57 protein-coding genes and 1 pseudogene (1 of these 58 running past the window's edge) are annotated in these 55472 nt (G+C 63.0%); 36 read left to right on the top strand and 22 right to left on the bottom strand.

The annotated features are described in order from the left end of the window. Positions 1–586: 586 nt before the first annotated feature. Positions 587–748: a hypothetical protein gene (locus tag ABIB58_RS15380; RefSeq protein ID WP_354042546.1), complete on the bottom strand. Its 162-nt coding sequence runs from the start codon at positions 746–748 to the stop codon at positions 587–589. A 91-nt stretch (positions 749–839) separates the two neighbouring features. Next, positions 840–2873, bottom strand: a complete 2034-nt coding sequence (locus ABIB58_RS15385) for a TonB-dependent receptor (RefSeq protein WP_354042550.1) — start codon at positions 2871–2873, stop codon at positions 840–842. Positions 2874–3252: 379 nt separating this feature from the next. On the opposite strand from ABIB58_RS15385, the gene ABIB58_RS15390 reads away from it, so the two are divergent. The 6 genes from ABIB58_RS15390 (at position 3253) to ABIB58_RS15415 (ending at position 13165) form a co-directional block, all read left to right on the top strand. Next, positions 3253–4614, top strand: coding sequence for a tyrosine-type recombinase/integrase (locus ABIB58_RS15390; RefSeq protein WP_354042554.1), 1362 nt, complete (start codon positions 3253–3255; stop codon positions 4612–4614). Between the two features lie 113 nt (positions 4615–4727). After that, complete coding sequence (locus tag ABIB58_RS15395; protein WP_265150954.1) at positions 4728–5321, top strand: DUF6088 family protein; 594 nt, start codon at positions 4728–4730, stop codon at positions 5319–5321. After that, positions 5314–6351: a nucleotidyl transferase AbiEii/AbiGii toxin family protein gene (locus ABIB58_RS15400; protein ID WP_265150955.1), complete on the top strand. Its 1038-nt coding sequence runs from the start codon at positions 5314–5316 to the stop codon at positions 6349–6351. Before ABIB58_RS15395 ends, ABIB58_RS15400 begins: the two co-directional genes overlap by 8 nt. Before the next feature lie 492 nt (positions 6352–6843). Continuing rightward, positions 6844–9342, top strand: a complete 2499-nt coding sequence (locus ABIB58_RS15405; protein ID WP_265150956.1) for an ABC-three component system protein — start codon at positions 6844–6846, stop codon at positions 9340–9342. Continuing rightward, complete coding sequence (locus ABIB58_RS15410) at positions 9339–10034, top strand: ABC-three component system middle component 1 (protein WP_265150957.1); 696 nt, start codon at positions 9339–9341, stop codon at positions 10032–10034. The genes ABIB58_RS15405 and ABIB58_RS15410 overlap by 4 nt, the downstream gene beginning before the upstream one ends. Then, positions 10031–13165, top strand: a complete 3135-nt coding sequence (locus tag ABIB58_RS15415; RefSeq protein ID WP_265150958.1) for an AAA family ATPase — start codon at positions 10031–10033, stop codon at positions 13163–13165. The genes ABIB58_RS15410 and ABIB58_RS15415 overlap by 4 nt, the downstream gene beginning before the upstream one ends. A gap of 159 nt (positions 13166–13324) precedes the next feature. Here the strand turns inward: ABIB58_RS15415 and tnpC are convergent, their stop codons facing one another. The 5 genes from tnpC to ABIB58_RS15440 form a co-directional block, all read right to left on the bottom strand. After that, on the bottom strand, positions 13325–14884 hold the full coding sequence (gene tnpC / locus ABIB58_RS15420) for an IS66 family transposase (protein WP_372342828.1): 1560 nt from the start codon (positions 14882–14884) through the stop codon (positions 13325–13327). A 55-nt stretch (positions 14885–14939) separates the two neighbouring features. Beyond that, complete coding sequence (gene tnpB / locus ABIB58_RS15425) at positions 14940–15287, bottom strand: IS66 family insertion sequence element accessory protein TnpB (protein ID WP_265150959.1); 348 nt, start codon at positions 15285–15287, stop codon at positions 14940–14942. Next, entirely contained in the window at positions 15284–15667 is a 384-nt protein-coding gene (tnpA, locus tag ABIB58_RS15430) for an IS66-like element accessory protein TnpA (RefSeq protein WP_265150960.1), read from the bottom strand. Before tnpA ends, tnpB begins: the two co-directional genes overlap by 4 nt. Before the next feature lie 535 nt (positions 15668–16202). Then, complete coding sequence (locus tag ABIB58_RS15435; RefSeq protein WP_265150961.1) at positions 16203–16943, bottom strand: abortive infection family protein; 741 nt, start codon at positions 16941–16943, stop codon at positions 16203–16205. Beyond that, positions 16940–18313 (bottom strand): helicase-related protein, encoded by a 1374-nt coding sequence (locus ABIB58_RS15440; RefSeq protein WP_354042683.1) that lies wholly within the window; start codon positions 18311–18313, stop codon positions 16940–16942. The genes ABIB58_RS15435 and ABIB58_RS15440 overlap by 4 nt, the downstream gene beginning before the upstream one ends. 56 nt (positions 18314–18369) lie before the next feature. On the opposite strand from ABIB58_RS15440, the pseudogene ABIB58_RS15445 reads away from it, so the two are divergent. The 17 genes and pseudogenes from ABIB58_RS15445 to ABIB58_RS15525 form a co-directional block, all read left to right on the top strand. Further along, positions 18370–18648 (top strand): annotated as a pseudogene (locus ABIB58_RS15445) (S26 family signal peptidase); the annotation flags it as partial. A gap of 46 nt (positions 18649–18694) precedes the next feature. Further along, positions 18695–19042 (top strand): DUF736 domain-containing protein, encoded by a 348-nt coding sequence (locus ABIB58_RS15450; RefSeq protein ID WP_354042574.1) that lies wholly within the window; start codon positions 18695–18697, stop codon positions 19040–19042. A 3-nt stretch (positions 19043–19045) separates the two neighbouring features. Further along, positions 19046–19807 (top strand): lytic transglycosylase domain-containing protein, encoded by a 762-nt coding sequence (locus ABIB58_RS15455; RefSeq protein ID WP_354042577.1) that lies wholly within the window; start codon positions 19046–19048, stop codon positions 19805–19807. Positions 19808–20051: 244 nt separating this feature from the next. Then, positions 20052–21791 carry a relaxase/mobilization nuclease domain-containing protein gene (locus ABIB58_RS15460; protein ID WP_024350830.1) on the top strand — a complete coding sequence of 580 codons (1740 nt, stop codon included), beginning with the start codon at positions 20052–20054 and terminating at the stop codon, positions 21789–21791. Between the two features lie 25 nt (positions 21792–21816). Next, positions 21817–23802, top strand: a complete 1986-nt coding sequence (locus ABIB58_RS15465; protein WP_024350829.1) for a conjugal transfer protein TraG — start codon at positions 21817–21819, stop codon at positions 23800–23802. Between the two features lie 9 nt (positions 23803–23811). Beyond that, positions 23812–24243, top strand: coding sequence for a hypothetical protein (locus ABIB58_RS15470; protein ID WP_024350828.1), 432 nt, complete (start codon positions 23812–23814; stop codon positions 24241–24243). Positions 24244–24460: 217 nt separating this feature from the next. Further along, entirely contained in the window at positions 24461–25393 is a 933-nt protein-coding gene (trbB, locus tag ABIB58_RS15475) for a P-type conjugative transfer ATPase TrbB (RefSeq protein ID WP_194248571.1), read from the top strand. Further along, a complete protein-coding gene (locus tag ABIB58_RS15480) occupies positions 25393–25725 on the top strand; it encodes a TrbC/VirB2 family type IV secretion system protein (protein WP_024350826.1) in 333 nt (110 codons plus the stop codon). Before trbB ends, ABIB58_RS15480 begins: the two co-directional genes overlap by 1 nt. Beyond that, positions 25725–26006 (top strand): VirB3 family type IV secretion system protein, encoded by a 282-nt coding sequence (locus tag ABIB58_RS15485; RefSeq protein ID WP_024350825.1) that lies wholly within the window; start codon positions 25725–25727, stop codon positions 26004–26006. Before ABIB58_RS15480 ends, ABIB58_RS15485 begins: the two co-directional genes overlap by 1 nt. A gap of 11 nt (positions 26007–26017) precedes the next feature. Further along, positions 26018–28471, top strand: coding sequence for a conjugal transfer protein TrbE (gene trbE / locus ABIB58_RS15490; RefSeq protein WP_354042596.1), 2454 nt, complete (start codon positions 26018–26020; stop codon positions 28469–28471). Next, positions 28468–29238: a P-type conjugative transfer protein TrbJ gene (gene trbJ / locus ABIB58_RS15495; RefSeq protein WP_029660577.1), complete on the top strand. Its 771-nt coding sequence runs from the start codon at positions 28468–28470 to the stop codon at positions 29236–29238. The genes trbE and trbJ overlap by 4 nt, the downstream gene beginning before the upstream one ends. Before the next feature lie 11 nt (positions 29239–29249). After that, a complete protein-coding gene (trbK-alt, locus tag ABIB58_RS15500) occupies positions 29250–29636 on the top strand; it encodes a putative entry exclusion protein TrbK-alt (protein WP_070154328.1) in 387 nt (128 codons plus the stop codon). A 4-nt stretch (positions 29637–29640) separates the two neighbouring features. After that, positions 29641–30996, top strand: a complete 1356-nt coding sequence (gene trbL, locus ABIB58_RS15505; protein WP_024350822.1) for a P-type conjugative transfer protein TrbL — start codon at positions 29641–29643, stop codon at positions 30994–30996. Continuing rightward, positions 30996–31679, top strand: a complete 684-nt coding sequence (gene trbF, locus ABIB58_RS15510) for a conjugal transfer protein TrbF (protein WP_024350821.1) — start codon at positions 30996–30998, stop codon at positions 31677–31679. Before trbL ends, trbF begins: the two co-directional genes overlap by 1 nt. Continuing rightward, a complete protein-coding gene (gene trbG, locus ABIB58_RS15515; protein WP_024350820.1) occupies positions 31676–32725 on the top strand; it encodes a P-type conjugative transfer protein TrbG in 1050 nt (349 codons plus the stop codon). The genes trbF and trbG overlap by 4 nt, the downstream gene beginning before the upstream one ends. 80 nt (positions 32726–32805) lie before the next feature. Continuing rightward, positions 32806–33942 carry a TraB/TrbI/VirB10 family type IV secretion system protein gene (locus ABIB58_RS15520; RefSeq protein WP_299173447.1) on the top strand — a complete coding sequence of 379 codons (1137 nt, stop codon included), beginning with the start codon at positions 32806–32808 and terminating at the stop codon, positions 33940–33942. A gap of 2 nt (positions 33943–33944) precedes the next feature. Continuing rightward, on the top strand, positions 33945–34181 hold the full coding sequence (locus ABIB58_RS15525) for a DUF2274 domain-containing protein (RefSeq protein ID WP_024350817.1): 237 nt from the start codon (positions 33945–33947) through the stop codon (positions 34179–34181). Here the strand turns inward: ABIB58_RS15525 and ABIB58_RS15530 are convergent. Beyond that, positions 34178–35080 carry a LysR family transcriptional regulator gene (locus tag ABIB58_RS15530; protein WP_024350816.1) on the bottom strand — a complete coding sequence of 301 codons (903 nt, stop codon included), beginning with the start codon at positions 35078–35080 and terminating at the stop codon, positions 34178–34180. The genes ABIB58_RS15525 and ABIB58_RS15530 overlap by 4 nt on opposite strands. A gap of 213 nt (positions 35081–35293) precedes the next feature. Here ABIB58_RS15530 and ABIB58_RS15535 point away from each other — a divergent pair, with 213 nt between their 5' ends. Further along, the gene (locus ABIB58_RS15535) at positions 35294–35827 is read left to right on the top strand and encodes a MarR family winged helix-turn-helix transcriptional regulator (protein ID WP_024588022.1); all 534 of its coding nucleotides are present in this window, start codon (positions 35294–35296) and stop codon (positions 35825–35827) included. Positions 35828–35854: 27 nt separating this feature from the next. Continuing rightward, the gene (locus ABIB58_RS15540; RefSeq protein ID WP_024350815.1) at positions 35855–36823 is read left to right on the top strand and encodes a YeeE/YedE thiosulfate transporter family protein; all 969 of its coding nucleotides are present in this window, start codon (positions 35855–35857) and stop codon (positions 36821–36823) included. Here the strand turns inward: ABIB58_RS15540 and ABIB58_RS15545 are convergent. The 5 genes from ABIB58_RS15545 to gap all read right to left on the bottom strand — a co-directional run bounded on the left by ABIB58_RS15545 (position 36803) and on the right by gap (position 39793). Further along, positions 36803–37267: a DUF6314 family protein gene (locus ABIB58_RS15545; protein WP_070154329.1), complete on the bottom strand. Its 465-nt coding sequence runs from the start codon at positions 37265–37267 to the stop codon at positions 36803–36805. The two genes, ABIB58_RS15540 and ABIB58_RS15545, sit on opposite strands and share 21 nt — an antisense overlap. An 11-nt stretch (positions 37268–37278) precedes the next feature. Continuing rightward, a complete protein-coding gene (locus ABIB58_RS15550; RefSeq protein ID WP_024350814.1) occupies positions 37279–37785 on the bottom strand; it encodes a YkgB family protein in 507 nt (168 codons plus the stop codon). A 35-nt stretch (positions 37786–37820) separates the two neighbouring features. Then, positions 37821–38330, bottom strand: a complete 510-nt coding sequence (locus ABIB58_RS15555; RefSeq protein ID WP_024350813.1) for a MarR family winged helix-turn-helix transcriptional regulator — start codon at positions 38328–38330, stop codon at positions 37821–37823. A 92-nt stretch (positions 38331–38422) separates the two neighbouring features. Beyond that, complete coding sequence (locus tag ABIB58_RS15560; protein ID WP_024350812.1) at positions 38423–38644, bottom strand: hypothetical protein; 222 nt, start codon at positions 38642–38644, stop codon at positions 38423–38425. 141 nt (positions 38645–38785) lie between these two features. Next, positions 38786–39793, bottom strand: a complete 1008-nt coding sequence (gene gap, locus ABIB58_RS15565) for a type I glyceraldehyde-3-phosphate dehydrogenase (protein WP_024350811.1) — start codon at positions 39791–39793, stop codon at positions 38786–38788. A 257-nt stretch (positions 39794–40050) separates the two neighbouring features. Between gap and rpiA the strand changes: the two genes are divergently transcribed. Together rpiA and ABIB58_RS15575 are read left to right on the top strand one after the other, a co-directional pair. Continuing rightward, positions 40051–40752 carry a ribose-5-phosphate isomerase RpiA gene (gene rpiA, locus ABIB58_RS15570; RefSeq protein ID WP_024350810.1) on the top strand — a complete coding sequence of 234 codons (702 nt, stop codon included), beginning with the start codon at positions 40051–40053 and terminating at the stop codon, positions 40750–40752. Between the two features lie 311 nt (positions 40753–41063). After that, the gene (locus ABIB58_RS15575) at positions 41064–41558 is read left to right on the top strand and encodes a MarR family winged helix-turn-helix transcriptional regulator (RefSeq protein WP_230450755.1); all 495 of its coding nucleotides are present in this window, start codon (positions 41064–41066) and stop codon (positions 41556–41558) included. 20 nt (positions 41559–41578) lie between these two features. On the opposite strand, the gene ABIB58_RS15580 is transcribed toward ABIB58_RS15575, so the two are convergent. The 3 genes from ABIB58_RS15580 to ABIB58_RS15590 all read right to left on the bottom strand — a co-directional run bounded on the left by ABIB58_RS15580 (position 41579) and on the right by ABIB58_RS15590 (position 44208). Then, positions 41579–42340: a ZIP family metal transporter gene (locus ABIB58_RS15580; RefSeq protein ID WP_029660571.1), complete on the bottom strand. Its 762-nt coding sequence runs from the start codon at positions 42338–42340 to the stop codon at positions 41579–41581. Positions 42341–42416: 76 nt separating this feature from the next. Further along, entirely contained in the window at positions 42417–42953 is a 537-nt protein-coding gene (gene msrA / locus ABIB58_RS15585) for a peptide-methionine (S)-S-oxide reductase MsrA (protein ID WP_029660570.1), read from the bottom strand. A gap of 28 nt (positions 42954–42981) precedes the next feature. Next, positions 42982–44208 carry a bifunctional alpha/beta hydrolase/OsmC family protein gene (locus ABIB58_RS15590; RefSeq protein ID WP_024350806.1) on the bottom strand — a complete coding sequence of 409 codons (1227 nt, stop codon included), beginning with the start codon at positions 44206–44208 and terminating at the stop codon, positions 42982–42984. Positions 44209–44433: 225 nt separating this feature from the next. On the opposite strand from ABIB58_RS15590, the gene ABIB58_RS15595 reads away from it, so the two are divergent. The 7 genes from ABIB58_RS15595 (at position 44434) to ABIB58_RS15625 (ending at position 49440) form a co-directional block, all read left to right on the top strand. Beyond that, positions 44434–45309 (top strand): LysR family transcriptional regulator, encoded by an 876-nt coding sequence (locus ABIB58_RS15595; RefSeq protein ID WP_299176606.1) that lies wholly within the window; start codon positions 44434–44436, stop codon positions 45307–45309. A gap of 148 nt (positions 45310–45457) precedes the next feature. Then, on the top strand, positions 45458–45901 hold the full coding sequence (gene msrB, locus ABIB58_RS15600; RefSeq protein WP_024350804.1) for a peptide-methionine (R)-S-oxide reductase MsrB: 444 nt from the start codon (positions 45458–45460) through the stop codon (positions 45899–45901). 1 nt (position 45902) lies between these two features. After that, entirely contained in the window at positions 45903–46442 is a 540-nt protein-coding gene (gene msrA, locus ABIB58_RS15605) for a peptide-methionine (S)-S-oxide reductase MsrA (protein WP_024350803.1), read from the top strand. 134 nt (positions 46443–46576) lie between these two features. Continuing rightward, positions 46577–47281 (top strand): glutathione S-transferase N-terminal domain-containing protein, encoded by a 705-nt coding sequence (locus tag ABIB58_RS15610; RefSeq protein ID WP_024350802.1) that lies wholly within the window; start codon positions 46577–46579, stop codon positions 47279–47281. Further along, positions 47278–48246 (top strand): magnesium and cobalt transport protein CorA, encoded by a 969-nt coding sequence (locus ABIB58_RS15615; RefSeq protein WP_024350801.1) that lies wholly within the window; start codon positions 47278–47280, stop codon positions 48244–48246. Before ABIB58_RS15610 ends, ABIB58_RS15615 begins: the two co-directional genes overlap by 4 nt. A 106-nt stretch (positions 48247–48352) precedes the next feature. Further along, positions 48353–48913, top strand: coding sequence for a hypothetical protein (locus ABIB58_RS15620; protein WP_231729333.1), 561 nt, complete (start codon positions 48353–48355; stop codon positions 48911–48913). Positions 48914–48990: 77 nt separating this feature from the next. Beyond that, positions 48991–49440: a hypothetical protein gene (locus ABIB58_RS15625; RefSeq protein WP_024350799.1), complete on the top strand. Its 450-nt coding sequence runs from the start codon at positions 48991–48993 to the stop codon at positions 49438–49440. 105 nt (positions 49441–49545) lie between these two features. On the opposite strand, the gene ABIB58_RS15630 is transcribed toward ABIB58_RS15625, so the two are convergent. From ABIB58_RS15630 to nadE, 6 genes are all read right to left on the bottom strand, one after another. Continuing rightward, entirely contained in the window at positions 49546–49842 is a 297-nt protein-coding gene (locus ABIB58_RS15630) for an AzlD domain-containing protein (RefSeq protein WP_024350798.1), read from the bottom strand. Then, the gene (locus ABIB58_RS15635) at positions 49839–50564 is read right to left on the bottom strand and encodes an AzlC family ABC transporter permease (RefSeq protein WP_024350797.1); all 726 of its coding nucleotides are present in this window, start codon (positions 50562–50564) and stop codon (positions 49839–49841) included. Before ABIB58_RS15635 ends, ABIB58_RS15630 begins: the two co-directional genes overlap by 4 nt. A gap of 76 nt (positions 50565–50640) precedes the next feature. Next, a complete protein-coding gene (locus tag ABIB58_RS15640; protein WP_024350796.1) occupies positions 50641–51900 on the bottom strand; it encodes an MFS transporter in 1260 nt (419 codons plus the stop codon). Between the two features lie 8 nt (positions 51901–51908). Further along, positions 51909–52400 carry a DM13 domain-containing protein gene (locus tag ABIB58_RS15645; RefSeq protein WP_024350795.1) on the bottom strand — a complete coding sequence of 164 codons (492 nt, stop codon included), beginning with the start codon at positions 52398–52400 and terminating at the stop codon, positions 51909–51911. A 3-nt stretch (positions 52401–52403) separates the two neighbouring features. Further along, positions 52404–52877 (bottom strand): peroxiredoxin family protein, encoded by a 474-nt coding sequence (locus ABIB58_RS15650; protein WP_024350794.1) that lies wholly within the window; start codon positions 52875–52877, stop codon positions 52404–52406. Between the two features lie 234 nt (positions 52878–53111). After that, positions 53112–53993 carry an NAD(+) synthase gene (gene nadE / locus ABIB58_RS15655; protein WP_051141593.1) on the bottom strand — a complete coding sequence of 294 codons (882 nt, stop codon included), beginning with the start codon at positions 53991–53993 and terminating at the stop codon, positions 53112–53114. A 302-nt stretch (positions 53994–54295) separates the two neighbouring features. Between nadE and ABIB58_RS15660 the strand changes: the two genes are divergently transcribed. Both ABIB58_RS15660 and ABIB58_RS15665 read left to right on the top strand, forming a co-directional pair. Next, the gene (locus ABIB58_RS15660) at positions 54296–54901 is read left to right on the top strand and encodes a sulfite oxidase-like oxidoreductase (RefSeq protein WP_024350792.1); all 606 of its coding nucleotides are present in this window, start codon (positions 54296–54298) and stop codon (positions 54899–54901) included. After that, a protein-coding gene (locus ABIB58_RS15665) for a ferredoxin reductase (protein ID WP_024350791.1) crosses the window boundary here: on the top strand, positions 54894–55472 show its 5' portion. The gene runs 168 nt beyond the window's last position; only the first 579 of its 747 coding nucleotides appear in the window; it begins with the start codon at positions 54894–54896; the stop codon falls past the right edge of the window. Before ABIB58_RS15660 ends, ABIB58_RS15665 begins: the two co-directional genes overlap by 8 nt.

Raw genomic sequence — 55472 nt, forward strand, 5'->3', positions numbered from 1 at the left:
GCGCTGACCGGCCTCTTGCCAACCCCGACAACCCCAGCTCAGATCACCAAAGGACTCTCGTTATGGCTGGATGAGAAATGGGGGTCACGTCACTTCGAACAGATAGAAATCCATGCGGTCGATAGCTTGCGGATCTCCGCGCGGACCCCTTCGCCGTAGTCGCCCGCTAAAGCTAAATGTCGCTGTAGGCGAAACTGTTGGCTTCCGTGTCGAATAGAGTGTCCACGAAGACGGTCGCGGTCCGAGCTGACGCTTGGACGCTCAAGGCCAGTCTTCCCGTGCCGTAAGTGCGCATGTGATATCGCTCACGGCCGTCGAAGGTCAGGCGCGACGCGTCGACGTACGAAAGGCCGCCGTCGGCCACCACGTCCAAACGCTCACCCAGCGGACGCCGCAAGCTGAAGCCCGCAGTCACAAGGGCTCAAGCCACCGGGTTAAATCCGCATCACGACGAGAATCAAACAGCGCGCTGGGCGAAGTGATGCGTGGGTCGGCGACGGGCCCGTTGGCGAAAAAGCTCAAGTGCTTCAGAAGGACGATGAGCAAGCCGGGCTTAACAGAAAGTCGGCACGCTGCTGGAGCGCGACTAGATCCCGCCGCGTCGCATGACGACGACCACGATCAGCGTCAGAAAGACGACGGCTGCGGCCGCTATGGCGAGGGCCGTGATGCGAAAGGCGCCGCGTGTAGGCTTGTCGGGCCGGTCTTCGTAGCCGATCGGGACTTTGCGAGGTTCTTTGTCGGTCATGGGCAATCAACGCACGGAGGCGGTTCGCGTTCGCCGACGCGTGTCGTCCTTCGGCGCAACCAAGGCTGCGCCGAAGGGTCTCGAATTTTCGTCAGAAGCGGTAGGCGACGCCGACCCGCAGATTGCGGCCCGGCAGGGGGGCGATGTCCTTGAGGAAGGACACGTGTTCACGGGCTTCCTCGTCGGTCAGGTTCCGCGCCTCGGCGAACAGGGTGACGTTCTGCTGGGCGAAGGGGCGGACCGCAACCGAGGCGTTGACCAGCGTGTAGTCGTCGGTCGGCAGTTCGAATGCGTTGGCGACCCGGTCCTGTTCGCCGACGTGGCGAACCTCGGCGCTGGCGTCGAACCTGGTCGAGGTCCAAGCCAGACGTCCGGTGACGGAGTAGGGCGGGATCCGCGCGGCGGGTCCGAAGTCCGTCTGGGCGTGGACATAGTCGGCCGCGCCTTCCAGCGACAGTTTGCGATCGCCGTCCTGCCAGAGCGCGTAGGCGCCTTCCAGCTCGAAGCCATAGAACTTCGCGTCGGTCTGGACGAACCGATAGATGGGGAAGAACTCGTCCTCTTCCTCGAAATAGAACTGGTCGCCCGTCGGCCGTTCGTCGATGAAGCCGTTATACCAGGAGTGATAGACGTGCAGATCGCCGGTGAACCGGCCGCGATCATAGTGGGCGGTGCCCTCCAGCGTCGTCACCTTTTCGGAGTTCAGCGTCAGGTCGCCGGTCTCGTAGGCGGCGGTGGCGATGTGAACGCCATCGGCGAACAGCTCGACCTCGCTGGGCGCGCGCTCGTTGCGGGCCAGGCTGAGGCCCAGGAACAGGCCGGCGGTCGGGCGGATGAAGGCGGCGGCGGACGCCGACCAGTTGTCGACCTCGCGCGTGACTTCGCTGGTGCCGCCGATGGGCGTGCCGCTGAGTTCGCGCCGGTCATAGCGCAGGCCGCCCTCAAAACCATGGTTGCCGAGGTCCAGGCGCTGCACCGTATAGAGGCCCAGTTCGTCGATCTTGACGCTGGGCACGAAGGCTTCCTCGCCGATGGCCTCGAAGTTGCGCGACAGTGCCTGAACCCCGACGGCGCCGTTCCAGCCGTTGCGTTCGCGCTGGACCAGGTCCGCACGGCCTTCCCAGCCGTCGGAGTTGAAGATGGTGCCCGGTTCGCCCACGGCCTCGAACTCGGTGTGGGTGTAGTCGGCATGGCCATAGGAGCCGCGCAGGACCGAGAAGGGGCCGCTGTCGAAACGGTATTCGCCGCGCGCGTCCCACCGCTTCTGGTTCAGCTTGATGAAGACCGATTCCTCGGCGACCGTGCCGTATTCACTGTCGGTGTTCTTGTAGGAGACGCCGGCGAAGCCCTTGTCGCCGATGTAGGAACCGCCGAGGCCCCAGGCTTCCAGATCGGTATAGCTGTTGGGCTGGGTTCCGGTGTCCTCGCGCGCAAGGCCTTCGGCGGCGGCGCGCCTGGCGGAAATGGCCGGGGCGGGGATGTCATAGTCGTCGGTCTTGCGCTTCACCCCATCGACGTTGAAGGCGAAGTTTCCACTGCCGACGGTCACGCGACCAAAGGCGCTGCGGCCGTCATCGACGCTGGACGCCTGGGTGGAGACCACGCCGGACACGCCCCCCTCGGGGATTTCGGTAGGGATGCGGTCGTCCAGAACATTGACCACGCCGCCAATGGCCGAGCCGCCATAGACCAGCGTCGCGGGCCCGCGAATGATCTCGATACGATTGGCCTCGGCCGGATCGGTGGCCACGGCATGGTCGGGTGATACCGAACTGGCGTCGATCAGGCCGATGCCGTTGGTCAGCACCTGGACACGCGGGCCGCTGAGGCCGCGAATGACGGGTCGGCTGGCGCCCGGCGCAAAGTCGGTCGAACGAATGCCCGGACGCCCGCTCAGCATATCGCCAAGCGAGGCCGCCGGTGCCGTGGCCAGGGTCTGTTCGTCCATCACGTCCGTCGCGATCACCGAGGCTCGCTGGCTGATGCCATAGGGCGCGCCCGTCACGATGATATCGCCCAACTCCGTCGGGGCTTGCGGGGCCGACTGCGCGGCGGCGGCGCCGGCCAGAATCGTGGAGCCTGCCGCCGCCATAAGCAGGGATCGCGAGACGCTTGAGGGACGCATGGAAAAACTCTCAGCCGGGGGAGGAAGTAATTTGTTACGAGATAACGTCACATAGGCTTTACGCAATCAAGAACCCGACGACGATTTTGTGTCGGGCGTGTCTCCAGAGGCGCCGCCTGCGGGAGAAGAGTCGTGGACTACTTTAGAGGGGAGATGGCGCACCCGACAGGATTCGAACCTGTGACCTCTGCCTTCGGAGGGAATATCGCTGGCTCCGCCAAAAAGCGCAAGGAGCCGCCGATGACCGCCTATCCTACTGTAAAACCTAAACAATTTGCATTTTGCCTCCGCCGAACCTACTCTTCTGTTCGCCACAGTTTTCGCCCGCGTGCTTACGTGGTGCTTACGCGAGAGGAAGCAGTAGGGTCGGAGGAAGCCCATGTCTAAGCTCACAAAACGCGTCGTAGACGCCGCAGAAAGTCGCGCAAAAGATTACGTCATATGGGACGATGAACTGCCCGGCTTCGGCCTCCGCGTGTTCGCGTCCGGCAAGCGCAGCTACGTGATCCAGTATCGGCTCGGCAAGCGGTCGCGGCGCTTCACAATCGGATTGCACGGAGTCTGGACGCCTGAGCGCGCGCGCCAGGAGGCAAAGGTGCAGTTGGGACGGATCGCGCAGGGCGAAGATCCGGCTGAAGAGAAGCAGCTCGACAGCAAGGCGATCACCGTCAAGGAGCTGTGTGAGCTCTACGTTGGCGATCTGAAAGCCGGCCTCATCCTCGGCAAGGGAGGCCGCCCCAAGAAAGCCAGCACCATCCTGTCCGACACGGGGCGCATCGAGCGTCACATCATTCCCTTGCTTGGAACACGCAGGGTCAAGGATTTGGTGAAGGCGGATATTACGAAGGCCCTGAAGGACATCATGGCCGGCAAGACTCGCTGCAGCGTCAAGACGAAGAAGCTTCGCGGCCGTGCCATCGTGCGTGGTGGAGCGGGTACGGCGACGCGCACGATAGGGCTCTTTGGCGGGATACTGACCTACGCAGTCGAGGCTGGCATCATCGATCTGAATCCGGCGCACGGTGTCAGGCGGCCGAAGGACAACGTCCGGGCGCGGCGTCTGACCGAAGCAGAATATCGGCTGCTCGGCGAGATATTGCATAAGGCGGCCAAGACAGAGAAATACGAGCTATCAGTTGAGATCATACGCCAGCTCGCGCTCACCGGATGCCGGCGGACTGAGATGGTGACGCTCGCGTGGGCGGAGGCGGACACGAGCGCGAGTTGCTTGCGTCTGGTTGACAGTAAGGAGGGAAGCTCCATCCGCCCGATCGGACTCCCTGTCGTCGAGTATCTCGAAGCAAGTCGGAGGGCTCGCACAGGCACGTACGTGTTTCCCGGACACGGAGACGACAACGCGTTCGGAAGCCTTCCGAACCATTGGGAGCAGATATTCAGAGATACGCCGCTGGCCGACATCACCCCGCATGTCTTGCGGCACAGCTTTGCCAGCATCGCAAACGATCTCGGCTTCACGGAGGTGACGATCGCCGCTCTCGTTGGACACTCAAAGGGCTCGGTCACCAGCAACTACATACACACGCTCGATACAGCGCTTATCATGGCCGCCGACACGATCGCCGGTTACATCCAGGGCTTGCTCGACGGCATCGAGTTCAAGCAAACGGCCTACGCCGTGGACCGCGACTCTCGCCGCGCTGCACTCGCTCGTTTCCTTCAACAAGCCTCGGCGCCGGATGCCGGCGAGGCGCAAAACGAGCGGCCACGCGCCGCTGCGTAGCAGGCAAGGTGGCGGCGCTGCCAACCTAGGCACGCCGCTACTTGCAAGTCAGAAAAACATGTCTTATTTTCTGACATATGAAGACGGTAAGCGCCTCCGTTCCGGATCGGGTCATGACACGCGTTCGCGCTAGCGGACGTGGCAGTGTCTTCACGCCCAGCGACTTTCTCTCTGTCGCCACTCGCTCCTCGGTCGATCAGGCCCTTTCGCGGTTGGTAAAGGGCGGACAGCTCCGTCGGCTTGCGCGCGGGCTCTACGACTTCCCAAAGCTGCATCCGAAGCTCGGGCCACTGTCGCCTGCGCCGGACGATGTAGCACATGCGCTTGCTAGGGAGACCGGCTCCCAGGTGCAGATCGCCGGCGCGCGGGCAGCAAACGCGCTCGGCCTGTCGGCGCAAGTCCCGGCACAAAGCACTTATCTGACCGATGGTCCGTCGCGTCGTGTCGTGCTGGGAAAGCGCGTCGTAGATCTTCGCCACGCCTCGCCCAAGCATCTGATCGCACCGGGCAGCCCCGCCGGGACGGTGGTTCAAGCGCTTCGCCATGTTGGCCCCGTTCGGGCGGCTGATGTCGCGCAGGTTGCGGCGCGCCAGCTGTCGGCCAGCGACAAGAAGACTCTGGCCTCAACCGCCCTTCAAGCCCCTGCCTGGATGAGGCCAACGCTCGTATCGATCGCCAACGCATCGATGGCCAATATCGATGGATGATGTCGCCCGCCTTCCCAGCGCCGATCGCGCAGCTCTCTTCGGGGAGACCGGCGCCGGCCGAGGCGTCGCCGACACGATCATCGAAAAGGACTTCTGGGTCTGCTGGAGCCTGAAGCGCCTGTTCGGCATGCCGAAGGGCACCACGGCAAGCCTCGTCTTCAAGGGCGGCACATCGCTCTCCAAGGCGTTCAACGCCATCCGTCGGTTCTCCGAGGACATCGACCTATCGTTCGACCGGGCCGAACTCGGATACACCGGCGAGCGCGACCCCGAGAAGGAGGGGATCAGCAGGAAGCAGGCGGCCCGACTTATCGACGACCTGGTGGGCGACGTCGAGCGGCACATCGCCGAGAAATTTCTCCCGGCGCTTCGTGCCGCGATCGTCGAACAACTCGGCGAGCCAACCAACGGCGAGTGGTCGCTGGAGGTAGACGCCAACGACGCCCAAACCGTCAACTTCCATTATCCGACCGCGCTGCCTGCTGCCGAATACGACGGCATGGCTTACATCACCCCGCGGGTAAAATTCGAGCTCGGCGCGCGGGGCGATCCCTGGCCGACCGAGGAGAAAGTCATCCGCCCCTATGCGGCCGACGACTATCCGGACTTCTTCACCGATCCCGACGCCAGCGTGACCGTGCTGTCAGCGCGGCGGACCTTCTGGGAAAAGGCGACCGCGCTCCATGCGGAGGCGCACCGCCCCGCCCAGTCACCGACGCCGCCGTATTTCTCGCGGCACTATTACGATCTCGCCATGCTCCTCCACACGGACGAGGGCCAAGCCGCCGTTGCCGATCTCGACCTGCTAGCGCAGGTGGCGCAGCACAAAGCCACCTTCTTCCGTTCAGGCTGGGCCAGCTACGAAACAGCTCGGCCAGGCACGCTCCGGCTGATGCCGGACGACGCACGGGTTAAAGACCTCCGAGCCGACTATCGGGCTATGGCGCCGATGATGTTTGACCAGACACCGCCGTCATTCGATGAGATACTCGCGAAAGTTGCCGCGCTTGAAGAAACGATCAACAGCTAGCTCAAGGCTGTCCGCAGGCCCGCCAGTTTCAGAGCCTTACATTACCAACTTATGCCCAATGTAAAGAAGATGCGTAGGGAAAAGCTGCCGGCAGGCAGCCTTCGACGGTTTGAATACGAACTTGTATCTCTATCAAGAGTGACAAGGACCAAAACTGCCAGTGACACTCTGTTCAACTTGAGGCGGCATTCATGTGACAAGGTCGGCATTATGGTCTGCCGCTGATAACTGGCCGTTACGGTATAGGTCCAGATGCTCGGTATAAGCAGGAATGAGTAAAGTTGGGCGGTAGGCGCCAAGCCGGTTACAGTGACTTCGTGAGACTCATCAGAATCTTGCGACCTCCGGGGTTCCTCCTCATAAGTGAGTGCGCCGACTGTCGCAGCGACGCGGCCGGAGGGGGGAGCGGATTGTCGACCATGTGTGCGGGAACTCACGCCATTATCTTGGTGCCGGTACGGCAGGCGCGCATGTCTGCGGGAGCGCGCTGCGTTGGCTGACGCTCTGCTTGCCCAAGACATTGTAGACGGCGCGACGGTGCGCGACCGGCCGAACCTGTTCGTGATCGGCAGTTTCGACCGGCGTATCACCTTTTACTCCCAGCAAGTGCGGGCGCTGTCGCTGGTCCACGCGCTAAAGGAACTCGGCTATCTCCACGCTAATCCGCGGATCGCCGTCATTGGCGGCGGTGCGGCCGGTGTAACCGCTGCAGCTGCCGCGGCGCTCGTCACCGGGTCGCAGGTCGTCCTTTTCGAGTCCGCTGATGCACTGCTGCCCCTGCAGTCGACGACCGATCGCCGGCGGCTCGATCCGCATATCTACGATTGGCCAGCGCACTACACGACCGACCCCATCGCTGACTTGCCGATCCTGGACTGGGAGTCCGGGACGTGCCGCGCCGTGCGCGACGATGTCCTGCTAGGGTTCGAAGACATTGTCGTCAGGCTGGCGCCGCGCCTCGAGCGACGGCTGCGCCATCGGGTCACCGGGCTGACGCGGACGGCGGACGGCTATCAGCTCGATGTCACCGAGCTCAATGCCCCGGCGCCAGGCGCGGAGCTGCACGAACAATTTCACATGGTGTTTCTTGCTGTCGGGTTCGGGCTTGAGCCCGGCGAGCCGCTACCGGCAATACAAAGCGCCAGCTACTGGACCGATGCCGGCGTTCCGGTCGCCGAGTTCGCAGGCCGGCCGACGCCGCGGTTCTTCGTCAGCGGTGCGGGCGATGGCGGCCTGATCGATTTCGTGGCCGCGGGAGCGCGCGATTTCGATCATGCCGGGATGATCCGGCTGATCTCCGAACATCCCGGCATCGCGGCGCTGAAACCGGCCCTTGCCGCAATCGATGTGCGCGCCCGCGCCGAGGATGCCAATGGCGCCCGCTTCGATTTCATGGCGGCCTATAACGCTGAGCTGCTACAGCCGCTCACTGATATCGGCCTCGTTGCCGCGGTCGCCCAGCAACTGCGACCTGGCGTGCAGCTGACGTTCCAGACCCAGCATGCCGAGCTGTTCGACGTCTCCACGGCAACGCTCAATCGGCTCGCTGCCTATCTCACCATCAAGGCGTGCGCCGGTGACGCCCAGCGGTCGTTCCGGCATCTGCATTGCGGTGTCGTTGCGCGGATCGACGCCCCCAATCCAGCTCCGGTCGTTGCCCCGTTCTGGCTTGATTGCGCCGGGGAGACCGTCGCGGCGGATGCAGTGATCGTTCGGCGCGGGCCGCAGCGCGATGTGGTGCGAGCGCCCTTTGCCGAGCACCTGGCGACTTTCGACGTGACCCATAAGGAATGGCTTGCCCGCCACGGCGAGGCGACGCTCGTCCCGAAATTGTCGGCACCAGCGCGGTCCTTGTTCAGGGAAGCGGCACGCAGTGCGGATATCCTCGCGCCGCGGCTTCAGCGACTTGCCGCCAACCAGCTTCCCATATCGGTGCAACTGCTGCGCGAAGGCGCGAACATCCGCTGGTCCGGCGCGGTTCCGGCGGACCAGCTCATCCGATCGTGGAGCGAGCAACAGCCCTTCGAAATCATCCTGTCCGATGCTCCCGACGCGCTGGGCGCGGTTGCGGGCGCGGTGCTGCGGGTCGCCTGCCATAGCGGCAATTGCCGGCTCCATGCCGCGCCCGGACTGTGGAGCCAGCTCGTCCGCGAGCTCAGCCTGGAATCGCCGCATGCCGAAGGGATGGCGATGCCGACGATCGTCGCCGGTAATCCCGGCGGCGCCGCCCAGGATCCAGTGCCGTTGCCGCCCGACATTCTGGCGCGCCGGATTCACCGGGTGCTCGATGCCTGGCTGCTCGAGCGACTGGACGCGCATCTCCAGCCGTTCTTCGCGAGCAACGCCGATCCCGGCCGCCCGATCAACGTGAAGATCGCGCAGGATCTTCGCGACGCCATGGCCGCGACATGGGCGATCTGGCATGCATCGTTCACCGACGACCCGGCCCTGCTCAATCACTTCCTGCGCCTGATGATCTGCGCAGTCGACGAGGACGACCATCGCGACGCGGCACAGATCCTGGTCGGTCCCAGCAAATGGCCGGTGATCCTGCGCGGCACCGCGGTCGCGCTTGCCATCGCCGCAGCCTGGGATGCTACGTCGCCGAAGAGCGCCAGACCGGGCAATCTGGTGCGCCTGCGTGACGGCGACAGCGAATGGGCCGGTCATGGCTGCGCGGCCGATATGATCAATGGTGACGAGATGTCACTGTGCGCCGCATCGTTCATGTGGCAGACCCAGTTCGTCATCCTCGTCGTCAAAACTGCGATCGAGGTCAGCCGAATCGCCGAGCGGCCTTTCGCTCAGATCGACACCGACCAGCCGGGGCTTAGCGATACGGACGGGTCTGGTCCGGTGATCATGTCGATCAGTCGCGATTTCATCGACGCGGCCGCGGCGGGCCTGGCCGAGCTGCGCACTCTGCTGGCAGTAGTCGAGGCGCGGCATTTCGAGGCGCTCGAGAAGACGATCATGAAAGGCGCGGCATGACGGAGAGTGCGACGCTGTCACCCGGACTGGCGGACTTCGCGGAGCGGCTACGCAAAGCCGCGCTGGCGCTCGACCTCGAGGTGGAGGATCGGCCCGAGCTGGCGAGCGCGACGTTCAATGGCGGATCGACCAAGTCGACGACGCTCAGCCCGACCGATCTGCCGGCAGAGAGCCATGCGATCCGGATCGACCGCTTCAACATCGTGCTGGGCATTCTCCCCGAGGTTGCTGCGATGGAAGCGGTGCTTGAGACCTTGCGGCGCTGCCGCAACCAGTGCGTCGTCGCACGCTCGTTCCTCGGGACCAACGAGACGCTGGATCTTCAGCTGATGCTGCTTGGTCCCCGCGCGAGCGAGCGGCAGGAAGCCTGGCGCGCAATGGCGTTGATGGTCGAGCGCGACGACCGGGTCGCGCGCAAGCTCGCATGGCTGCGACCCGAAGATCCGCTAAATGACGCCGAGAGTTTCGCCGAATTCCTCAAGCGCACTTTCCTTGCCCGGCCGTGGGTCCATGCCGAAGGCCAATTTGAGGACGTGGCGCTCGACGCGCTGAGCGGGACCGGTGCGACCGCGCCGGGTCTGCCGCGGACGACGGCGGACGAATGGGAGCGGATCGCGCTCGACGAGAAGAAGACGCCGGATGATATTGTCGCGGCGTTGGTCAAATCCTGGGAGCGGAGGGGACAGGCATGAGCGAGATTTTCCTCTCCCGCATTGCGATCAGAGACTTCCGGACCTTCGGCGACTTCGCGATCGACATTCCAGCAGCACCCGGTCTTGTTCTGCTCACCGGGACCAACGGCCTTGGCAAAAGCAGTTTCTTCGATGCAATCGAATGGGGACTGACCAACAAGATCCGGCGGTTCGAACCCTATATCAACAAGGGTCGCAAGAAGCTTGTCGAGAAGGACTATCTCACGCGCCGGGGCGCCGAGCCCGGATCGCATAGCGTCGCGCTGACCTTCTCGGACGGCGACGTCGTCGAGCGCAGCGCCACCAGGGGTACTATCATGGCGGATATCGTCGCGCAGCTTGCGCGGCCTGATCGCCGCACAATCAACGATCTTGGGACCTATCTCGCCCTCACTCATTTCCTTGGCCAGGCGGCGCAGCAGCGGTTCACCAGTCGCGACCCGCAGGACCAATGGCAGGCGCTCAAAGGGCCAAGCGGCATCGACCGGCTCGAACGGATTCGCGCTGGGCTGAGGGGGCGGCCGACCATCGCCGCCTTCACGCGGCGGCACGACGCCGAACAGGCCGTGGTTGCCACGCTCGATCGGGAGATCGCAGACTGGCAAGGATGGATGACGCGGCTCGACCGGCTCCGCGCGGCCGCACGCGCCACGGGCGTGTTGACGGCCGACGAAGTTGCTGTGCGGATCGACCAGCTCGAGCGCGACCTGCAGCAGCTTGCGGCAGGTCAGCCGCTTGCCGTCACCGGCGAAGGCGTCGCGGCACGCCTCGCGGCGCTCGGGGAGCGGATTGGTGACGCACTGCGGACGGCCGGCGAGCGCAAGACAGCCCTGGAGGCGCTTTCCGACATGCCCGCGCAGTTCGCGGTCAGCCAGTCGGAGGGACGGCTTGACCATCCGACGCTCGTCCGGTTGCGCAGCGTCGTCAGCGACGCGCAGGCGCGGCTTGATCGGGCATCGCCGCTCGTGGGTTCCGCCAATGACGCGGTGATCGCGCAGAATGCCGCAATCGCCACGATCGACCAGAATATTGTGGTGCTCGATGCGGCACGAACCGATCTCGCTCGCCGCGCCCAACTTGCCGCATTGGTGTCGACCGAGCAGGAGGATCGAACGACGCTTGCCGACGCAATCGCGGCGCACCGCACGATGATTGCGGAGGCCGACGCAACGATCAGCCAGCATAGCGGGGCCAGTGCCGAAGTTGCACGGCTACGGAGCCTTGCCGCGTCAGCCCGGGCGCTCAATGAGGCAATGGCGGATTGTCTTGACCTGGAAGGCCAGTCCGGCGCCGCCGAGGCCGCATTGGCGCAGGGGCGTGAAGCCGCCGCGCGTGCTTCGGCGGAACTGACGCCACTCGACACGCAGCTGGCAGAACTCGACGACAAGATTGCGGACGCTCAGCGCGAGCGCGCCGAGGCCGACCGACATGCGTCGGCGATCAGCGCAGCCTTGTCACAGCTTGCCAGTCACATCCATGAGGACGACACCGACTGTCCGGTGTGCCGCACGCAGTTCGAACCGGGTGCCCTGAAGGCGCTTGCCGATGCCGCGGCGTCGGGGAGCGACCGTCGCCTCGCGCACGCCGATGATGCGCTCGAGGCTTTGCGGAGCACACGCCCCGCGCTCAGCGATGAGATCCGTCGCCTTCGCGGAATCGTGGCGGCGGTCGATGGACTCGAACGGAGCGCGAGAGCAGCGGCTGATGCCGTCACGAATGCGCGCGCCAGCATCGGCCAGACGCTCGCGACGACGCCCGAAAGCAACCTTGCCGCGCTGGCCGCGGCCCGATCGCGCGATGCGGATATTGCGCTTGGAGCCGCAGAGGTTGCGCTCGAACCTTTGTCGGCGAGCGCGGCGGCGGCGACCGAACAGCGGTCGAGCGTTGCGGCCGATCTTGAGGATCTGATCGCGCGCGACAGTCAGTCCGGAACACGATTGGCGCAGTATCAGGCGGAGGACAAGGCGTGCGCCGATCGCATCGCGGCGCGCAATCTGTCGAACGCCACGATCGGTGAGATCGAGGCCAGATTGACGGCGGAGCGCGAGCGTGGCGAAGACGCGCGGAGTCGTCTGGCACAACTGACCGAAGCGGCGAGCACCGCCACCGCAGATGTGCAGCGCGAACAGGCGGCACTCGACCTTGCGCAGCGCGAACTTGCTGCGGCCGAGGTGACGCGCGGGACCTCTGAACAGGCGGCGCGGCAGATGCAGCAGCGCTGGACGCGCGCTGGCCTCAACGACATCCCGAGCCAGGCGGAACACGATCGCGGTCTGTCGGCGATCGATGCGGTGCTGACGGGGTTGCGGTCCCTCGCCGAACGCCAACTCGTGCTTGCCCGCGACAATGAAGATGCGCTGCTGCAGGGCGAAATCGACGAGATTCTCGCGTCGATGCGGGCGACCGGAGGCGACGATGGTGTCAAGGATCCGACGGCGTATCTGGCAGCGCTCAAAATGAAAGTAGAGGCAGCGCGGGCGGCGGTCAAACTCACGACTGCGGCGCGCAATGCGGTGAAGCGCTATTCGGAGGATCTTCAGAAGCAGGCCGACGATTTTTCGGCACGAGTGCTCGATCCGCTCAATACGGTGATCGACGACTTCAACGAGGCGATGCTGAGCACGCCGGGTGAAAGCATTCAGTTCAAGGCCGATACGAGGGTCGATGCGACCAGCTTCGGGATGGCGCTGCGCTACCGCGAGAAGGTCGACAATGCCATCGAGACGAAGAAGGATCTGCCTCCCCAGGTCGTGCTGAGCGAGGGCCAGCTAGCCGCAAACGGTTTCAGCATCCTGTGCGCGGCGAGCACGGCCTATCAATGGTCACGCTGGCGTGCGCTGCTTCTCGACGACCCGCTGCAGCACAACGATATCATCCATACGGCCGCCTTTGTCGATGTAATGCGCAATATGGTTGAACTGAGCGGCTATCAGCTGATCATGTCGAGCCATGATCGCGGCGAGAGCGAGTTCATTACTCGCAAATTCGATGCGGCCGGCCTTCCCTGCGCCACAGTCTTGTTGACGGCACCGTCGGATAAGGGCGTGGTTTGGAACGCGCCAGAGTATAACCAAGCCGCGGCACGGATTTTGAGGCGGGACGCGCAGCCGCCAACCGTAAGCAGCGCCTGACGCGGCTGAGAGGCCGCAACGTTAAGTGCGATCAGCTCTTCCGGTCAATGACCTTACGACCGCTTTCGGGATCGCTCCGACCCCCACTTGAACGGCTAAAACTAGGGCGCTTAACTGCTGGACGGCTTTCCTCTGTGAGCGTGGGCTGGAGACCGCAGATCAGGCGGCTTGGGCGATCGGTTGCTGATCTGGCCGCCAGTTCCAGGGCATGAGTTCATCCCAGCGGGCAGCAGGCCAGTCACCAGCGATCTTGGCGATGACATCGGCAATATAGGCCTGCGGTTCGAGGCCATTGAGTTTGGCGCTCTCGATGACGGAGTAGACAGCAGCGGCGCGATCGCCGCCCGCCTTTGAGCCAGCGAACAGCCAGTTTTTACGGCCTAGGGCAACGCAGCGCATGGCGCGCTCCGCAATGTTGTTATCGATCTCCAGACGCCCATCATCGAGGAAGCGCGTGAGCGCCACCCAGCGCTTGCGGCCATAGGCGATCGCCTTGGCCATCTCGGACTTGGGCGAGAGGCGGCGCAGGGCATGGTCGAGTGCCTGGCGGAGATCGTCGATCAATGGCTGGGTGCGGTCCTGCCGGCTTCGTCGTCGGATCTCCGGCTGATGGCCACGAACCTCTGCCTCGATCTCATAGAACTCGCCGATGCGTTCCAGCAGCTCAGTGGTGAGCGGCGTCGGCTTGGTGGCGTGGATGTCGAATATCTTCCGCCGGAAATGCGCCCAGCAAGCAACCTCGGTGACGCGGTTCGTGTCGTAAAGCTTGTCATAACCGGCATAGCCGTCGGCCTGGAGATAGCCGGTGAAGTTGGCCAGCTGGCGCTGGGGATGCGTGCCTGTGCGATCGGTGGTGAACTCATACCAGACCAGCGAGGGGGTCGTGGCGCCGGAGCCGCGATCATCGACGGCGTAAGCCCAAAGCCTGCCGGTGGCCGTTTTGCCGCGGCCCGGATCAAGCATGGGAACCGGCGTATCGTCGGTATGGATCTTCGAGGCGGTCAGGCCGACCTCCCGAATGCGACTGACGATCGGATCGAGCAGCACTGATGCCTGCCCGACCCAGCCTGCCAGCGTTGAGCGATCGATCTCGATGCCCTGCGCCGCCATGATCTGGGCCTGGCGGTAAAGCGGCAGATGATGGTCGAATTTGGAAACAACGACATGGGCCAGCGTGCCAAAGGTCGCTTTGCCACGGGCAATGGCTTTTACCGGCGCGTGCGCCTGGATGATCTTCTCGCAGGACCGGCAGCTATACTTGGGCCGTATGGTCCGCACGACACGCCACTGCACCGGCACGGCATCGAGCATCTCGTCGCTATCCTGTCCCAGCGGCCGCAGCCTCCCGCCGCAGTCGGGACAGGTGCAGGTGCCTTGCTCAGGCTCGATCCGCTGTTCCTCCCGCGGCAGATGGGCGGGCAGCGCGCGAACAGGCACTGACCGACCGCCATCTGCCGGATCCGCCCGCCGCGCGGCAGCGACGATGGCCTCGCCTTCGAGTTCTTCGAGGGCCAGCTCAAGCTGTGCGATCTGGGTATCGAGCTTCTCGGACGACTTGCCGAACTGCATCCGCTTGAGGCGCGCGATCTGCACGCGCAGCGTGTCGATCAGGATGTCGCGAGCAGAAATATCGGCGCGGGCGGCCGCCAATGCCGCTTCAAGCTCGGCGATCCGAGCGTCTTTATCAACGGTGGAAAGGCCTGCGTCCGACACCGCGATCCTATAGCGAAATACCCGCCACGATGCCAGAAAAAGCGCCAGAAAATGGGTGTTTTTAACCCGCGAGTGACGGGGTGAAAGTGCGTTCCGGCCGCCGCCAATCTATGCCTTCCAACAGCATAGAAAGCTGAGCCGCCGTCATCACCACCGATCCAGTCTTCGTCGATGGCCACACGAACCGGCCCCGGTCCATCCGCTTGGAGAAAAGGCACATGCCCTGACCGTCATACCAGAGCAGCTTCACTAGATCGCCGCGCTTGCCGCGAAAGGCAAACAGCGCGCCGGAATGGGGACTTTGCTCCAGAACCTGCTGCGTCATCACGGCAAGGCCGTCAAAACCTTTGCGCATGTCCGTCGCCCCGCAGGCCAGGAATATCCGCGTGGAGGGCGGCAGCGCGATCATCGCGTCAGGATACCGATCACCCGCGACAGGGCATCGGCGTCGACCGTGGCGTCCACGCTCACCCTGATGCCCGACGGCAGTTCGATGCCGATCACTCCATCGCTGCGCGCGGCAACCGCCGGCGCGGGCAAAGCCAACTGCTCGCTGACCTGCACCTCCGCAAATGCAGTCCCGATCGGCTTGCGCACCCCGCCAAGCTCACCGGACATCGCCTGGCGCCGCCATGTGTAAATCGAGCCGCTGCCGACATCATGGCGCTCGCAGGCCGAGCGCACGCACCCCTCGGGGCCAAATGCATCCCGCAGCACGGCGAGCTTCTGCTCTACCGTCCAACGCCTCCGGCCCGATACCCGGCTGACGATCTCTATCCGACTACTCATACGACCGCTCGTATGAGTAGTCGCTGCGCCGCTCGCTGAATCCTCAATCTCGTCCGACACCGGCCACCCCGCTCAAAGAGCGGCAATCATCCCGGCGAATGGGCGCTGCGCAAGGCGGCCGCCAGAGCCCGCTTACTCCGGCCCGATACCCGGCTGACGATCTCTATCCGACTACTCATACGACCGCTCGTATGAGTAGTCGCTGCGCCGCTCGCTGAATCCTCAATCTCGTCCGACACCGGCCACCCCGCTCAAAGAGCGGCAATCATCCCGGCGAATGGGCGCTGCGCAAGGCGGCCGCCAGAGCCCGCTTACTTTCCTCTAAGCGAATGGAAGGTTGTGCCGGAAGCTGCCGTTCTGCGCCCGATCGACGAACGGTGTAAGTTCGTCGGGTGCCGACAAAAACGGAATGCAGCGTCGTGGGACGAAACGGTCGTCCCCAAACAAGCGGCTGGACGTCAGCTTGTTTTGGTTCTCGCCGTTCCTGAGGCGCTCAGCTAGCGCGGCTTCCGTGTGGCGTATTTATTTCGTGTTGCTACCTCCGCGCCTGGGTGTCAGTCATCGAGTGCTCCCAGGTGGAGACAAGGAAAGTGGCCATCGTACCGGCGAGGTTGACGGCCAGTTCGGCATGGCGCCCATGGGGCTTGGCTCTTAGTGGACCTTCGCTGTGAGCATCGCTCAGCCTATTGCGTAGCGTGCCGAGAGACTCGACCACCGACTGGCAGCTGCCTAGGATGCGTTTGAATACGTCCTCGGTGTAAGCGTCAGGGGCCAGTTTCAGGGCATTTGCGATAAGGCGATAGAGAACTGGAAGGTCGGCCTTGTCATCATATCCGATGCCCTGCTTCGACAGCAGCCACTTTATCACGTCTTCGAGCAACGTCCGGGCCAACGTGATCGCGCCCTCCGGATCAGTGGCGCGTCGTTCCAATGCGTCCGTCCACCGACGATGAACAACCTCGCGATCGAAGCGGATCAGCGCGCTGGAGATGCCAGCGTCACCGGGGCTCGACTCAACGAGCAACGCATCGAGTTCGTCGTTCTGCACGTCGCGAGCGAGTTCTCCAGCGATACGCCGCACCTCGTGATCCTGCAGGCTCTGCAATCGCTTTGTGACGTAGAGGCGCTTGCTGCTCATCGCCTCGGAATCCGTCCCGGGCGCCAAGCCAAGACGCTGGCCTAGCGGGGGCAGCTCGTACGCCTTGAAATGATCCGCGATGATGCTGGCCAGCAGCATTCGAAGACGTGCGGTGCCGCGGGATGTCGATTCGCTCATGCCCGTCCCGCCATCGCCAAATCCGACAGGTTGGCCGGAGAGCCTTCAATTGGGAAGGCTAGGCTGCCCGGGGTCCAGAAGTCTGTGTGCTCGAAGTGGCTGGCATAGAAGGATCGGGAAAGCGTCGCGCGACGGCGACGACGCGAGATGGGCTCTTCCACGGCGAAGTCGTCGCCATCGAGGGCAGCGAGTTCATACCCCAATGGCAATAGTCGAGGTTGGTGGACGATCGCCTTCAATTCCTCGAGCGATAGCGCGGGACGCCCCATCTCTGGCATGTCACCCCAATCGTCCACATCGTCAATATCGACCGTGGGGGTATCGACGCTCTCGATCGTGGACGCGACCATGGCGTCGACATCGACATGCGCACCAGCCAGAGCCAGCGATCCGATTTCCCTGCTGATCGCCGAAAGGATCGGCTGAAGCCCGCCCACCATGTCCTCGAACAGTTTGATGCGGCCGGACAGCGCCAGGTACACCTCGGTCTCGACGGTGTCATGGTAGTGAAGATTCACGATCCGGATGCTGTCGAAGCGCTGGCCGAGGCGGTCGATGCGGCCGATCCGCTGCTCCACGCGCATGGGGTTCCAAGGCATGTCGTAGTTGATAAGCGAGCCGCAGAACTGGAAGTTTAGGCCCTCGGCGGCGGCGTCGGTACAGAGCAGGATGTCGCCTTTACCCTCGCGGAACCGCTTCTTGATGTCCGCCCGGGACACCGGCCGCCAGCTGCCGTCGGGCGTGCGGATCTCGCCGCCGCGGCCTGAGAAGCAGATGACCTCGCGGCCGGTCTGGTCCGACAACCAGTCACGCAGTCCGTCCATGGTGTCGGTGTAGCCGGTGAACACCATCGTCTGCTGGTAGCCCTCAGCCGCCAGCCGCGTAAGCTCGTCCTTGAGCGCGCGTGCCTTGGTGTCGATCGGCAGGCGCTGGAGATCGGCGAGAATGTCGCGGATAGCCGCGCTCTCGAGCAGGCGGCGGGCGACCTCCTCCTTCTCCTTCATCTCGTCCGTCTCGACTTCTTCGCCGCTCTCCTCGAGGTCGAACTGGTCGTCGTCGACTTGGCGGTCGAGGCGTCCCTGAAGGCTATGCGCCAGCGCAGCGAAGCTGGACGACAGACGCTTGCGGTAGATGGTCAGCACGAAGCCGATGGCGGTGCGCTGCGACTGGTCCGCATTCTGGTAGGCTGAACGGATGAAGCTCTCGACCCGCTCGTAGATGTCGCGCTCGGCCGGCTCCATGTGGATAAAGCGGTCCTGCACGTCGCGGACAGCGATACGCGCCTGGAGCTTGCCTTCGGCCTGATAGCGACGAAGCAGCGATCGAGTGTGCCGGGACATGAGCGCGGCGACAGGCGTCCAGCGCTTCATGATACGCACGGAAGCGGCGCGGTCCTCGCCGCTGAGCTGCCGCCGCGGTCCCGGGACAACGGGTTTGCCGGACCGGGCTCGCCATCACGGTCGACGGCGTGCCGATGGGCGACGCGCTCGATCGCGATCGTCGCGGGCGCCCGCTGCCCGTCTGGCAGGGCTGCCGGTTGGTCGCGAACGGCGAGCTGTTCCTGATGAACTGGCAAGTCCGCGACAGCCTCGACGGTCGCTATTTCGGCCCGCTCCCGGCCTCCGCCGTGATCGGCCGGGCAACCCCTCTCTACACCGACGAGGACGGCGATAGCCGCTTCGTTTGGCGCGCGCCGACGCGGTGACGGCGCGCCCATGCCCCTTTCCACCGCACTCTGAAGGAGACGACCCATGCCCGTGATCGGTCAATTCATGCGCGAGAATGATGGCTTCATCGGCCATCTGACGACGCTGTCGCTGCATCAGGACATCATCATCGTGGCGGCCGAGCCGTCCGATGCCGAGAACGCGCCCGACTTCCGCGTCCACGTGCTTGACACCATGAGCAACGAAACCGGCGCGGAGATCGGCGCCGGCTGGAAGCGCACCGGCGAGAAGGCCGGCGACTACGTTTCGCTGCAACTCGACGATCCGGCCTTTACCCATCCGATCCGCGCCAACCTGTTCCAGTCGGCCGACGACAAGTCCGCATGGGGACTGCACTGGAATCGACCCCCGAAGCGCGGCGAGCGGGACTGAACGATGCCCGCTGCGCGCCATCAGCCTGCCGTCGGAGGGAGGATCGCCCTCCGACGTGCAGCCCTCCTTTTCCTTTCCGGCCTGATCCTCGCCGCACCGGCCGCGAGCACTGCCAGCGCCCAGCAGGCGCAGGTCGAGCGGCCCTCACGCAGCGATCCCTATGGCGCTTACATCGCCGAGGCGTCGCAGCGGTTCGGCGTTCCAGAAGCGTGGATACGCGCCGTCATGCGCGTCGAAAGCGCAGGCGATGTGCGCGCCATCTCTTCGGCTGGCGCAATGGGCCTGATGCAGATCATGCCCGCCACCTGGGCCGAACTGCGCGTCCGGCATCGGCTCGGCGGCAACCCCTACGATCCGCGCGACAACATTCTGGCCGGCGCTGCGTATCTGCGAGAGATGCACGGCCGTTACGGTTCGCCCGGCTTTCTGGCGGCCTACAACGCCGGTCCGGGCCGCTACGAAGAGTATCTCGCAGGCCGCCCATTGCCGGCTGAAACGCGCGCCTATGTCGCGGCGCTCGCCTCCGTTGTCGGCGGCGGTGAACTCGCCGGCCCCGTCACGGTCGCGGCCGCCGATCCGCTGGCCTGGACGCGTGCGCCGCTCTTCGTCGTGCAGTCGGCTGTCAGTGGGGCTGCCGCGCCAGTGCAGTCCGAAAGCGCGCCCGGTGACACCACGGCGGCGGCCTCTGAGCGCGATCAAGGCCCGGTGGCTTCGCGCACCGATGGCCTTTTCGTTGCCCGAAGCGTCTCTGGTGGCCCGCGATGATCGCGTTCGCACCTCCTCGCACTGTGGCGTGTTCTGGCGGACAAAGGGCGGTCCGGGCAGGAGGAGCAGTCAGCACAACCGCACGATGGCGAGATAAAAGCCGGCGATGTGCGGCTTGGTGCGGTCGTGTGTTTTCAGGGGCTTATGGCGCATTTGCGCGAGGTGCACCTTGCCGGCGCAGCCTGCGCATTCGCCATTTTTCCAAGTGTTTCCTTCGCTTTGCGCGATGTGCGGAGCTTTGGCGATGAGCGGCGAGGACGATTTCCGCATCCGGCCTGGCCGCATCCGCTCGACCCGCGCGCAACAGGCACGGCCCTTCATCGCTCAGGCACTTGCGGCCGCACAGCGGGCTGGCGGCCGCGTCTCGCGATCCGGCCAGATCACCAAGAGCAATCGCTCGCGGTTCGGTCGCGGGCAGCGCGCGACAGTGCAGGCCAACCGGCTCCTGACCAGCCGGTCGCGCAACGTGGTTTTCAAGACGCGCGTCGTGCGGCACACCGCCAAGGCCGCGCCGCTTAGCGCCCACCTCAGCTACCTCAGGCGCGAGGGTGTTACCCGGGACGGGGAGAAGGCCCAGCTGTTCGGTCCCGAGACCGGAGACGCCGATCCCAAGGCCTTCGCTGAGCGAACCCAGGACGACCGCCATCATTTCCGCTTCATCGTCTCACCGGAGGACGCAACGGAGATGTCCGACCTCAGGACATACGCCCGCGACCTGATGGGGCAGATGGAAAAGGACCTCGGCACCAAGCTCGACTGGGTCGGCGTCGATCATTGGAACACCGACAATCCCCATGTCCACATCATCCTGCGGGGACGTACCGACGACAGCCAGGACCTCGTAATCTCCCGCGACTACATCAAGGAGGGCATGCGCGCCCGCGCGCAGGACCTCGTCACCCAGGAACTGGGGCCCCGCACCGAGCAGGAGATCCGTCGTAACCTCGGACGTCAGGTCGAGGCGGAACGCTGGACCGATCTCGATCGGCAGATCTCCCGCGACAGCTATCGCAGCGGCATCGTCGACCTCGCGCCACGTCCCGATCAGAAGCCTGACGAGTTCCACGCGTTGAAGGTCGGCAGGCTGCGCAAGCTGGAGACGCTTGGTCTCGCCGATCAGGTCGGTCCCGGTCAATGGGTTGTGTCGGAGACTGCGGAGAAGACTCTACGCGCCCTCGGTGAACGCGGCGACATCATCAAGCGCATCCATCGTGGCCTGACCGAGCGCGGCATCGAGCGTGGCGCCGCGAGCTATGTGCTCGCGGGCGAAAGCATCGATGACCCTGTCATCGGGCGTCTGGTCGATCGCGGTCTCGACGACGAACTGAAGGGCACGGCCTACGCCGTCGTCGACGGCACCGACGGGCGAACCCATCATATTAAGCTCCCCGATCTCGACGCGGCTGCCGACAGCGCGCCGGGTTCGATCGTCGAGCTGCGCAAGTTCGACGACGTGCAGGGCCGCCGCCGTGTCGCACTCGCTGTTCGATCCGATCTCGATATCGAACAGCAGGTCCATGCGACCGGCGCCACCTGGCTCGACCGGCAGGCTATCGCCCGCGAACCGGTGGCTCTCGGTGGAGGCGGCTTTGGCGCGGAGGTGCGGCAGGCAATGGACCGACGCGCCGAGCATCTTATCCACCAAGGGCTCGCCGAGCGTCAGACCCGCGGCGTCAGCTTCTCGCCGGGGCTGATCGAAACTTTGCGCCAGCGCGAGGTCGAAGCGCTCGGGGAGAAGCTCGCGGCCGAGACCGGCCGGCCATTCTCGAAGGCCGGAACGGGCGAGTATGTGGCGGGCACCTATCGCCAGCGCTTCGCGCTCGCCTCCGGCCGCTTCGCCATGATCGACGACGGGCTCGGCTTCCAGCTCGTGCCCTGGTCGCCGTCCCTCGAACGTCAACTCGGCCAGCACGTCTCCGGGGTCTCGCGCGGGGGCGGCGGCGTCGACTGGAGCTTCGGCCGCAATCGCGGCCTCGGCATGTAGCCCCACCAAGAAAGGAGTACCTGCCATGTCGGCGACGAAAATCCTCTGGGGGCAGATCCTCACCGTTTTCCTGATCGTGTTGATGACGACCTGGGGCGCCACGCAATGGACAGCCTACCGTCTCGGCTTCCAGCCCCAGCTCGGTCAGCCTTGGTTCGAACTGGCCGGATGGCCGATCTATTATCCCCCGGCCTTCTTCTGGTGGTGGTATTTCTACGACGCCTATGCGCCGCCGATCTTTGTCGAGGGCGCCTATATCGCCGCGTCGGGTGGCTTCATCTCCATCGCCGTCGCGATCGGCATGTCGGTATGGCGGGCGCGTGAAGCCAAGAACGTCGAGACCTATGGCTCGGCCCGCTGGGCACGACCGGAAGAGGTGAAGGCGGCAGGACTGCTCGGCCCCGACGGAGTCGTACTCGGCAGGCATGAGCGCGAGTATCTCCGCCATGACGGTCCGGAGCATGTGCTGTGCTTCGCGCCGACCCGTTCCGGCAAGGGCGTTGGCCTGGTGGTGCCTTCGCTCTTGACGTGGCCGGGGTCGGCGATCGTCCACGACATCAAGGGCGAGAACTGGACGCTCACCGCCGGCTATCGCGCACGGCATGGCCGCGTGCTGCTCTTCGATCCGACGAACGCGAAGTCGGCGGCCTACAACCCGCTGCTCGAAGTGCGCCGCGGCGAATGGGAAGTCCGCGACGTGCAGAACATCGCCGACATTCTCGTCGACCCGGAAGGCTCGCTCGAAAAGCGAAACCACTGGGAGAAGACATCGCACGCGCTTCTGGTCGGCGCGATCCTGCATGTCCTGTACGCAGAGGCCGACAAGACATTGGCCGGCGTCGCCGCCTTTCTCTCCGATCCGAAGCGCCCGATCGAGTCGACCCTCGCGGCGATGATGAAGACCGCCCATCTCGGCGAGGCCGGTCCACATCCGGTGATCGCCAGCGCCGCCCGCGAACTGCTCAACAAGTCCGATAACGAGCGCTCCGGGGTGCTGTCGACAGCGATGTCGTTCCTCGGCCTGTATCGCGATCCCGTCGTGGCCGAGGTCACCCGTCGCTGCGACTGGCGTATCGCCGACATGGTTGGAGGCAAGTATCCGACCACGCTCTACCTCGTGGTGCCGCCATCGGACATCAACCGGACCAAGCCGCTGATCCGCCTGATCCTCAATCAGGTCGGCCGTCGCCTCACCGAGGACCTGCAGGCGAAGAGCAATCGACACCGGCTGCTGCTCATGCTCGACGAATTTCCCGCCCTTGGGCGCCTGGACTTTTTCGAGAGCGCGCTCGCCTTCATGGCAGGCTACGGTCTGAAGGCGTTCCTCATCGCGCAATCGCTGAACCAAATCGAGAAAGCTTACGGTCCGAACAACTCGATCCTCGATAACTGCCATGTGCGCGTCAGCTTCGCCACCAACGACGAGCGAACTGCGAAGCGCGTTTCGGATGCGCTTGGCACCGCGACCGAAATGAAGGCCATGAAGAACTATGCCGGCCACCGGCTATCGCCCTGGCTCGGCCACCTGATGGTGTCGCGCTCGGAGACTGCACGGCAATTGCTCACGCCGGGCGAGATCATGCAGCTCCCGCCGTCAGACGAGATCGTCATGGTCGCCGGCATCCCGCCTATCCGCGCAAAGAAGGCACGCTATTACGAGGATCGTCGGCTTCAGGAGCGCATCCTTACGCCCCCCGCACTCACGAAGCCCGCAAGCGCTCGAGCCGACGATTGGAGCGCGCTCGCCATACCGGAACCTCCCGTACTGAGTGCGCCAGCTCCGGCAGATAACCTAGCCGACGACGACCCGACGGACTCCGAGCAGCGGCATCAGCCTGAACTGAGCCGCATCAAAACAGTCGAACGCAAGGCGATCGTCGACAACGAATTCGAGATCGATCCTCGCGACGACGTCGATGAGGATGCTGCGCGCCTCAGCCGCATGACGCAGACCATGCGCCAAGTCGCTCGGCAGGCATCGCTCGATCCTGGCGATGGCATCGAGCTATAGGAGGCGGGGGTGACCAAACCTTTGAAGAAGCAGCGGCTGTCGGTCTATCTCGACCCGGACGTCATGAAGGCGCTCGCAGCCCATGCTGCCCGGCGCGATCTGTCCCTGTCACTGGTAGCCGAGGCCGGTATCGCTTCATTCCTCTCGCCGGACGCTGCCGAGCGTCAGGAGGCCGCGACGACGAAGCGGCTTGACCAGCTCGACCGACGCATGGCGCGCATGGAGCGCGATCTGGGAATATCGGTCGAGACGCTCGCCGTGTTCATCCGCTTCTGGCTGACCTCCAACCCGCCGTTGCCGGAGCCGGCGCAAGTTGCGGCTCGCGCCAAAGCGTCGGAGCGCTACGAAGCCTTCGTGACCGCGCTCGGCAGACGACTCGCGCAAGGTCCGAAGCTCAGGCAGGAAATCGCGGAAGACATCCCCGCGCGCGACGCGGAATAATCACTGGTTGACGTATCACAAGTATTCGACCGTTCCGCCGTTTCCCTGTCTTTGTACGCCACAGTACGACGGCCACATGATGGTTGTTGTCACGCCATGATTTCTGCCTCTTCTACTCATCCCCGATCCAGGGCCGCCCGCGGCGGTCCCGCAAAAGAACGGGGACAGCGTGACGGCAGCTCACCAGAAATCGGAGGCGATCCTTCGCGGGGCTCGGATGCTGCGCACTGCGCTCGGCCCGGCGATCGCCACGTTTCTGGAAGACCCCGCAATCGTCGAGGTGATGCTCAACCCCGACGGGCGGCTCTGGGTCGACCGGTTGTCGGAAGGTCTCTCCGACACCGGTGAACGGCTATCTCCAGCCGACGGCGAACGCATAGTTCGACTTGTCGCACATCACGTCGGGGCCGAGGTTCATGCCGGGGCGCCCCGCGTCTCCGCCGAACTGCCTGAAACAGAGGAGCGGTTTGAGGGCCTTCTGCCGCCGGTGGTGTCCGCGCCGGCTTTCGCGATCCGGAAGCCAGCCGTCGCCGTGTTCACGCTCGATGACTATGTCGCGGCTGGCATCATGCTGTCCGACCAAGCCGAAACACTGCGTCAGGCCGTTCTTCATAGGCGGAACATTCTCGTCGCCGGCGGCACCTCCACCGGTAAGACCACGCTCACGAACGCCCTGTTAGCGGAGGTATCGAAGACATCCGATCGCGTCGTGTTGATCGAGGACACCCGTGAACTGCAATGCGCCGCGCCAAACCTGGTCGCAATGCGCACGAAGGACGGCGTCGCTTCTCTCTCCGATCTTGTCCGTTCCTCGTTGCGTCTTCGTCCCGACCGCATCCCGATCGGCGAAGTGCGCGGTGCAGAGGCGCTCGATCTGCTGAAGGCCTGGGGCACCGGCCATCCCGGCGGCGTCGGCACGATCCACGCCGGCACCGCCATCGGCGCTCTTCGCCGGATGGAGCAACTCATCCAGGAAGCCGTCGTCACGGTTCCGCGCGCGCTGATCGCCGAGACCATTGATCTGGTTGCGGTGCTCTCCGGCCGCGGCTCCTCGCGCCGCCTTGCCGAGCTTGCCCGCGTCGAAGGCCTGGGCCCCGACGGCGACTACTGCGTCACTCCAACAATTCCGTCCATCTCAGGAGACAGGTAATGATCAAGCATGCCCTGCGCATCCGCCGTCACATCGCCACGGCGGCTTCCGTCACTTTCATTTCCATAGCCCTCGCACCTGCCGCTCATGCGTCCGGTTCGTCGATGCCATGGGAAGCTCCTCTGCAGTCGATCCTCGAATCGATCGAGGGCCCGGTCGCAAAGATCATCGCGGTGATGATCATCATCATCACCGGCCTGACTCTCGCCTTCGGCGACACGTCGGGCGGAGCGCGCCGCCTGATCCAGATCGTGTTCGGCCTGTCGATCGCCTTCGCCGCGTCGAGCTTCTTCCTCTCGTTCTTCTCGTTCGGCGGCGGGGCGCTTGTCTGATGGCCGTTGGAGCGGATCATAGCGCGGACGTACCGGGCTTTTCCGTGCCGGTTCATCGTGCGCTGACCGAGCACATCCTGCTCGGCGGTGCGCCGCGCTCGCTCGCGATCCTCAATGGCACCCTGGCCGCCGCGCTTGGCTTGGGCCTTCGCCTTTGGCTGGTCGGGCTGGCGCTATGGGCGGTCGGCCACTTCGCCGCCGTCTGGGCGGCCAAACGTGATCCGCAATTTGTCGACGTCGTGCGCAAGCATCTGCGCATCCCCGGCCACTTGGCAACGTGAGGAGCCGGGCAATGATGAACCTAGCCGAATACCGCAATCGGAATACCCGGCTCGCCGACTTCCTACCCTGGGCGGCGCTCGCCGGCGACGGCGTCGTCCTCAACAAAGACGGCAGCCTGCAGCGCTCGGCCCGCTTTCGCGGTCCTGACCTCGACAGCGCAGTGCCAGCCGAGCTCGTCGCCGTCGCTGGCCGGCTGAACAACGCCTTCCGTCGCCTTGGTTCCGGCTGGGCCATATTCGTCGAAGCGCAGCGCCATGGCGCGGTGTCATATCCGGCAAGCACATTTGCCGACAGCGCTTCGGCGCTTGTCGATGCCGAGCGCAAGGCAGACTTTGAAGAAGCCGGCGCCCATTTCGAATCCAGCTACTTTCTCACATTCCTTTATCTACCGCCGGCCGAGGATGCCGCCCGTGCCGAGACCTGGCTTTACGAGGGTCGGGACCATGCCGGCGTCGATGCGCGCGAAGTGCTCCGAAGTTTTGTCGATCGCACCGACCGTATCCTCAACCTGATAGACGCCTTCATGCCGGAGTGCGTATGGCTCGATGACGCCGAAACGCTCACCTACCTGCATTCGACGATCTCGACGAAGCGCCATCGCGTCCGCGTGCCCGAAACGCCGATGTACCTCGACGCTTTGCTCGCCGATCAGCCGCTCACCGGCGGGCTGGAGCCCCGGCTTGGAGATGCGCACGTACGCATCCTCACTATCGTCGGCTTCCCGACCGCGACGACGCCCGGCATCCTCGACGAGCTGAACCGACTTGCCTTTCCCTATCGCTGGTCGACCCGAGCGATCCTGCTCGACAAGACCGACGCGACCAAGCTGCTGACAAAGATCCGGCGGCAGTGGTTCGCAAAGCGCAAGTCGATCGCCGCCATTCTCAAGGAGGTGATGACCAACGAGGCATCGGCGCTCGTTGACACTGACGCAGCCAACAAGGCCGCTGACGCTGATATGGCGCTACAGGAACTGGGCGCCGACTATGCCGGCCAAGCCTACGTGACCGCGACCATCACCGTCTGGGACGATGATCCCCGCGTCGCGGCCGAGAAGCTCCGGCTGGTGGAGAAGGTCATTCAGGGCCGCGACTTCACGGCGATGACTGAGACCATCAATGCTGTCGACGCCTGGCTGGGCTCACTCCCCGGGCATGTCTACGCCAACGTCCGCCAGCCGCCCATCAGCACATTGAATCTCGCTCACATGATCCCGCTGTCAGCGGTGTGGGCGGGACCGGAACGGGACGAGCACTTCTATGCACCCCCACTGCTTTACGGCAGAACGGAGGGCTCGACCCCGTTCCGGCTTTCCATCCACGTCGGCGATGTCGGTCATACGCTGATCGTCGGGCCGACCGGCGCCGGTAAATCGGTGCTTCTCGCACTCATGGCGCTCCAGTTCCGCCGCTATCAACAATCTCAGGTCTTCGCCTTCGACTTCGGCGGATCGATCCGCGCCGCGGCGCTCGCCATGCAGGGCGACTGGCATGATCTCGGCGGCGGTTTGACTGAGGGTTCCGAGGAGAGTGTGTCGCTCCAGCCGCTCGCCCGCATCGACGACGTCGCCGAGCGCGCCTGGGCCTCCGACTGGCTGATCGCGATCCTCTCCCGAGAGAGCGTGCCGGTCACGCCCGAGGTCAAGGAGCATCTGTGGTCGGCGCTTTCGTCGTTGGCGTCAGCGCCGGTCGCCGAGCGCACGTTGACCGGGCTGTCGGTCCTTCTCCAGTCCAATGACCTGAAACAGGCGCTGCGACCCTACTGCGTCGGCGGCCCCTATGGCCGGCTGTTGGACGCTGAGGCCGAGCATCTCGGCGAGGCGCATGTCCAGGCTTTCGAGACCGAAGGTCTGATCGGCACCGGTGCAGCGGCAGCGGTGCTCGCCTATCTCTTCCATCGCATCGAGGACCGCCTCGACGGCCGGCCGACACTCCTGATCGTGGATGAAGGTTGGCTCGCCCTCGACGACGACGGCTTCGCCGGACAACTCCGCGAATGGCTGAAGACGCTGCGCAAGAAAAACGCCAGCGTCATCTTCGCCACCCAGTCGCTCTCCGACATCGACGGCTCTGCGATAGCGCCGGCGATTATCGAGAGCTGCCAAACGCGCATCCTCCTGCCGAACGAGCGCGCGGTCGAGCCGCAGATCACCGCTATTTACCGCCGCTTCGGTCTCAACGACCGGCAGATCGAAATCCTCGCGCGGGCAACGCCCAAGCGAGACTATTACTGCCAGTCGCGACGGGGCAATCGCCTGTTCGAGCTGGGCCTGTCGGATGTGGCCCTGGCGCTGTGCGCAGCCTCATCCAAACAGCATCAAGCGATGATCGCCGACGTCCACGCCCGAAGCGGCACCGGGGGATTCCTCGCCGAGTGGCTGGCGGCCAACCGACTCGACTGGGCTGCCGACCTGATCACCGACCTCACCAACGTCAATCAACAAGACCCGGAGGCACGTCCATGACACGTCTGATTCAAACCCACAGTCGCGCACTGCGCGTGACGGCCGCACTCCTCGCGGTCCCGCTCGCACTTTCACCGGTCCTCAGCACCCCGGCTGCCGCTCAGTGGATCGTCTACGACCCAACGAACTATGCCCAGAACGTCCTCACTGCGGCGCGGACCCTCCAGCAGGTGAATCAGCAGATCACTCAGCTTCAGAACGAAGCTCAGATGCTGATCAATCAGGCGCGCAATCTTGCCAGCCTCCCGCACTCTTCGCTTCAGCAGCTTCAACAGTCGGTTCAGCGGACGCAACAGCTTCTGAGCGAGGCGCAGGGGATAGCCCTTAACGTCCAACAGATCGACCGAGCATTCCAGACCACCTATGGCAATGCCTCGATGTCCGCCTCGGATCAGGCGCTCGTCACACAGGCGCGGGAGCGCTGGCAGAACACTGTCGGTGGTCTGCAGGACGCTATGCGAGTCCAGGCGGGTGTTGTCGGCAACATCGACACCAACCGTACGGAGATGTCAGCGCTTATCGGCCAAAGCCAGGGCGCGACGGGGGCGTTGCAGGCGACGCAGGCCGGCAATCAACTGCTCGCACTGCAGGCCCAACAGCTCGCCGACCTCACCGCCGTCGTCGCCGCTAACGGGCGCGCTCAGAGCCTATCCGAAGCCGAGCGCGCCGCAGCGGCGGAACAGGGTCGTGAGCAGCGCCGTCGCTTTCTCACGCCCGGCAGCGGCTACCAGCCGGGCAATGCGCGCATGTTCCCGAACGGCAATTGAGAGGACCGACCGTGGACGGCAAATTGGTCGCTCGGATGGGCGCCGTGATTTTCGTCGCGGTTGCGGTCACCGCGACCGCGATCGAGATGTCCCGGAAAGAGGAAGTGCCTGAGGCTTGGTCGTCCGGACGAACGCCTCAAGAAACTGCGGATCCCCTGCGCGACGCGCTCATCCGCTGCCAGGCACTCGGTGAAGAAGGTCCGCGAGACCCCGCCTGCCGCCGGGCCTGGGCCGAGAACCGACACCGCTTTCTCGCGCCCGGTTCTCGTCCCGTCGAGCGCTTGCCGGACGTAGCATCACCCATCGGTGACGTCTTCAGCCCTCAACCACGAGGGACAGACGCGCAAGATCACGCGCCGACCGCGCCGAGCACGCCACAGATCAACGAAGCGCGATAGCATCATGGGCAACACCGGCGTCATCGACCACTTCCTCGAGGTCTTCACTCGCTACATCGACAGCGGGTTCGGCCTGCTTAGCGGAGAGGTCGCCTTCATCGCCACGACCCTGATCGTCATCGACGTGACGCTCGCGGCACTGTTCTGGAGCTGGGGCGCCGACGACGACATCATGGCGCGGCTGGTGAAGAAAACGCTCTTCGTCGGCGTCTTCGCCTACATCATCGGCAACTGGAACAACCTCGCACGTATCGTCTTCGAGAGCTTCGCCGGTCTCGGGCTGAAGGCGAGTGGCACCGGATTTTCAACTGCGGACCTCATGCGCCCGGGAAGAGTCGCGCAGACCGGCCTAGACGCCGGTCGACCATTGCTCGACTCCATCTCCAGCCTGATGGGCTACTGGTCGTTCTTCGAGAACTTCATCCAGATTGCCTGCATGTTTCTTGCCTGGGCGCTGGTCCTGCTCGCCTTCTTCATTCTCGCCATCCAGCTGTTCGTCACCCTCATTGAATTCAAGCTGACGACGCTCGCCGGCTTCGTCCTGATCCCGTTCGGCCTGTTCGGCAAATCCGCGTTTATGGCCGAGCGCGTGCTCGGCAACGTCATCTCCTCCGGCATCAAGGTTCTGGTCCTCGCTGTCATCATCGGCATCGGGTCAACGCTCTTCTCAGAGTTCACTTCCGGTTTTGGCGGGCAGAATCCGTCGATCGACGAAGCCATGGCGATCGTGCTGGCCGCGTTGTCACTTCTCGGCCTCGGCATTTTTGGTCCCGGAATCGCCACCGGGCTCGTTTCTGGCGGCCCGCAGCTCAGTGCAGGCGCGGCGATAGGAACCGGCCTCGCAGCGGGCGGCGTGGTCGCTCTTGGCGCCGGCGCCGTCGGTGCAGCAGCCTCCGGCGGCGCGGCCTTGGCAGGCGGTGCGGCAGCCGCAGCTCGTGGTGGCGCCGCCATCGCGGGTGGAGCGTCCACAGCCTACAGCCTTGGCGCAGCCGGACAGTCCGGCGCGGCCGGGGTGGCCTCCGGCCTCGGAGGCGTTGCGCGTGCAGGCGGCAGCGCGGCTGTCTCACCTCTGCGCCGTGCCGCATCGCGCGCTGCCGACACAATGAGGTCAAGCTTCAACGCAGGCGGCAAAGCGGCGTTCGAAGCGACAGGCGGAACATCCACCATGGGCTCAATAGGGGGTGATGCCGCCAGCGATGGCGCGGCGCCTGCGAGCGCTGGCGGGCCGCCGGCTTGGGCGCAGAGAATGCGCCGGTCCCAGCAAATGACTCACGCCGCCCAGGCCACGGCTCATGCCGTCCGCTCTGGCGACGCCCATGGCGGCGGTTCCTCGGTAAATCTGACTCAAGGCGACCGCTAATGTTCAAACGACCATCCACTCACTACGGCAAGGCACCCGAGCCGGAGACGCCGTATCAACGTGCTGCCCAAGTCTGGGACGATCGGATCGGGGCCTCCAGGATCCAGGCGAAAAACTGGCGGCTGATGGCTTTCGGCTCGCTGATCCTTACGGCGGGGTTCGCCACCGCCCTCGTCGTGCAATCAGCTCGCGGGACCGTCGTGCCGTGGGTCGTGCAGGTCGATCGACTGGGTCAGTCCCAGGCGGTCGCACCCGCCGAGGCCGACTTCCGGCCCACCGATCCACAAATCGCCTTTCATCTCGCGCGCTTCATCGAACAGGTTCGCAGCATCCCGGCGGACGCGATCATCGTGCGTCAGAACTGGCTACGGGCGTACGACTTCACAACTGATCGCGGCGCCATGGCGCTCAACGACTATGCTCGCTCGAACGACCCGTTCACGCGGGTCGGCCGACAGCAGGTTGCTGTCGATGTCTCAAGCGTCATCCGCGCCTCGCCCGACAGCTTCCGCGTCGCCTGGGTCGAGCGCCGCTATGAGAACGGCCAGCTCGCCGAGACCACGCGCTGGACCGCGATCCTGACGATCGTCGTGCAGGTCCCCCGCAACGCCGATCGGCTGAGGGCAAATCCGCTCGGCATCTATGTCAACGCCATCAATTGGTCACGGGAGCTTGGGCAATGAAGCCGTCTTTCCGTAAAGCCGGAAACCCGGCTTCACACGCACTTGTAATCCCGGCTCTCCGCCGAGCCGCAATCCCGATGGTCCTGCTGGCGACAACTGCGCTCGCGGGCTGCGCCACCACGAACCCACCGCCCGAGATCTCCTACGACAACGCGGCTCCCGCCGTGCAGACCGTCGATCCGCCAGCGCCCGTCACCGTGGTCGAACTGCCGCGGCCGCTGCCGCTACCCGGCCAGTTGCAGCGTGTGCCGGAGACGCGACGCGCGCCCGAGCCCGCCAACCCAACGGCGCGCGTCAACCAGGCTAATGAGGCGGCCCGCGTCCAGCCGGTGCGCGACGGCTTCATCAACTCCATGCAGGTCTATCCCTGGACGCAAGGCGCGCTCTATCAGGTATATACCGCTGTCGGTCAGATCACCGACATCGCGCTTCAGCCCGGCGAACAGCTCGTCGGCGCAGGCCCTGTTGCGGCCGGGGACACGGTGCGCTGGATCATCGGCGACACCGAGAGCGGATCGGGCGCGACGCGCCAGATCCACATCCTCGTGAAGCCCACACGGGCCGACCTGATGACGAACCTGGTCATCAACACCAACATGCGCACCTATCACATGGAGTTGCGGTCGACAGAGCGAACCTACATGGCTTCAGTGTCCTGGCAGTATCCGCAGGATCAACTCATCGCGCTGCGCCGGCAGAATGCCGACGCGCAGGCCGCTCAACCGGTTGCGAGCGGTGTCGATCTCGCGAACGTCAATTTCCGCTATGCCATCGAGGGTGACCGCGCTCCTTGGCGCCCACTGCGCGCCTTCGACGACGGTCGCCAGGTCTTCATCGAGTTTCCGCGAGGCATTGGTCAGGGCGAGATGCCGCCGCTCTTCGTCGTCGGGCCCGAGGGCAACACCTCAGAACTGGTGAACTACCGCGTTCGCGGCCACCACATGATCGTCGATCGACTCTTCGCGGCGGCGGAACTGCGGTTCGGTTCCGGTCGCGAGCAGAAGCGCGTCAGGATCGTCCGAACAGACGGGAGGCCCACCTCGTGAGCGCGAACTCGCCCACAAATGAGGAAGTGCCAGACGATGATGCACAGCCCCTGACCGGCGAGCCGGTCGGGCCAGCGCCGATGCGTCTGCGCGCCGAACCGCCCCGCGTCACTCGACTATCGCGCAAGGTCCTCGCCGGCCTTGGTCTTGTCGCCAGCGTCGGCCTTGGTGGTGCACTGCTCTACGCGCTCCAGACGCGCGACGCCGGTCGGCCCAACGACGAACTCTATTCGACCGAGAATCGCTCGACGGCTGAGGGCTTGGCCGGCCTGCCGCGAGATTACAGTGGCGTGCCCCAACTCGGTCCGCCCCTTCCCGGTGACCTCGGCCGACCGATCCTCAGCACCCAGGATCGCGGACAGCCGGTGCCCGCTCCCGTTATCGCCACACCCAACCCCGGTATCAGCGCGGAAGAGCAGCGCCGCCTTCAGGAGATCGAGACCGCGCGGACCAGCCGCCTCTTCTCCGGATCGGACAGCCGGGGCGCTCCCGCTGCAGCGGGAGCTGCCCCAGCACTCCCGCACGCTCCGGATTTGGCGAGCCTCGGCCTCGCACCTCCGCCGGCCACACCCTCCGCGCAGGAGCGTCAGAACGCTTTCCTGAACGCAGCGACCGATCGACGGACGGTGTCGCCCGATCGCGTCGTTGCTCCAGCGTCGCCAAATGTACTTCAGGCCGGCGCAGTTATCGCGGCAGCTCTTATAACCGGCATCCGATCCGACCTCCCGGGCCAGATCACCGCTCAGGTGACCGAAAACATCTACGACAGCCCGACAGGGCGCATTCTGCTCGTGCCACAAGGCACGCGCATTATCGGCCAGTACGATAACAATGTGCAATTCGGTCAAAGCCGCGTCCTGCTAGTCTGGAATCGACTGATCTTCCCAAATGGCCGTTCGATAGTGCTCGAGCGCCAGCCCGGCGCAGACGTCGAAGGCTATGCCGGCCTGCAGGATGGCGTCGATTACCACTGGTGGGATCTTGCCAAGGCCGCCGGTCTGTCGACTCTTCTCGGAGTCGGCGCCGAGCTCGCCGCCGACAATGACGACCGTCTCATCCAGGCGATCCGGAATGGCGGTCAAGACACGATCAACGATGCCGGTCAGCAGATCGTCAGACGGCAGCTCAACGTGGCTCCAACATTGACGATCCGGCCGGGATTTCCTGTCCGTGTCGTCGTGACCCGTGATCTCGTTCTCGAACCTTATGGGGGCTGATGATGTCGAAGCTCAAGCTAGGTCCCATCGCCGACGAGAAGCCGATCAAGGTTCAGGTGGAGCTGCCGGCGGCTCTCCACCAAGACCTTTCCGACTACGCGGATTTGTTAGGGCGCGAACAAGGTATGCCTGCTGTCGAGCCCGCGCGGTTGATCGTACCGATGTTGCAGCGGTTCATCGCAACCGATCGAGGGTTCTCGAAGGCTAGGCGTACGAAGACCCAGAACGCCTCCGATTAGCTGGCGCTGCTCCGCGTGAAGGCTGGCAGGACATCGAAGCACTTCAGCAGCAGCGGCAGAGCCGGATTGTCGTTATCGCTCGACGAAATCATAGCCGCCGTCGGCGCCCGCGCGGGTGTGAGCGGAACCAATGCAATATCAGGCCGATGCACGACGCTCGTTATCGTCAGCCCGAAGCCTTGCTCGACCATGGTCAGAAGTGTTTCCCTGCTGACCTGCTGGATAGACAGTTGGATCGCCTCTTCGGCAGCGCCCAGCATCCGCCGGAGAATAGCTGCGAGTTCGCGCCCGGCACCATCGGAGCGGACAAGAAAGACTTCGTCGCAAACGTCCTCCCAGGCGAGCCGCGGTCGCGACGCGAGTTGGTGTATGGGTGATAGGGCAACGAAGAGGTCGGGTTCGCACAACCGTCGAATCTGAAACGGAGGGCCCTTCGTTGCGGCCAGGCTGATCGCCGCGTCTAGCAGCCCGCGCTCCACGCCGAGGGTGTTCTGCTCTGACGTGCCTTCTTCGAGCTTCACCTCGATCGTCGGGTGTCGCTGTCTAAAGGTCGCCAAGAGGTCGATTATGGGACATGCCGGAAACGCCTCGAGCATCCCGAACCTGACTAGTCCAGTCGTAAGTTTACGGACCGATCGCATCTCAGTGGCGGCCTCGCGAAGATACCTCGCCCCGACCGCAGCTTGCTGCAGAAATCGCTCTCCTTCCGGCGTCAATCCAGCGCCCGATCGCGTGCGCTTGAACAGGGAAACGCCAAGCTGCCGTTCGAGCATCTGAACGCGGCGGCTGACCGTTGATTGCGATATCGAAAGGCGATCCGCCGCCCTGCGGAAACTACCCGCTTCGGCGACATGGATAGCATACTTAAGGTATCGAAGATCGAGCGTCAGATCAGGCATGACGCGCATTCCCGGTTCCCGGCTTCCGTTCGCACGAGCAGCGCGCGATGCTCCAAAGCCTTTGCTGGAGGCCCCGCTTTTCGATCTCAGATGGGGAATCCAAGCCGAGCCCATCAGTGAGCATGACCATCTCCGAATCCGTGATAGATGTATGCGCCGGTCATACATATTCGAGCGCTTGATGTCTATGCGTGACGCATATATTCTTTCCGGATGGAGCCCGAGGCCGCCAAATATCATTTTGGTGCACTTGCGCTCGCGGTAGCTGACAGCATCGCGAGCGCATCAGCCTCGCTTTCGCCGAGCGGCCCCGCGGCTGCATTGATGGTCTTCCTTAGCTTCGAGCCGGGATTACCTATCAGTGTCCTTGCGAGCCGGATCCGGCTTTCGCATGCGGGAACGGTCCGATTGATCGATAGGCTCGAATCCGATCACCTGGTGGAAAGGCGGCGACACACGGCGGACAAGAGGGCGCGCTTTATCCACTTGACCAATGCAGGTGTGAAAATGACCGGCGCTCTGCTCAGAGCGCGCGAACAAGTGATTGCAGCGTGTGTCTCGCCGCTGTCGCCGGCTGACCTGAACAAACTAGGCCGATTGTCCGAGCGGCTCCTTATCGCAAACGGTTACGAGAAATCTGGTGTCGAAACTATGTGGCCCGTGGTTGGCTACCGGGGACAGACACCGGCTGAAAATGCATCTCAGCCCGCCCGCCAGCTGCGCCGGCGCCCTTCGCACAAGGGCTGACGAGAAACCGAGGCAGGCTTGATATCTTTGGCATCGATCGCGTTCGACTTTCTCATATGCATACTGGCCTTCTGGTTCGGGTATTCTGCGAACCGAGGCGGCACGTGCTTGGTCGTAGCGGCTCATGAGTTGCAGCAACGGCGCCGACCAAGAATGTTCGTCGGATTTGTTGCGGCGTCTGCGGCTGCTGGCCTTATTGCGATACCGCTCGCTTGGTCGGGGACGCTGAACGCGACCCTCCCACTCTCGACGAGCGTCAACGGCCTCCTCATCATCGGCGCCATCGCCTTCGGCCTCGGCGCGCTCATAAATGACACCTGCCTGCTAGGTTCACTGGCACGGTTAGGGGATGGAGAGATGCGGTTGCTTGCCCTTCCTGCCGGACTGGCAATCGGCATCTTGGCCGCTGATTTCGGCCGGTTTGGCGCCGTCGCGACATGGCCAAGTTTCATCGCTAGGCCGAGTGTCCCTGGGGCCGCGACGCTTCTTGCCTTAGCCGTCGTGCTCGCGCTGGCGGTGATCTTCGTATCGCGGAAGACCCCACCGCGAAGAAGGCAGAGCTGGGCATTTGGCGCTTCAATGATCGGCCTCGGTATCACTGGTGGGCTTCTCTACGCGCTTTCGCCAGCATGGACATTCGCTGACCTTATCCAACGCGGCCTTCCTCTTCGAATGTCGCCAACAGGCGAGGTCGCACTGGTTGCGGTCATTGCCTCAGTTGCGGGAGCCATCACGGCATCCGTGCGCCAGGGTCGCTTGCGTTTCCAGCGGCCGACGGCCGCCGGCATCCTGCGGTCGATCGCCGGCGGCGCGTTGATGGGAATAGGCATCGGCCTGATACCCGGTGGCAACGACGCTTTAATCCTTGCCGCAATGCCTACGCTTTCTCCGGGCGGCATAGTCGCCTACCTCGTGATGACGACCACGATCGTTTTCGGATTCGAAGCGCGTGACAGACTGGCCAGGAACGGCGCGTCAGGCCAGGGGAAAAAGTAGACGGTCCGGCGTCGTTCGTGACACCTTTGAGTACCGGCTCCGCAGGTCGTACGCCTTTCGTGGACCAATGACCCTGATAACTGTCTCGAAAGATCCTGCGTCGAGAATTCGGTAAAAAGCGTGATAGGCGTCGTCACCGCAGAAGTGGGTGTCTGTTGCCTCGTACCCCCAATTCTTGCGCGAGAATGCAAGGTTGAGAAACAGCTTCCCGGTGTTCGGTCCGTCTGCGAACTGAACGTCTACTCGGTGGCCGACCGCGCAGTACCGATATTGCCGAGACGCTGAGAGTTCGCGGCCATCCCGAAGCCGAAGTATCCCGCTTTCTCGATAGGTGAGCGCGGATTCACCTGTCGAAGCGAAATCCGCGTCGCCAATCAGTTGTTCGCCCGTCGGATCGACGTTGCGACGAAGCGCCCACTCTCCACGGAGCGTGTCCAAGACCATCGTGCCTATGTTCACGACCGATCGATGGTCATCGGCCCAAGGCGCTCATTTTTGGGTTGGACCGACGCAAACAGCAGCACAAGTGATGCCGCAAGCAAAACTGCGTCCTTCAGCAAAAACTGGCCAGGAGCGGCGGATATCGCAGGAAAGCCTCCGGCAGTCGGCTCCCCGACCCCAGGCGTCGTAAAAAAGAAGGTCAGGGTGATGAAGTAGGTCGCCGCCGACATAAGCGCGCCAAGCGCTGAGAAGGATGGGCGGAAAGCCCCTAAGGCCAGCACGACTGCGGTCGACAGCTCGATGACGCCGACAAAGTAACTTTGGCCCTGTACCCCGAACATACCCAGCCAACTCATGATCGGACTATGGCCGATGAAAGGGGCGATGCCATCGGCCTCGTAAGCCGTGAATTTCATCGCGCCGAACCAAGAGAAAACGATCACGAGCGCCCATCTCAACAGCGCCAGTTCCTTCCGACTGCGCTCGGGCACAAGCAATTCATACCGATCGAAAATACTCATATCGAACTCCTCAAAAGGGGATGATCGTCAGGGCGTCACGGACGATGGTGGCCGACTGGGCAATCGGCACACCGGGCCTGATCGCACAGACGACAGATTGCCAAGCCGCCGTGGAGGTCCGAGAACAGCGACGACAGGATGTTGTCCGCGGCCCGCTCCAGCACGACGCGATCGTCAGCCGACACTTTGCTCAGCAGCTCGGACACCGCCGCGTTCCGCAGACCTAGCAGCTTGGTCCGCTCCACCTGACCACGCGAGGTCAGCGAGACATGAACTACCCGGCGGTCAGAGGGCGACGGCGATTTCGCCACCAGGCCTTGCTCGCCTAGCCTCTCGACGACGCGAACTGCACCTGCATGCGAAAGCCGGAGAGTTTGCCGTACCTGGCCGATCGACATTCCTGGCGCGTGACCGATCGCGATCAAAGCCGCGGCCGTCTCGCCCCCCGCATTGAATGCTTCAGCGATCGCCAAGCGCACGCGGTCAGACACCGCTTGAGACAGCGCGCCAAAGATGTTGATCAAGCGATCCGAGGGGTCATCCATCGCCGCGACTCACGCAATATATGCGTCGCGCATACAATATCTGTGGGCCGGTGTCGAGCCTCGTGCCGGAGTACAAGCGTTCGCTGGAAGGCTTAGACGTCGTCGGTGCCTACCGGCCCACCTTCGCCCTCCATCCGATTGATCGCACGCACATCCTTGGCGTTGAACTTGAGCCTTACGCCGAGCCCTCCGCTATTGTCCTCGCTGATGAAAACCGCGCCGCCGCGTTCGAGCGCGTCCCGCAGCCGCGTCAAATCCGAGGCTGCAAACACGCTGGCGCCGGCTTCGAATTGAGCTAGCGCCTCTTCCTCCAAGCCTGCGATCTTGGCGACATGTGATCGCGGCCACTGAATGAGCGCTCTCGCTGCACGTGCTAGTGGCCCATTCATGTTTAATGCCTCCGTTTCGCGAACGCATCCTGTCGCCAAGATACGACCTTTCCCGCAACCGATCCGCTAGATGAGCTTCGCCATCACCACGGCGACATCCGCCATGCGTGTCGCGAAGCTCCACTCGTTGTCGTACCAAGCAAGCACGCGAACCATCCGGCCATCGACGACATCGGTCTGGGGGAGCGCGACGATCGAGGATTCGGTCCGGTGGGTCAGATCCACAGACACCAGAGGCTCTGTCGTGAATGCGAGCACCCCACTCATCGGACCACTCGCAGCCTGACGAATGGCGTCGTTCACTTCGTCGATCGTCACCTCCCGGGATGCGGAAATAGCGAGATCGACGACCGATACGTTCGGCGTTGGCACGCGGATTGACGAGCCATGGAGCTTGCCTTTCAGTTCTGGCAGCACGCGTCCGATTGCGTTCGCGGCTCCGGTCGAGGTTGGGATCATCGACAGCGCGGCTGCCCGTGCGCGGTAGAGATCCTTATGCACCGTATCCAGCGTCGGTTGGTCACCGGTATAGGCGTGAACCGTGGTCATGTAGCCCCGCTCAATGCCACATAGATCGTTCAGTATCTTCGCGACGGGCGCGAGGACATTCGTGGTGCATGAGCCATTCGATACGACGACATCTTCGGTTGTCAGCGTTTCGTGATTGACCTTGAAGACGATCGTCTTGTCTGCGCCCTCGCTGGGCGCGGAGACGAGCACGCGCTTTGCTCCTGCACGGATGTGCGATTCAGCCTTCTCCTTGGAGGTGAACAAACCCGTGCATTCGAGCGCCACGTCGACTCCAAGCTCGTTATGCGGAAGCTTTGATGGATCGCGCTCCGAAAACACTTTGATTTTACCGGACCCGATGTCGATCCAGTCTTCGCCGGTGGCTATCGATCCTTGAAAGGGGCCGTGAACTGAATCGTACTTCAGGAGGTGCGCCAACGTAGCAACCGGCCCGAGGTCGTTGATCGCAACCACCTCGATGTCATCACGCCGTAGTTCGACGATCGACCGTAAGGCCAGTCGTCCGATCCGACCGAAACCGTTGATTGCGACCTTGACCGTCATGCCTGTGTCCCCTGGTTCGCCGAACTGGCTACGGCATACGCACTTCGCTCAGTGCCGCCTGGCACGCGGTGGTCGTCTCCAGCAGCGAAAGCTTGCCGATCAGACCATCCTCATTATGTATGCGCCACGCATAGACCTATCCGTCTGTTGGCTGCAGGTCAACGAGGCAATGTCGGCATGGAGGATTAGGTTTGCGCCGCCCGGTTTCACAATCGACCTGGTGAAGGCACGCATACCGGCGAGATGAAGTGGCGTTGATGTTTACCCAAGAAGAAGAGAGGAGGCTGGCTGCGGCTAGAGCAGTCGACGAGATCGAAGACGGCATGTTCGTTGGCCTTGGGACCGGAAGCACAACAGCCTATGCCATTAAGAGCCTGAGCGACCGCATTCGGCAGGGCCTTCGCATCACCGCTGTCGCCACCTCCCGAGCGACCGAAATGTTGGCTCGTCGTCTCGCGGTGCCGCTCGTTCCTTTTGAGCAGTTCAGTTCGATAGACCTCACGATCGACGGCGCTGACGAGATCGACTGCCACTTTCAGGCGATCAAAGGCGGCGGCGGCGCCTTGCTCCGAGAGAAGGTCGTGGCCGCCGCTTCTAGCCGGATGATCGTGATCGTAGACGCTAGCAAAGTCGTTCAACGACTCGGCGGGTTTCCTTTGGCGGTCGAAGTCGTGCCCTTCGCGAGCGAGTTCGTTCGAACGCATCTTGCCAACCTCGGAGCCAGTGTGACGCTTCGCTCGGTCGGCGGAGAACCATTCATCACAGACCAGAGCAATCACATCTTGGATGCAGCCTTCGGCAAGGCCCTTAGGCCGATCGAGATCGCCGGAGCGATCGATGCCATCCCCGGCGTAATGGAGCACGGCTTGTTTCTCAGCGAGATTGACACTGTGGTGGTCGGACGCGGTGAGACGGTCGAGGTGCATCTCAGAGAGCAAGCCCCCGGATCCCTCCGTTAGGTGCCGACGAGGGGTGGCACCTGGCGCAGGCGTGATGTGATTCGGCCGTCGGGCAGCCAAAATCACGACAGCCCACCCCGATCTATAGCCGCCAGGTATCGCCATTTTGTGTGTCCCGACGATCGAAGTCCTGTATTCCAATCGTCCGCGCCATCCGCAGCATATCCTAAGCCACTGTAAAGGCGCACCTTTCGGCTTGCCAGAATCCCCCGGCGCCGCAGGGGTATGGCTTGCTGTCTATGCTTCGCGCACATATAGATGGGGCAATGGATGGACCTCGAGATCGAAATATCTTCGGGGCGTTCGCACTCATGATCAGCGACGACATCGTTCGCGCTAGTTCATCGCGGGCGCCAGAAGCTGGACCCGCCGCCTCGGCGCTTGCGTTGATTGCCCATAAGCCAGGGCTATCGATCCGCATGCTGTCAGTTGGGGTGGGACTTTCCCATGCCGCGACCGTCCGCTTGGTGGACCGTTTGTCGACGGAGGGATTGGTCGAGCGGCGTGAGCATTCGACTGACGGGCGCACGCGGTCCCTCCATCTTACAGAGGCTGGCAAGGTCGCGAGCGATGCGGTCCTGGCCTCGCGAGACAAGGTGATCGCTGAGGGACTATCGATCCTCACCCCTACCGAGTTGGACGCTCTTTATAGCATTGCTGAACGCGTGCTGCGCGATCGCCTGGAAAACCTCGAGCATTCCTACCGCATCTGCCGCTTGTGCTGTTACGAGGGCTGCACGAATTGCCCGATCGATGCCGAGTTGCACGAGCGCGGCGTAGACCGCGAGAACGGCGGCGAGGCTTAGAGCTCCGGAAGTCGCAGGTTTCAGTGTTGAGCGATGAGATACGCCGCCAGAAACCCCACGACCGTGATCAGGCCTATGAACGGCGGCGCCTTCTCGAAAGCTTCGGGAATCATAGCCTCCGCCAGCATCGCGATGACCGCGCCGGCTGCGAACGACAGAATGGCAGGGGCTTGAGTGGACGCCGAGCCGAGCAGAAGGTTTCCCGTACCGGCGGCGATGCAGACAAGTAGCGGAATACCGATCCAGACCGCGTAGATATAGCTTCGCGATCGGCCCGCGACCTTCATTCCGGAAGTGCTCGATAGACCCTGTGGCACATTAGCCAAAAAGAAGCCTGCCACTACTGCAAGGCTGATCCTGCCTCCACCAGCCACGGACATCCCAATCACGAGGGCCTCTGGAATGCCGTCGAGGACGCTGCCAAGCGCAATCGCAGCACCGCTACCGCGGTGCTCCTGTTCAGTGGCCTGCTCGGTGCATTCACCGCATCGCTTTCGATGCTTCGCGCCCCTGCGAGAGAGAAACCAGTTTGTGCCGCTGAAGATTGCGGCCCCTGCGAGCAGCGCAAAGATCGCTAAGGGTCCCAGGCCAGCCGACACGCGATCACCGATGAGTTCGGTAGCGACCACGGCAATCAACACACCACCACCGAAGCCCATCACCGCTGAGATCATGCGGTGAGTGAGTCGCCCGTACAGCACGTCCGCAAGAACCGCCCCCACCAGAAGTCCGCTTCCTGACAAAAGCCCCCACAAGCCGGCGATTACGTATTCGGGTATCATCGCAAGAACCCGGCTGACCTAGCGACGCGGGGCGAGCGCCTTAGCGTCCGTATCGTTGATGACCGTCCCTGCGTGCTCATCGTTTCGCTCGGTCCAATCGCCAGGCCGGTCGCTCGAAGTGGCAGCTATAGCCGCCGGGTCGACGCTGGAGGTACTTCTGATGCTCTGGCTCGGCCTCCCAGAACGGCTCTTCCGGGTTGATCTCGGATACGACAGGTCCCGGCCAGCGCCCCGACGCTTCGATCTCGGCGATTGTCTCCAGAGCAACGTCCATCTGCTTCTCAGACGTGTAGAAAATCGCGGACCGATAGCTTGGTCCGACGTCGTTACCTTGTTGCTCGTATGTCGTCGGATCGTGGATTTGGAAGAAGAGTTCCAGGAGAGCACGATATGTCAGTATCGAAGGATCAAACGTGACCTCCACCGCTTCCGCATGACCATGGTGTCTCGTGTAAGTCGGGTCCGGCATTTCGCCGCCGATGTAGCCGACACGCGTCGTCACGACGCCCTTCGCGCGGCGAAGTAAATCTTCGAGGCCCCAGAAACACCCACCCGCAAGTATCGCTCGCTCGGTTCGCGTCGGCGTCTGGTCAGTAGTGGGCAGACTCTGCATTCGATCAACCTCCGCTCTGTGCACCACATCAGTTCGCCGGCGCCGCACCTGCAGGCTGCGCATCGCTCGAAAGTTCGGTCTGCACATCCGAGCCTCGGACGAGTGTCAGGTCGACCGGACACCGATCCGCGATTTCCAGAATGCGCGCCCGCTGTTCATCGCTGAGCGGCCCATCGAGAGAGACGGTGCGCGTGAAGCGGTCGGGAGGCATCATGTCCGCCACTTTCTCGTGTCGCACGGTCGTCGTCGCTCGCTCCAGCGGGAAGCCTTTGCGGTTCGCGTAAAGACGCATTGTCATCACCGTGCAGGCGGCCAGTCCGGCCGACACCAGTTCGTAAGGAGACAGGCCGCTGCCGAGACCTCCGACCGATTCTGGTTCATCGGCGAACAGCGTGTGCTCGCCACTACGGACCGTGAGTTGGAACTTCCCCGCCAACGTTTCCGACGCCACGACTCCATTCGCTAACTCGACTTGCGGAAGGTCCGCCGCGAGCGGCGGCAGGAAGCGGCTTGCCCACGCTGCGACCATAGCTGAGGCGTAGTTCGCATCTTCGACATCGGTGAGAAGGTGATCGGCCGTGTCGAGCGAAACAAAGCTCTTGGGATGGCGCGACGCGACGAAGATGCGCGAGGCGTGCTCGATACCCACGACTTGATCCACCGGTGAATGCATCACAAGCACCGGACGTCGAAGGGCAGCGATAGACCTCTCGATGTCCACTTCGTCGACCGTTTCAAGGAAACTGCGGCGGATCAGGAAGGGCCTGCCAGCAATCTCCACCGATGCCTCGCCCTCGCTCGCTATCGCGTCTAGGTCGGCAGGTTGAAAGACGCGCAATATATGCTGAAGATCAGCCGGGGCGCCGATCGTCACTACCGCTGCGATATCCGGCAAGTCGGCGGCGGCTACGATCGCAGCCGTGCCGCCCAGGCTGTGTCCGACAAGGAGGGAGGGGGCCTTACCGGCGACAGCCATGGCCTCCGCGGCGGCCTTAAGATCATCGACGTCGGAAGCGAAGCTTATCGCTTCATCCGCAGAACTCTCGATCCCGGTGCCGGCGAAGTCGAACCGCAAGACGCCGATGCCAGCCCGCGAGAGGGCGCGTGCGATGTACACGGCGGCGCGGCTGTCTTTCCCGCAAGTGAAGCAATGGGCGAAAATAGCCCAGCCGCGAGGCGTACCTTCGGGCGCCTCCAAATACCCGGCTAGATCAGAGCCTCCACCACCGGGAAACGTGAACGGTCTTCCTGTCATAAGCGTCGAGCCTCCCACGGCGACTTAGTGGGTGCACCGGAACCCTTGGGCCCTGGCGGAAGCGCCATCAGGCCCGGACTAGCCGTCCAAGACATTCTTTTTATATGCGTGGCGCATATAGACAAGCCCCTAAAGCGTGATTATATGCGTCGCGCATACTTCTGGTGGCGGTCGAAAAGACCGGTCCTGAAGCGGCATCATTCACGGCGTGCAGGCCGAAGGGCTATGGAACTCAATCAGGTCAGCTATTTCATCAACTTGGCCGAGACGCTGAATTTTACAGCAGCGGCGCGGTTGAGCGGTGTGTCCCAGCCAAGCCTGACACGCGCGATCCGCCGCTTGGAGGAAGAGCTCGGCGGTCCGCTCATTTATCGCGATGGGAAGAACAGCCGTCTCACCGGCCTTGGCCAGGACGTGGAGGCTGAGTTTCGGCGCATGTTAGTCGCGATGAAAAGTGTTCGGCATCATTCTGAAAACTGGGCCATGGGGAGGCACCGGGTGCTGGACGTCGCCGTCGCCCCGACCGTCGGGCCGAAGCTTTTTACAGCCTTCTTCGAAAGCGCGTTGGCAGAAGTGCCATCGATCGAGATCAAGATGCATTCGCTCGGGGCGAGTGAAGACACATCGGAGGTGCTGTCGGGCAAGTATCACGCATGCATCCTGCCGCGCGAGACGCGGCCGGACCGCAAGCTTGATGTGCGACCTCTGTTCCGTGAGCGCTTCGTACTCGGCTGTTCCGCGAAACACCCGCTCGCGGCGAGCGATATCGTGCGAGGCGAGGACTTGTTGGAGTTCCCGTTCGTTGATCGTCTGAAGTGTGAGTTTCGCGAGCAGATCCTAGACCATTTCGCACGACGGGAGGTACTGATGCGGCCGCGCTTCCGGTCCGATCGTGACGATTGGGTGCAACGGGTCGTCGCAGACGGCGAGGCCATATGCATCCTTCCGGAGCGGTCGGCTACAGCCCAAGGTTTGGTTACGCGTCCGATCGATGGGTTTGTCCTCGAGCGAGAGGTCGTGATCGCGACGGTCTCTGGCTCCGCGGCGCCGGTTGAGATCAGGAAGATCGCGCAGATGGCGGCCAGATACGCGTGGAACTGAACGCCGCTGATCACAGCGGAGCTATCGAAACTATACGCACAGCGTATTGGATAAATATAATTGGCACTGCGATAGTCGAGGTGACCGTCAAGCAAGATAAGATGTCCGTAATGTGCCTTGGCCCTGAAACCAAGTATTGGAGACGATCATGAAGTTTGAAAAGTCTCAGGCAGCGATCGACCGCCTGACCCCCGAGCAACGCCGGATCACCCAGGAAGACGGCACGGAGCGAGCCTTCACCGGTGAATACAACGATAACAAAGAACCGGGCATCTACGTCGATGTCGTGTCCGGAGAGCCGCTTTTCGCATCGACGGACAAGTTCGAGTCGAAATCCGGCTGGCCCAGCTTCACCAAGCCCATCGTCCCCGCGCACGTGAACGAGGTGCGGGACAGTTCGCACGGCATGGTCCGGACGGAAGTTCGATCGGTCCATGGCGACAGCCATCTCGGCCACGTGTTCCCCGACGGTCCGGCCGACCGTGGCGGACTACGCTATTGCATTAACTCGGCCGCCCTTCGCTTCATCCCGCGCGATGAGATGGAAGCCGAGGGCTACGGCGAATATCTCGATCAGGTGGAGGAGGCGTAACATGCATCAGCGCGCTGTTCTCGCAGGCGGATGTTTTTGGGGCATGCAGGATCTGATCCGCAAGCAGCCCGGCATCGTGTCGACCCGCGTCGGATACACCGGTGGCGACGTCCCGAACGCCACCTATCGCAATCACGGTACTCACGCTGAAGGGATCGAGATCATTTTCGACCCGGCAGCGACAAGTTACCGTAACATCCTGGAATACTTCTTCCAGATCCACGACCCGACGACGAAAGATCGGCAAGGCAACGATCGCGGCCTCTCCTATCGATCCGGCATCTACTATGTGGACGATGAGCAGAAACGGGTCGCCGAGGAGACGATCGCCGACGTCGACGCCTCCGGACTGTGGGACGGCAAAGTCGTCACCGAAGTCGAGCCTGTCGGCGATTTCTGGGAAGCGGAGCCGGAGCACCAAGACTATCTCGAGAAGCGCCCGGGCGGTTACACGTGCCATTTCCCGCGCGCGAATTGGGTGCTCCCCAAGCGTCAAGACGCTGATGCTACCCAGCCTACCACCGGAGCGGCAGCAGAATAGCTGCAGCGCCTATCGCGACATAGCGCTCTGCATCGCAAGCAATGGGACCGCATCGGCGAACGATGCGGTCCTCGTACGGCCCCTCAAGCGGTCATGCCGCTTGCCGGCCATCGATTTGGTAGGATTGCCCCAGCATGCCAGACCTTTCGTCATATCCGATCACCAAGCGCTGGCCTGCCTCCAATCCCGATCTCCTGCAGTTCTATGCAGCGCCCACGCCCAACGGCGTCAAGGTCTCCATCATGCTCGAGGAGACCGGCCTGCCATACGAGCCCCACTTTATCGACATCAGCACAAACGAGGCCAAAGACCCCGCTTTCGTGTCGCTGAACCCAAACGGGCGGATCCCTGCGATCATCGATCCGTCAGGCCCCGATGGTGAGCCGCTCGGCGTTTGGGAGTCCGGTGCGATCCTCGTTTACCTCGCCGAGAAGACGGGCCGATTGATTCCACCGGGACAAGCCAGGCGTTATGAGGTGCTGAGTTGGGTATTCTTCCAGATGTCGGCGATCGGCCCGATGTTCGGTCAGCTGGGCTTCTTTCTGCGTTGGGGCGGAAAGGACTACGAGGACAAGCGGCCTCAGCAACGGTTCGCCGACGAGTCCAAGCGCCTGCTGGGGATCTTGGATCGCCAGCTGGATGGGCGCGAGTGGATCGTCGACGACTATTCCATCGCCGACATCGCGACGCTCGGCTGGGTCAATGCCCTGGTCAGCACCTATGACGCCGGCGACCTGTTGCGCATCGCCGAACACCGGAACGTCCGGGGTTGGTTGGATCGCGGCCTCGCTCGACCAGCCGTGCAGCGGGGCCTGGTCATCCCTGCGAGGCCCGCATGAGCGTCATCGCCGCTTACTATTACAACGAGGGTCGCCGCATCCGCGAAGTCGCTATCGACGAGCGGGTTGAGCTCGACAAGAACCGATCTGGCTTCTGCTGGATTGGGCTCAGCGAGCCTTCGGAAAGCGAACTCAGGGCGCTTCAGTCGACCTACAATCTGCATCCATTGGCGATTGATAACGCGATGCATCCGATGTGCCCGCCGAAGCTCGAAGTCTATAACGGCGAGCTTTACGTCGTCGCTCAGACGGCCGAGCTGGTTGGGGACCGCATACGCTACGGCAAGACCGCGATCTTCACTGGTCACAACCATCTGATCACCGTGCGTCACGGCAACGCCGGAGCGCTTGGCAATCTTCGCGAGCAGCTTGAGGGTTCGCCTGCTCAGTTTGGTAAGGGTGTCGACTACGTCCTGCATGCCATCCTTCACCGCATCGTCGATCAGTATCTGCCGATCTTCGAAATGATCGAGGACGACGTGCTCGCGATGGAGAGGCGATCGCTCGACGACTTCCTGGGGCGGGCGGAGGTCGCGCGCATCTTCGGCTTGCGATGCGAATTGACGCGTTTCCAGCGAACCCTTGGCGCTATGGCGGAACTGGTGCGCAAGCTCGTTCGCGGACATTTCCCGTGCATCAGCGCTGAGGTGCGGCCGTACTTCAACGATGTCGCCGACCATGTCGATCGGGTCCAGTCCATGGTCGATGGCCTCCTCCAGGTGCTGTCCACGGTCTTCGAATTCAGCAGCCTTCTTGAGGCGCAGAGGACAGGCGTCATCACGCGCCAGCTCGCTGCCTGGGCGGCGATCCTCGCGGTCCCTACGGCCATCGCGGGCATATATGGAATGAACTTCAGGAACATGCCGGAGCTGGACACAGCTTACGGCTATTTCGTCGTGCTCGGCCTAATGCTGACGTTCTGTCTTTTCCTGTTCGTCCGCTTCAAGCGAGCCAAGTGGCTATGATGGTGCTCCGCATCTTCAGTGCTGGTCGGTCGCGGAGCCAAAGCGCGCCTTCGGTCGGCGCGCAACCCCTACAATCCGAACTCGAGGTGCATTGATGACAACTCAAGTGAGAGACGTTCTGGACGCCGTACAGTCCTTCGTGGCTAAGGGCTATGACCGAGAGTACCGTGTGAAGGACGGCGCTCTTGTCGATCTCGAACTCGGATCGACCCTCGACGCGTGCAGCATTCGTGTCGATGCCGCATTACGCCTTGAGAGCGGCGATGGAGCCGAAGACGCTTCGAACATCTACGCCATCACAGATCCGGCGACCGAGCATAAAGGTCTGCTTATCGATGCCTTCGATGTGTTCGACGAGATATGTCACCGTGACCTGTCCGAACGGCTTCTTGAGCATCGTGAAACAGCTCCGGCCGGTGACGCCGACGTGCCGAGCAAGCATGGGCTGCGCAAAGTCTACAAAAGCGAGTTTGATCGCGACCCTGAGCGTTACGTTTTGCGGGAAGGCTTCCCTGACTTTCCGGCATGCCCGTTCGGGGGAGCCTTCAGCATCCTCGGCTTCGATACAGCAGAACAATCATACGTCTGGCTCGTGACGAGCATTATTCGGGATCCCCGGCTGATCAGGATTCCCTACCAGGGCGAAGACGTTATTACCGACGAATGATGTCGGCGGAGCGCGGGAAAACCCAGACCCCAACGATGGATGGGATGCCCCTTAAGGTCAAAAATAACGAGGCAGAGATGGACTGGAACAAGGACCATATTCGCGAGACAATGCTGTCGCTTGAAACCGCGGCGCTGCAAAGCGCTCGCAAGAAGTATCTGGATTACGTCTCCACCGCGCGCCTCGATCGCAGCGAGCCGATCGAGAACGACGAGCAGGCGCAAGCCGAGGTGGCGAGCGACTTTGCTGAGGCGCTCGATGACACTCTCGATGACTATGTTGATAAGCTCGACAAACTCCGGACAATCGATTTTGGACCAAAGTCAGAAGTCTCGGAAGGCGCCGTCGTCAAGCTGTCCGGTAAGCACTTCGTCATTTCGGTCTCGACTGGCAGGTTCATTTGTCATGGGCAGGAACTGATGGGCATCTCGACGATGGCCCCGATCTACGAGGCGATCGAAGGCGCGCGAGCCGGGGAAACGGTGCAGTTCAATGGCCGCGATTTGACCGTGGAGGCTGTTGCGTAGGCGGGACCCGCGGTCCTCGGATCGTGAGTGCGGGCCATCGACGTTCGCAGCCTTACTGGACGACCTCCGGCCTCCCCATTGCCGCTTCTCTCAGATGATCGGCACTTACGAGCTAAGCCACCCCAGACCTGCGTAGGCGAGCATTCCCAATACCATCGCCACGATGACCTGGTTCGTGGCGATCGCTGCACCCAGCGCGACACCGGCCGCGATCCAGGTTGGAGGTGGCTGACCGATCAACGACGACGCGACCAAGCTGACCACGATCAGCCCAGGCAACTCGTCCAGAACCCAAGCCTGCCTGGAAACCCTAATTCGTTCACCGGCAATCAATCCGGCGACCCGGATCGCAAACGCAGCCACAACGAGCAAACTGACAACAACCCAGTGCGAAGCGCTCATCGGGCTGCCGCCTCGATCCTGCGCTTCAAGAAGGTCACCACCAAGCCGAAGAATGCGCCGACGATGATCCCGTAAGCTTTGGGCATGCCGAGCGAGATGACGGCCATGGTCGCTGCCGCGGCCATGGTCCATGGCAGAACTTGGGAACGTCCCCGCCACAGACCTCGCGCCATCGCAATGAAGGCCGCCGTGAACGCGAAGCTCAGGCCAAAGCGTCCGAGATCGGGCAGCGCGGCGCCAAGCAAGGCCCCGAGCGTCGTGGAGGCTGTCCACATGGAGATGTTCACCAGCCCTGAGCCTATGAGGAATGGTGCTCCGACATCGGGGGACTTCGCCCGCTCGGACATCGTCAAAGCCCAGTTCTCGTCGCCAGTAATGTGGATGGCGAAGAGCTTCTTCCTCAGCGACAAGCCGGCCAACACCTCGGATAAAGAGGCGATGATGCCGACATAGCGCAGGTTGAGCGACGCACCGGCCAGAACCGCGCCCAACACGACACCTGTGGAAGCGAACTGCTCAACCGCGATGATTTGCGAAGAGCCCGCATGGGTAGAGGCGCTCATGATCGCGACGCCCCACCACGGGAAACCTACCTGTACGGCCAGGAAACCAAAGGCCAAGCCGTACACGCTGGCCCCCAAGGCCAACGGGAGGATGGCGATCGCCCCCCGTTTAGCCTCGTATGCGTTTCTCGCGGCTAGAGCGTTCACGCTCTCATCCATGACACGTTCCGCCTTGTTCTCAGCCAGGCTCCTCTAACAGCCGACTGGCAATCCTTCGGTCGTCGGCATAGGCGTCTCAGCGGCGCTGATCCGCCGGGGTTCGTATCATCGCGTCGAGCGACCCGGTGATCATCGCCGTGCTCGGGCAGCGTGTTGCTCTCGTCTTGACCGAGCGGTCTGAGTGCCTGCGGACACCGGCCAAGACCGCCAGGGCAGTCAGCAGTGCCGCTGCGTAGAGGAACAGGCCGCCAGGGCCGAGGAGGTCCATCACCAGGCCTCCGATGAGCGGCCCGGCGGCGGTTCCGATCCCGTTGAGTAGGAGAAGTCCGCGAGCGGTCCCCAGCAGCCGACCCGCAGGAAGGTCGTCATTCGCAACGGCAAGGCATAGCGAATAGATGGGAATACCGAAGCCGCCGAACAGCGCGCCCGCCGCAAGTAGCACAGGCAGAGGCGCCTCCGCAGCCAGCGCTACGCCGATCGCAGCCGCCGCGGAAGCCAGGGCGGCGCCGGCAATGACGAGTGTCCGCGACACGCGGTCCGATAGCCATCCCAATGGCCACTGCAGCACGAGCGTTCCACCAAGGACCGCAGCCATGAACGCAGAAATGCCGCCCACATCGAGGCCAATCCTCTGCGCAAAATTGGGGCCTAGTCCCCAGAAGCCGCCGATGGCCAGGCCGGCTAGGAAAACGCCGACCGACGGAAGGGGCGAAATTGCAACGAGATCGCGAAAGGCGACGGGCTCCTGTTGAACCTCGGCCGGGGGATGACTGGGCAGTAGCGTGACGGGGACGACGGCCGCAGATATCAGCAGCGAGACGAACAGGAATAGCGTCACGTCTGTAGGCGGCGCGATGTTGAGCAGCGCTTGACCAAGGGCCCATGAACCCATCGAAACAACGCCGAAGATCGACAAAAGCTGACCGCGCGTGGATTGAATCGCGTGCGCGTTGAGCCAACTCTCAGTCGCTAGGATCATGCCTGCATAGGCGAAGCCGGTCACAAGGCGAAGCGGCATCCATACGTTTGCCTCCACGAATGCGACATGAAGAAGAGCCGTCATTGAAGCCATCGCGGCGAAGCCAGCGAAAGTCCTCACATGGCCCACGGACACGATCATCTTGGGCAGCGTGAGAGCGCCAATGGTGAAGCCCGCAAAGTATAGGGACATCATCGCGCTGATCGTTTGAGCTGAAAAGCCTTCCTCCCCAGCCCTCACGATCAGGAGCGTACCCAGTAGACCATTGCCCAAGAGCAACGTGGCGACGCTCAACAATAGCGCTGCGACCGGCGCCAAAACGAGCCCCCGCGCGCAGGCCGCCTTCACGCTGTTCATCGCCTGACTCATTTCCGAGCCTGGCGCGGAGGCTGATACGCCGCAGAACTGATGAACTGATCAAAGGCTTCGCACCAGATGACAACGGCGCTGTAGTCGCGAACGTCGATGTCGGCGGGCACCTCCATAATGAAGCCGTTGAACGTCCTCACATCGCCGACCCGGGCCGACGCGTCCTTGATCGCGAGGAACGCTTCCTCGGTCTCGACGAAGTGCGGGGCGAGATAAAGCTTGTAGTCCGGCCCGGGAGAGAGACGGCCGATGTGTGCGATCCGGTGAGGCAGGATCTGCACTTCGCCTTCACCCCAGTGCAGCAGGTCGCTGCCGGCTAGATCACGAGAAAGCTTTCCCGAATAGAGCGCCTCAGGCGTCGAACTCCTCAACGCAGCTTCAGTGGGCGACGCCGGCGCGGTGAGGATAGGCAGCGTGTAGATGCCGGCAGCAAAGCCTGTGATGCCAACGACGAAGTGGGTGCAGGCTAGAATAAGCCACCGTGGCATGTTTCACGAGCTCTCCAAATTTGCCACCAAACGATCCGCGTCCAGGTGGAAATCCGAAAAGACGATGCGACCGTCGGCATTGATGACCGTGAACCACGGCGTTCCCCGTGTCCGGTAATCCTCCATGAACGTTGGAAACGCAGCACCAGGCGGCGGTTCGTCGTGCCCGAAGGCGACGGGGAGACGGTACTCCACCTGATTGATGCGCAACTTGTCGAATGTATTTTCGTGCGCTCCTTCGAAGACCGTCTGGATCACTGCGAATCCGACGCCTCTGGACTCCAGCGCACCATGCAATTTCTGCAGTGTGGGAAACCCATGCAGATGGCAGCCCCTGCACCAGTGCTGAAACGCGAAAAGGATCTTCGGCCCTACGCCAAGATCCGATAGCTTGATCGGCGTCTGGAGGTCGCTTCCATCCACGGCGATCCACCGATGAATGCGAAGCTCTGGCGCTTGACGATCGGCCGCGCTCATCCCTCTCTCCGAACACGAAGCATGTGCCCGACGTGCAGCGAAAACTCGCGAGCGCAGGGGAACTGCTATACTTCACCGCCCCACGGCCCGAGCGTCAAATAGTCGATAAGACCAAAATCTTGTCTCGACTATACCCGACGAGGCCACGAGTTTACGTGGATGACTATGAATTCCAACGCCGGTCTTTTCCAATAGCGGCGTGACATAGTTTCTATGTCCTAGGCGGGAGCAAATTTAGCGTCCGTTCGACCCTTGCGGCGCCAGAAGCTGCACGTTGGAGGCCACAGGCAGCGCGCGCTTATGCGCGGTGGCTCGGTACGCTCTTTGGATCGTCTCGACCGCCGCCTGGGCCACACCCCTTCCTTCGAGGTAATCGTCTATCTCATCATAGGTCACGCCGTAGGCGTCTTCGTCGGGGTGTAACGGCATCGCGTCATCCAAATCTGCCGTGGGAACCTTACTGATCAGTTCCGCCGGGGCGCCCAGATGAGACGCGATCGCGCGAACGCGCCGCTTATTGAGACCGGCGAGAGGGAGAACATCGGCCGCGCCATCGCCGAACTTTGTGAAGAAACCCATCACCGCTTCGGCTGCATGGTCCGTGCCAATCACAAGGCCGCCCAGGGTCCCCGCGAGAGCAAACTGGGCGACCATCCGTTGGCGTGCCTTGATGTTCCCGAGCACCGTACTGCGCAGGCCGGGGTCGGCGGACTCGTAATTGGAGCCTGTCATCTCGCTCCACAGCGCGTCGGTCGCGGGCTTTATATTGATCACCGCAACGCGGTCGGGCCTGATGGCTGACAAGGCAAGCTGAGCATCGCGCTCGTCCATCTGTTCGCCATAGGGCAGCCGCACCGCTACAAACTCGCATTCGTACCCGATCTGACGCAGATCCTTCACGGCCGATTGCGCGATTAGGCCCGCCGTCAGGGAATCGACGCCGCCGCTGATTCCAAGCACATACGCTCGCTGCCCCGACGACCTCAGATAGTCGCGGAGGAAGGCGGCGCGTTCTGCCGCCTCGCGTCGGGCATCGAACGACGCCGAAACGCCGAGCGCTGCGATAATCTCGTCTTGGATGGGAATGACGACCTCCTGGGCACGCCGCAGTCGCATGCTGGCGACCTCACCTCGCGAAGCTTCTCTGTCCCACGAGCCATAACGCTCACGCAACACCGATTCAAAGCTATCGAAACTATAGCGACAGGGCATTGGGAAAGCAGTCTGATATAAAGCTATAGTCGAGGCGGGATTATCGCGAGTCATAGTGATGAATTGCGTGTCTCTACTGATTTAACACCCGGTTGTCTGAACATCAGCTTTGCGATCCGCTCGATATCTTTCCTTTGCGAGGGTCATCTACGCATTAGCCTGAGATGAAGTCGGTCGGTCTGTCGTGACGAGCAAGGGGGTTCGGCATGGTCACCAGAGGTTTCACCGGCCGCGGTTCAGGCGGCGACCACGAGGGCCGTATTCCGCCAGGTCAACATCTCGTGGAGAACTTTCCCGTTCTTACCGCTGGGCCAACGCCTCGTATCGAGACGTCCGACTGGAAGTTCACGGTCAAGATCGGTCCGAGACCCGTGAAGGTCTGGAGTTGGAGTGAATTCAACGCCCTTCCAAAGACCAAAGTGACCAAAGACATTCACTGCGTCACGTCCTGGTCCAAGCTCGACACGAAGTGGGAAGGCGTGCTGATCGAGGACATCCTCGCTGACGCTGAAGTTAAACAGCCAACAGACTTCGTTCTCGCGCACTGCTACGATGGCTATTCGACGAATGTTCCGCTCGCGGACATGTTGTCCGGCAAAGCTATGGTCGCGCTGAGCTACGCGGGCCAGCCGCTTCCCCGCGACCATGGCGGACCGGCGCGCCTTCTTGTTCCGCATCTCTACTTCTGGAAGTCCGCCAAGTGGGTGAATGCGCTGCAGTTCACCACTCGCGACGAGGCCGGGTTCTGGGAGTTGCGCGGTTATCACATCTACGGTGATCCGTGGCGCGAGCAACGGTACACCCATGACTGAGTTCGATGCGCAACCCGCGTCGTGGCAGTCAGGCGTGATCGACGAAATCGTCCAACAGACACCGAGTATCAAGAGCTTTTTCCTGCGATTGCAGGAACCATTCGTCCATACAGCAGGCCAGCACGTCGACGTCCGGCTGACCGCCCCAGACGGCTATCAGGCGATGCGCAGTTATTCGATCGCATCGTCGGCGGGCTCTTCACCGATCCTGGAACTCGCCATCGAGCGCCTGCCGAATGGCGAAGTTTCGCCATTCTTCCACGACGTCGCCGCAGCCGGCGACGAGATCGAACTCAGGGGACCGCTTGGAGGCCACTTTCTTTGGCCCGAGCCTACCGACAAGCCGGTGCTGCTGATCGGCGCAGGTTCAGGCGTGGTGCCGCTGATGGCGATGATCCGGCAGCGTCGGGCATCGGCACAGGCCGTTCCAGTCGCTCTGCTCTTGTCGGCGCGAACCGCTGAGGACGTGCTCTTCTCCAGCGAACTCCACTCAATCGAGATGAGCGATCCCACGTTCATCTTGACGCTCGCGATTACGCGAGAAGCGCCAAAGCGCGCCTCGGACTATGGC

The organism is Brevundimonas sp. UYEF29, from assembly GCF_040546195.1.
GTDB lineage: Bacteria > Pseudomonadota > Alphaproteobacteria > Caulobacterales > Caulobacteraceae > Brevundimonas > Brevundimonas huaxiensis.

Excerpts from the sequence above, each read along its gene's own strand:
- msrB (WP_024350804.1), top strand. The coding sequence starts at position 45,458 with ATGAAGTTTGAAAAGTCTCAGGCAGCGATCGACCGCCTGACCCCCGAG.
- ABIB58_RS15615 (WP_024350801.1), top strand. The coding sequence starts at position 47,278 with ATGAGCGTCATCGCCGCTTACTATTACAACGAGGGTCGCCGCATCCGC.
- ABIB58_RS15410 (WP_265150957.1), top strand. The coding sequence starts at position 9,339 with ATGACGGAGAGTGCGACGCTGTCACCCGGACTGGCGGACTTCGCGGAG.
- ABIB58_RS15520 (WP_299173447.1), top strand. The coding sequence starts at position 32,806 with ATGCGTCTGCGCGCCGAACCGCCCCGCGTCACTCGACTATCGCGCAAG.
- ABIB58_RS15595 (WP_299176606.1), top strand. The coding sequence starts at position 44,434 with ATGGAACTCAATCAGGTCAGCTATTTCATCAACTTGGCCGAGACGCTG.
- ABIB58_RS15660 (WP_024350792.1), top strand. The coding sequence starts at position 54,296 with ATGGTCACCAGAGGTTTCACCGGCCGCGGTTCAGGCGGCGACCACGAG.
- ABIB58_RS15650 (WP_024350794.1), bottom strand. The coding sequence starts at position 52,877 with ATGAGCGCGGCCGATCGTCAAGCGCCAGAGCTTCGCATTCATCGGTGG.
- ABIB58_RS15455 (WP_354042577.1), top strand. The coding sequence starts at position 19,046 with ATGCCCGCTGCGCGCCATCAGCCTGCCGTCGGAGGGAGGATCGCCCTC.
- ABIB58_RS15640 (WP_024350796.1), bottom strand. The coding sequence starts at position 51,900 with ATGAACAGCGTGAAGGCGGCCTGCGCGCGGGGGCTCGTTTTGGCGCCG.
- trbJ (WP_029660577.1), top strand. The coding sequence starts at position 28,468 with ATGACACGTCTGATTCAAACCCACAGTCGCGCACTGCGCGTGACGGCC.
- ABIB58_RS15635 (WP_024350797.1), bottom strand. The coding sequence starts at position 50,564 with ATGGATGAGAGCGTGAACGCTCTAGCCGCGAGAAACGCATACGAGGCT.
- ABIB58_RS15390 (WP_354042554.1), top strand. The coding sequence starts at position 3,253 with ATGTCTAAGCTCACAAAACGCGTCGTAGACGCCGCAGAAAGTCGCGCA.
- ABIB58_RS15525 (WP_024350817.1), top strand. The coding sequence starts at position 33,945 with ATGTCGAAGCTCAAGCTAGGTCCCATCGCCGACGAGAAGCCGATCAAG.
- ABIB58_RS15550 (WP_024350814.1), bottom strand. The coding sequence starts at position 37,785 with ATGAGTATTTTCGATCGGTATGAATTGCTTGTGCCCGAGCGCAGTCGG.
- trbE (WP_354042596.1), top strand. The coding sequence starts at position 26,018 with ATGATGAACCTAGCCGAATACCGCAATCGGAATACCCGGCTCGCCGAC.
- ABIB58_RS15590 (WP_024350806.1), bottom strand. The coding sequence starts at position 44,208 with ATGACAGGAAGACCGTTCACGTTTCCCGGTGGTGGAGGCTCTGATCTA.
- ABIB58_RS15385 (WP_354042550.1), bottom strand. The coding sequence starts at position 2,873 with ATGCGTCCCTCAAGCGTCTCGCGATCCCTGCTTATGGCGGCGGCAGGC.
- ABIB58_RS15415 (WP_265150958.1), top strand. The coding sequence starts at position 10,031 with ATGAGCGAGATTTTCCTCTCCCGCATTGCGATCAGAGACTTCCGGACC.
- ABIB58_RS15440 (WP_354042683.1), bottom strand. The coding sequence starts at position 18,313 with ATGAAGCGCTGGACGCCTGTCGCCGCGCTCATGTCCCGGCACACTCGA.
- ABIB58_RS15580 (WP_029660571.1), bottom strand. The coding sequence starts at position 42,340 with ATGATACCCGAATACGTAATCGCCGGCTTGTGGGGGCTTTTGTCAGGA.
- ABIB58_RS15645 (WP_024350795.1), bottom strand. The coding sequence starts at position 52,400 with ATGCCACGGTGGCTTATTCTAGCCTGCACCCACTTCGTCGTTGGCATC.
- trbB (WP_194248571.1), top strand. The coding sequence starts at position 24,461 with ATGCTGCGCACTGCGCTCGGCCCGGCGATCGCCACGTTTCTGGAAGAC.
- ABIB58_RS15575 (WP_230450755.1), top strand. The coding sequence starts at position 41,064 with ATGATCAGCGACGACATCGTTCGCGCTAGTTCATCGCGGGCGCCAGAA.
- ABIB58_RS15380 (WP_354042546.1), bottom strand. The coding sequence starts at position 748 with ATGACCGACAAAGAACCTCGCAAAGTCCCGATCGGCTACGAAGACCGG.
- nadE (WP_051141593.1), bottom strand. The coding sequence starts at position 53,993 with ATGCGACTGCGGCGTGCCCAGGAGGTCGTCATTCCCATCCAAGACGAG.
- trbL (WP_024350822.1), top strand. The coding sequence starts at position 29,641 with ATGGGCAACACCGGCGTCATCGACCACTTCCTCGAGGTCTTCACTCGC.
- ABIB58_RS15435 (WP_265150961.1), bottom strand. The coding sequence starts at position 16,943 with ATGAGCGAATCGACATCCCGCGGCACCGCACGTCTTCGAATGCTGCTG.
- ABIB58_RS15610 (WP_024350802.1), top strand. The coding sequence starts at position 46,577 with ATGCCAGACCTTTCGTCATATCCGATCACCAAGCGCTGGCCTGCCTCC.
- ABIB58_RS15625 (WP_024350799.1), top strand. The coding sequence starts at position 48,991 with ATGGACTGGAACAAGGACCATATTCGCGAGACAATGCTGTCGCTTGAA.
- rpiA (WP_024350810.1), top strand. The coding sequence starts at position 40,051 with ATGTTTACCCAAGAAGAAGAGAGGAGGCTGGCTGCGGCTAGAGCAGTC.
- ABIB58_RS15465 (WP_024350829.1), top strand. The coding sequence starts at position 21,817 with ATGTCGGCGACGAAAATCCTCTGGGGGCAGATCCTCACCGTTTTCCTG.
- ABIB58_RS15555 (WP_024350813.1), bottom strand. The coding sequence starts at position 38,330 with ATGGATGACCCCTCGGATCGCTTGATCAACATCTTTGGCGCGCTGTCT.
- trbF (WP_024350821.1), top strand. The coding sequence starts at position 30,996 with ATGTTCAAACGACCATCCACTCACTACGGCAAGGCACCCGAGCCGGAG.
- gap (WP_024350811.1), bottom strand. The coding sequence starts at position 39,793 with ATGACGGTCAAGGTCGCAATCAACGGTTTCGGTCGGATCGGACGACTG.
- ABIB58_RS15630 (WP_024350798.1), bottom strand. The coding sequence starts at position 49,842 with ATGAGCGCTTCGCACTGGGTTGTTGTCAGTTTGCTCGTTGTGGCTGCG.
- ABIB58_RS15535 (WP_024588022.1), top strand. The coding sequence starts at position 35,294 with ATGGAGCCCGAGGCCGCCAAATATCATTTTGGTGCACTTGCGCTCGCG.
- tnpA (WP_265150960.1), bottom strand. The coding sequence starts at position 15,667 with ATGAGTAGTCGGATAGAGATCGTCAGCCGGGTATCGGGCCGGAGGCGT.
- ABIB58_RS15450 (WP_354042574.1), top strand. The coding sequence starts at position 18,695 with ATGCCCGTGATCGGTCAATTCATGCGCGAGAATGATGGCTTCATCGGC.
- ABIB58_RS15480 (WP_024350826.1), top strand. The coding sequence starts at position 25,393 with ATGATCAAGCATGCCCTGCGCATCCGCCGTCACATCGCCACGGCGGCT.
- trbG (WP_024350820.1), top strand. The coding sequence starts at position 31,676 with ATGAAGCCGTCTTTCCGTAAAGCCGGAAACCCGGCTTCACACGCACTT.
- tnpB (WP_265150959.1), bottom strand. The coding sequence starts at position 15,287 with ATGATCGCGCTGCCGCCCTCCACGCGGATATTCCTGGCCTGCGGGGCG.
- ABIB58_RS15545 (WP_070154329.1), bottom strand. The coding sequence starts at position 37,267 with ATGGTCTTGGACACGCTCCGTGGAGAGTGGGCGCTTCGTCGCAACGTC.
- ABIB58_RS15395 (WP_265150954.1), top strand. The coding sequence starts at position 4,728 with ATGACACGCGTTCGCGCTAGCGGACGTGGCAGTGTCTTCACGCCCAGC.
- ABIB58_RS15460 (WP_024350830.1), top strand. The coding sequence starts at position 20,052 with ATGAGCGGCGAGGACGATTTCCGCATCCGGCCTGGCCGCATCCGCTCG.
- ABIB58_RS15530 (WP_024350816.1), bottom strand. The coding sequence starts at position 35,080 with ATGCCTGATCTGACGCTCGATCTTCGATACCTTAAGTATGCTATCCAT.
- msrA (WP_029660570.1), bottom strand. The coding sequence starts at position 42,953 with ATGCAGAGTCTGCCCACTACTGACCAGACGCCGACGCGAACCGAGCGA.
- msrA (WP_024350803.1), top strand. The coding sequence starts at position 45,903 with ATGCATCAGCGCGCTGTTCTCGCAGGCGGATGTTTTTGGGGCATGCAG.
- ABIB58_RS15485 (WP_024350825.1), top strand. The coding sequence starts at position 25,725 with ATGGCCGTTGGAGCGGATCATAGCGCGGACGTACCGGGCTTTTCCGTG.
- ABIB58_RS15400 (WP_265150955.1), top strand. The coding sequence starts at position 5,314 with ATGGATGATGTCGCCCGCCTTCCCAGCGCCGATCGCGCAGCTCTCTTC.